We start from the raw sequence: 54,452 nt of genomic DNA on the forward strand, positions 1-54,452 counted from the left end.
CAACCCGTTCACAGCTGCCACCTTTTCGCTTGGCCGCGATTGGTGGAAGTTCTTTCTGGAGCTATACCCATGTTCGACCAAGTCATGCCCCGCTTCCTTCCCCTCGACACCTACGACGCCGAAAAACCGGTGCTCTTCATCAATACCCACAGCGAACTCAGCGACCTTGCCGCGTGTGCGGCGCACCGCTTCACGGTGGTCCGCGATCTGGCGGACACGTTGTCCAGCCTTGGCTTGAAAGGTATTTCAGACTGCGATCTGACGCGCGTGACCGGGGCGGTGCATCTGCTGATGCGCGAAGGGTGCGCGATTCTGGATGTGATCCAGGCGCGGGCGTTGCAGCGGGAGGAGGGGTTCAAAACGGCTGTCTAGCAGTGTTTGAGCTGGCGCCTTCGCAGGCAAGCCAGCTCCCACAAGGGATCATGTGTTGATCACACAATGCAGGTTCAACCGAGATCCACGGTGGGAGCGGGCTTGCTCGCGAAGGCGTTCCGACGAAGGCGTCCTGCCTCACCCCATCACTCTTTAACGCGCATGAACTCTTCCGCCCACCGAATGTAATCCTCAGGCTGCGTGTACGTATGCGTCAGCTCCGTCGCGCTCAAGTCCGAGGCCTGGGTGAAGATCTGCCGCTGCTCGCGCAGGCTGTCGTACGTCGCTTTGATCGCGGCAAAGTAAGCGCCGTGACCGTCAATGGTCACGCGCACGCCCAATTCAGCCAGGCGCTTGTCATCGCGCAGCGCCGGGTTGCCGTAAGTCACCAGCATCAGCGGCACGCTCAGGTGTTCGGCGATTTTTTCCAGTTGGTCGAAATCCTGCACCCCGACCATGCAGATCCCGTCTGCGCCGGCCTGCTGGTATTGCTGGGTGCGGCTGATGATTTCCTGGATCGGCAGGATGCCGGCGTTGGTGCGGGCGATGATCGCCATCTCCGGGTCGACCCGGGCTTCGAGCGCCGCGCGAATCTTGCCGACGCCTTCGGCGACACCGATCAGGTCGGTGGATTTACGGCCGAATTGCGCCGGCAGCAAGGTGTCTTCGATGGTCAGGGCGGCGATGCCGGCGCGTTCCAGTTCGACGATGGTGCGCATCACGTTCAGCGCGTTGCCGTAGCCGTGGTCGGCGTCGGCGATGACCGGTAATTGGGCCACGCGGCCGATGCGAGTGGCCTGCTCGGCGAACTCGCTGAGGGTGATCAAGGCGAAATCGGGGGCGCCCAATACCTGCAGCGACGCAACCGAACCACCGAGGATCCCCACTTCAAAACCAAGGTCCGCGGCGATGCGCGCCGACATCGGGTCGAACACCGAGGCGGTGTGGTAGCAGGTATTGGAAGCGAACAGTTCGCGAAAGTTACGGCGCAAGTCTTGATGGGAAAGCCTGGTCATATGAGTTCCACCACTGCAATGGGAATGGAAAGGCTTGAGCAAAAGTGTCAACGCCGAAGGAACAAAAGGCTATCACGCGGACGAGGGAAAGATGATGACGAATTTCAAGCAGGTGAAACGATACCGCTCCAAGTGCTCCGGGGGCTTGCCGGTGTCGAGGTTTGCGCCTCCGTGCGCGCCGCCACGGCCTTTCGCGGTTGATTGAGCAACGGCACGGCGCGCACCGAGTTGCCCGGTTGCAGTTGCAGGCGTTTGGCGACGAGGCGGTCGACGATCAAGGTGTTGCCCACCCGTCGTGCCCTGGCCGTGGTAATGCGGCAGTTTTCCAGACGGCGGTTGTGAATCAGCCACACCGGCGCGTGCTCGTCTGGTTCACCGATGACCAGCAGCAACGACTGGCTATCGCGCACCGTGCGGATCTTCGGGATCGCGGCTTCGACCACCGGGCCGGCGTCGAAGATGTCGATGTAGCCCTTGTGGGCAAAGCCTTCGGCGCTGAGGATTTTCAGCGCCGGCTCGGTATTGGGGTGTGCCTTGCCAATCACGGCCTGGGCCTGTTCGGTGAGCAGGCAGGTGTACAGCGGTTGCCGTGGCATCAGTTCGGCGATGAACGATTTGCTGCCCAGCCCCGACAGATGATCGGCGTGGCTGAAATCCATTTTGAAAAAGTGCCGGCCCAGGCTGTCCCAGAACGGCGAACAGCCTTGTTCATCGGCGCGGCCACGCAGTTCGGCGATGAGCTTGTCGCCGAACAGGTGCGGGAACTCGGCCACGAACAGCAAGCGCCCCAGCGACAGCAACCGGCCATTGTTGCCGTGGCGTTGATCGTCGCGCAGGAACAGCGAGCTGATTTCCGATTGGCCGGTCATTTCGTTGTTCAGAAACAACGTCGGGATTTGCCGCTGGATCCCCAGGTCCGGCGAGGCGCTGACCGTCAGCCCGACCCGATAGTTGTACCAGGGCTCACGCAGGCCGACGGCGCCGGCCAATGCACTGATACCGAGCACTTGCTGGTCGTCGTCTTCAAGCACAAACAGGTAATCGGCGTCCGCGCGCTCAACCTGTCCGGCGAACGTCCGCTGTGCCCAGCGCACCCGGTGCGACAGGCGCTCCTCGTTGGCGGGCAGGTTGATGAACCCCGGGCCGGCCCGTTGCACCAGGTCCATCAGGGCGGGCAGGTCGGCGACGTGAACCGGGCGGACAATCATGATGCGACTCCTTCTGCGCGCCTGCTCGGGCGCTGTCGTTGTGCACGGGGCCTGAGGGTGCTCAGAGGGCAATCAGCCGGATCGGGCTGCCATCGGTCACGTTCAGGGCCGCGCACAGTTCGGCGCTCAGATTGACGGGTTGCCCCGGCTGGACATCCAGCTCGGCGACCATCGCGCGATAGCCCGTCAGCGAGTCGTTGCTCACCAGGTAGCGCCCGAGTGCGTCGATGGCAGGCGCTGTTTGCACCGTAGCGGTCAGGCTCTGGGCGATGGAGCGCACATTTGACAGGCGTGCATACAACGTCGGGCCGCCGTCGAACAGGTCGACATAACTGTTCGTCTCGAAGCCCTCGCGCTCAAGAATGTCGAACGCTTCCTGGCCAGCAGGATGGATTTGGCCGATGCAGGCTTGCGCGGCCTCAGGCAGCATCGGCACATAGATCGGGTATTGCGGCATCAGTTCGGCAAGGAAGGTTCGGCTCTCCAGCCCGCACAGACGCTCGGCCTCGGCGTAGGGCAAGTCGAAGAAATGCTTGCCCACCGCATCCCAGAACGGCGATTGCCCGTCTTCACTGCTGTAACCGACGATTTCCGTGATGACCGCTTGGGCAAAGCGCTGCGCATGGGCGCCCATGAACATCAGCCGCGCCCGTGACAGCAGTTCCGAAGACGGCGTGCGTTCCAGCGCCGCATCGATATGAAAGCCGCGCAATAGCGTGTGGCCATTCAGGTCGTGACACAACGACAACGTCGGGACGCCGTGCTCGATGTTCAGTTCGCGCGAGGCGCTGGTGAAGTGGCGGTTGCGCAAACTGTAGAACGGCTCGCTGAACCCGGCGGTGGCGAGGATCTCCGAGCAACCCCGCAGGCGCTGCGTGGACCGGTCTTCAAGGACGAAGAAATAGTTCTCCGGGCCATGGCCTTCCACGTGTTTTTCGAACGAGGCGCAGGAGTCGAGAATCCTTGTGCGCAGGCGTTCGGTGTCGTCCGGCAAGGACGTGACGCCGACCAGGCTGGCGCGGGCCAGTTGTTGCAACTGGGGCAGGTCGGTTAATTCAACTGGGCGTAAGACCAGCATGGATGCACTCCTGTATCAAAGGGTTCGGTGATGTATCCGAACCTGACTATCACTGTCGGTTTCCACGCGTTAAATCGGCGGTCGCCTGATTTGTTGTCAGACGCCGCTCTTTTTCTTGTCAGACGTTGCTCGGATCGGCCAGCACTGTACCGGCGCCCAGCCTGTTGAGGAAAAACAAATACACCAGGCCCAGGGCAATCCAGATCAGGCCGAGCTTTTGTGCATCAACCCCCATGTTGTACATGATCGCGGCGACGATGATGAAACCAATCACCGGGCAGATCAGGTGACGCACCACCTGGCCGGACTGCTGCCGACGCCAGTAAAAGTTGATGACGGTCAGGTGCAGCAGCATGAAACCGCTCAGCGCGCCGAAATTCACCAGCGAGGTCAGTGTGTCTACCGAGTTGATGAACAGGTAGCAGATCACCAGCGACAGCGCCGCCACCAGATAAATACTCAGGTACGGCGTGTTGTAGGTCGGGTGAACCCTGGCCAGCACTTTTGGCAGTTTGCCGTCGCGGGCCATGCCGAACAGCAGGCGCGAGACGGCCGCTTGCGAAGTGATGGCCACCGCCACGCCCCAGGCCAGCGCCGTGGCGATGCCGGTCAGGGTGGCCAGCCAACTGCCGGCAGCGATCTCGGCGATCTCATAAAACGCGCTGTCCGCCGAGGTGAAACCCATGCCTGCGGCGAGGTCCGTGGCGATCCAGGTCTGAGCGACGAAAATCACGCCCATCACCAGCAGGGTGATCAGCGCCGCTTTGCCGACGCTGCGGCCGGGGTCGCCCTTGACCTCTTCGGCGAGGGTGGAAATCGCATCGAAACCGAGAAACGACAGCACCGCAATCGACACCGCTTGCATCAGCAGGGCGAAATTGAAGGTCTCGGGGTTGTACAGCGGCGCCAGGGTCAGTTGACCGTGACCGCCGCCGTTGTACAGCGCGTTCCAGGCGTAGAACAGGAAAATCCCCAGCACCGCCAACTGCGCCAATAGAAAGATGATGTTCAGGCGCGCGGTGAAGGTGATGCCCCGCAGGTTGACGAAGGTCGCGCTGACCAGGAAGGCCAGGATGAACCCGACTTTCGGAATGTCCGGGTACAAGTGATTCAGCGCCGTGGCCGCGTAGACGTACAGCAACGGCGGAATCAGCAGGTAATCGAGCAGCATCAACCAGCCGGCGATAAACCCGACATGTGGGTTCAAACCCCGTTGTGCGTAGGAATACACCGAGCCGGCAATCGGGAAGGCCCGGGCCATGCTGCCGTAGCTCAACGCGGTAAACAGCATCGCCACCATGCCGATGATGTACGCCAGCGGCACCATGCCTGGCGCCTCGGCGTTGACGTAACCATAAACCCCGAACGGTGCGATGGGGATCATGAAGATCATCCCGTAGACCACCAGGTCGGTCAGCGTCAGGCTACGTTTCAACTCCTGCTTGTAGCCAAATTCTTCTATTTCCATGAAGCCCTTCTCCTTGGGATGTGCAGCTTCCCAGCTGCGATTGGTCGTTCGATCCTTTACAGCAACGGCGCCAGATAACCGACCCAGCGCCTGATGTCTTCAGGTGCGCGCAACAGATCGTTGCGCACTTCGATCAATACCGATTCCAGTCCGCGTGCGTCGCCGTGAACGGGCACGGTCATGTCGCCCAGCGGGTTGATTTTGTACGGCTCGTTGCCGGCAACCTTCAAGGGCTGCTGGCGCAACCCGTCGATCAAGCGCTGGGCGTAATCCTCGGATTTGCCGAACAGCACACCGACTTCCAGGGTACGCGGCTGGCCATGGAACACCGGGGTGAAACTGTGAACGCCCACCACCCGAACCGGCCGGCCCTGGCCTAGACGCTGGTCGATCAGGCTTTGCAACCTCGCATGGAACGGGTTGAACAGGCATTCGCGGCGATACTCGCGGGCGGCGTCGTCCAGGTGCCGGTTGCCGGGGATCGGATAGATTTCACTCGACAGCGGGATGCTGTCGGGGGCGTGAGGCGGACGATTGAGGTCGATCAACAGTCGCGAGTAATTGGCTGCCAGCAAGGTGGCACCCAACGCCTCGGCCAAATGTTCGGCCAATGCCAGGGCGCCGATGTCCCAGGCAATGTGCTCGCGCGCCGCTGCGTGGTCCAGTCCCAAGTCGTCCAGTGCGGCCGGGATGAAACGGCTGGCGTGTTCGCACACCAGCAGCAGCGGATGCGTGGAATCTTCGCGGCTTAGCGTGTAGGCGGGCGCGGTGAAAAGACCGAATTCGGCGGACTTAATAGAGGCGTGCATAGTGCTCACACAGTTCGGCGGGCGACAGCTGTTCCGTCAGCGTCAGCTCCTCGGATTTAAGGGCGAAAAAGCTCTCGAGCAATGCGTTTGGCAGGGCTTCGATCAATGCCTCGCTGTTGCGCAGGCAGTCCAGCGCCTGGGCAACGGACGCGGGCAGGGCGACGATACCTCGGGACTGGCGTTGTTCTTCGTTCAAGGCGTCGGGCACGTCATCGGTGATAGCGTTCAAGGCCAGCCGCTGCTCGATGCCCAGGCGGCCGGCGATCAGCAGCGCCGCCATCGCCAGATGCGGCGAGGCGGTCGCGTCCATCGCCCGAAATTCAAGGTTGTACTGCGCAGCGATGGATTTTCCGCCGAAGGCCACCGTCGGACAGATTCGCAACGCCGCTTCGCGATTGCGCTGCCCAAGGCAGGCGTAAGACGCGCTCCAGTGATGCGGCTGCAAACGCTCGTAGGACACCGGCGTCGGTGCGGTAAGGGCACAGAGCGCCGGCAAGTGATGCAGGACACCGGCGGCCCAATGCTGGCCGAGGGTCGACAGGCCATTGACGGCGCCCGCGTCGTACATCAACGGCTGGCCGCCAAGGTCGAGCAAGCTGACGTGCAAGTGCACACCGTTGCACACCGCATGCTCGGAGGTCTTGGGGGCGAAGCTCACGCCCAGGCCCATCTGGCGGGCGATCTCGCGGGTGATTTCGCGCACGTTCACCGCGCGATCCGCCGCCGCCACGCCGAGGGCCGGGCGGCAGGTGATTTCGTATTGATGCTTGCCGTATTCGGGCAGGAACATTTCCGGTTCGACGCCGCCCGCCCGCAAGGCACTGAGCAGCCAGCCACCAAACTCCGCGCCCTGGCGTTGGGCTGCAAGGGAGAACGCCAGTTGCTTAGGCGCGCCGCTGTACAGGTTGAATTCATGTTCGAACGCGGCATTGACCTGCACGCCCAGTTCAGCGCGATAACGCTCGACCTCGTTGCGCAGCAGTGTGCGCGGGCAAGCGCCCCATGCACCGCCATCGGTTTGCCTAAGGTCGGCGTGGATAAAGTCCAGCGCCGGGGCATTGGCATCCGGGCCATTGCTGACCGTCACCCGGCTGCTCAGATCGGGTATCAAGCGCAAATCGCCATAAGCGCCCCACGGATTGGCGGTGGCGATGATGTCTTGCGGGGTCAGTGCGCTGTTGGCCGGCACCCAGCCGCAACCGGTGGCTTGATAGTGATCGAGTTCGTCCGTGGGAAACGAGCGGCCGCGGGTGACGCCGATCAGGTCGGTGGTGACGAGCGTGGTCATGGGCAGCGGCGTCAGGCGTTGGCTCACGGTTGCATCTCCTGCAACCGGCCGAGCACGGTTTGGGTGTCGCTAATCCAGCAATAGCCCTTGATCGCGTTCAGGCAGGCATGATGGCGCTGCGGCGTGTAAGTCGCGCAGGCATCCTCCACCAGCGTCACCAGGTAACCGCGGTCGGCGGCGTCGCGCACGGCCATGTCCACGCACTGGTCGGTGACGATGCCGGCGATGATCAGGTGCCGCGTTTCAAGGTTGCGCAGCACGTAGTCGATAGCGGTCGAATTGAAAACCCCCGACGACGTCTTGGGCAGGACGATTTCGTTTTCGGCCGGTGTCAGGTCTTCGATGATTCGCGCCTGCGTACTGCCTTTGGGCAAGTGCATGTCCGAGAGTTTGTGGTCCAGCGAGCGGTCGCGACCATCGGCAGTCAGGCTTTCGATAATGGTGTGCAGCACGTTTTGCCGAGCCTCGCGAAAGGCGCTGAGCAGCCGGCGTTGGTTAGGCACCACCTGCATGTGGGTGCGAGTCAGGAAGTATTCGGCGTCCGGGCCGTTGAGGTGCGGGTCGAACTGCGGCTCAAGCCACGCCCGCTGCATGTCCACCAGCAACAATGCGGTGTGATCGGTGGTGAACGGCAGGTCTCGCGGTGAGTGGTGGGGGAGCTTGAACATCCTTATTTTTCCTCCAGCAGGTGGGTATCAAATTCGTCGCGCATGGCGTCGATGCCTTCCAGGCGATCGGCCAGGTCCGGGCTGAGTAACGTCAGGCAGGCAATCAGCGCCTCGACCTCGGCCAGCGCCGGGACCATGGTGTCGAACGCCGAGGCCGATTCCACCGGCGCGCTGATGATCAGGTCGGCAATTTCGCGCAACGGCGACGCGTAAATGTCGGTGAACAGCACCACCCGCGCATGCCGGTTTTTCGCGGCAATGGCCACTCGCTGGGCTTGGGACTGGTAGCGGCGATAGTCGAACACCAGCACCACGTCCTGGCGCTGCACGTCGAACAGTCGGTCTGGCAGTTGCGCGTTATCTTCCAGGGCGAAGCAGCCGGGACGCAGCAGGCGCAGGTGATTGAGCAGGTAGTGGGCGAGAAAACTGCTGAAACGACCGCCGAAACAGTGCACTTGATGGCGGATATCGAGCAGCCATTGCACCAGGATCCGCACGTCTTCGGGTTGGGTCAGCGCATGGGTCTCCACCAAGGCGCGGTGGCTGTCTGCGAGGTAGTGGCTCCAGGCGTCGCCTTTTTGCAGATGAGCGCGCGGCTGCAATTGGGCGCTGGGGGAGCGCAAGCGATGGTCCATGTCGCTGAGCAGCGCGTCTTGAAAGCCGGCATAACCGCTGAACCCGAGTTTTTTCACCAACCGCACAATGGTCGGATCACTGACGCCCGCATGTTCGGCCAGGCGCGACATCGGTCCCAGCCCGTTTCGCGGGTACTGATCGAGCAAGGCGCGTATGACTTTGCGCTCCGCCGGCGTCAAGTCCAGGCCGGAATCGGTGATCAGGTCTCTAAGGGAAGGCATCCGGGCTCCTTGCTGGATGGGGTGTTGGTTTCATTTCATAAATTGCCAAAACAGTATTTATGTAGCGGACTCTACATGTCTAGCGAATTTTTTCAGGGCTGTTTCACCCGCCGAAAAACGCTGAAAACCGCGTGCGGCAGGGGCTACACGGGATTCGCCCTGCCTTGTAGGACATTGCTTTGTGTCGTGTCAGAGTCGGCTTTTTATTTCGGAAATTCATTGGCCTTCGACCACGGTTCGCCAATGAAACGAAACGCCCTGGATCGCGCTTCTTGCGGCACAATTGCGCATTCAGCAACGGCATCGTGCCGCCTCTCCTTGTTATCGACAGAGTGGAAACCGTGCAGGCAACCCGTTTGACCCTGATGTGCCACGCTCGAACCGTCGCACAAAAATTAGCGATATTTCCTACGAACGAACCGTTGGAAATGGACTGGCAATCGGCAAGGGGAACGCGTCGAGCGCAGCTCAAACGGGGGGCGCGAGTCATGTGTGGCCCTGAGTTGCGAGCGCGGCAAACCGCCGCGTTGTTTGGCGAGGACGTTGAAGTTGTGCAGGCGCTGCGCGATTGCGACTTCGGACGCTGGAAAGGCGTGCGTATCGGTGACTTGCAAAAAACTGCACCCGACGCGCTCCAGGCCTGGCTCGATGACGCGTCGTCGGCGCCGCACGGGGGCGAGTCGGTGGCGCAACTCGGCGACCGGGTGGCGCAATGGCTGAAAACCCTGGAGGGCACGCCGGGGCACATCGTGGCGATCACCCACCCGTTTATCATGCGTGCCGCGCTGAGCCATGTATTGCAGGGGGCGGGGTTCAACCTGATCGACGTCGAGCCGCTGTCGACTATCGAGTTGCGGTTCACCGAGCGCTGGCGGCTGCGCTTGCCGGCTACAGACGTTGAAGGAGTGCTGTGATGAAACGACTTCTGGTGATCGGCATCGGCGCCGGCAACCCTGACTACATCACGATGCAGGCCGTGAAGGCGCTCAACCGCGCCGACGTGTTTTTTCTCATGGACAAAGGTCAGAGCAAAGACAAGTTGATCGATCTGCGTCGCGAGATCTGCGAGCGCTACATCACTGATCGCCAGTACCGTTTCGTCGAAGCCCATAGCCCCGAGCGTGAACGTGGCAGTGTCGATTACACCAACAGTGTCGACGACCTGAACCGGGCCAAGCAGCAGACGTTCGAGCGCTTGATCACCGAGGAAATGTCCGACGACCAGTGCGGCGGTTTTCTGGTGTGGGGCGATCCGGCGTTGTACGACAGCACTATTCGGATCTTGCAGGCGATCCTCGACTCAGGACGCTGTGTCTTCGAGTTCGAGGTGATTCCCGGCATCACCAGCGTTCAGGCGTTGGCGGCGCAACACAAGGTGCCGCTGAATCGCATCGGGCGCTCGATCGAAATCACCACCGGCCGGCGGCTGGCGGCGGGGCAGGTCAGCGATAGCGACAGTCTGGTGGTGATGCTGGATGCGGAGGATTCCTACCATCGAGTGGCGGATCCGCAGACCGAGATTTATTGGGGCGCTTACCTGGGCACGCCGGATGAGATCCTGATCAGCGGCCGGCTCGAAGATGTCGCGGATGAGATTGAGCGGGTGCGCAAGGCGGCGCGATTGGCGAACGGATGGATCATGGACACCTATTTGCTGCGTAAGCCTTGAACATCATGCTGTTTGAGCGCCCCTGATCGCGGGCCGGCCGGCTCGCACATTTATCGTGCGGGGATGCTAAACAGCAGAAAGCACAAAGGGGAGCCGAGGCTCCCCTTTAATTTGTCGTTGCGCGTGCTCTTTTTTTATTATTGAGGGGCGGTCTGTTTTTGTTTTTAGCAACCGTGACCCTTTACCGCTGTTTTTGTCGATCCCCATCCGGGATCAAGAGCAAACGTATTTTTTTGAGCGCTGATCTGCTTTTTCGCGAAGCGATCCAACCAGTTCGGGAGCTACCTGAAGGTAGTTTTATTGTTCTCTGTCCGGTTGCGGGTGACTCCGAAAAGCACCCTGAAAAGCACATCTTCTCCAAAAAAATCTGTTAGCTGCGTCTCTGCCGTGTTGTTCTTGTTATGTCAGAGTCGTTTCGTCTTATTTTTATTGGTTTGCTGCTTTTTATTCTTGTTATGCCATAGAGATAGCAGAAGCCATGCCAACTTTTAAAATGTCTTTAAAATCAACAAGTTAGTATTTTGTCTGAATTTTCGTTCAGACAAATCCCGACATTTTGTTTCCGTGTTACTCGCCTGCGCCCACGTTTCAGCGGGTGCGGTAACACCCGGACACATCCGACTCACCGGGCGCTACGGGCCTTGGCTACGCGTGAGCCGGTCGGACGCTCCAGCACGGTGCAAATCTGCTGGCCGGCCAGAATCAAGGCGTCCAGATCGATACCGGTCTCGATGCCCAGGCCGTTGAGCAGGTAAACCACGTCTTCGGTGGCGACGTTACCGCTGGCGCCCTTGGCATAGGGGCAGCCGCCGAGGCCGGCGATGGAGCTATCGAACACCGAGATGCCTTCGAGCAGACTGGCGTAGATGTTGGCCATGGCCTGGCCATAGGTGTCGTGGAAGTGCCCGGCCAGTTTGTCCCTTGGCACGTCTTTGGATACCACCTCGAACATCGCGCGCGTTGCACCGGCGGTGCCGGTGCCAATCGTGTCGCCGAGCGACACTTCGTAGCAACCCATCGCATAAAGCTCGCGAGCGACATCGGCGACTTTTTCCGGCGCGACGTTGCCTTCGTAAGGGCAGCCCAGCACACAGGACACGTAACCGCGAACACTGATTCCGTTTTGCCTGGCGGCGTCGATGATCGGCACGAACCGCGCCAGACTCTCGCTGATGGAGCAATTGATATTGCGCTGGGAAAACGCTTCTGATGCCGCAGCAAACACGGCAATTTCTTTTACGCCGGCCGCCATCGCATCTTCAAAGCCGCGCAGGTTTGGCGCCAGTGCACCGTAGATCACGCCTGGCTTGCGCTGGATCTGCGCGAAAACCTCAGCGGAACCGGCCATCTGCGGCACCCATTTGGGCGAAACGAAACTGCCGACCTCTATATAACCGAGGCCAGCGGCAGTCAGTGCGTCGACCAATTGCACCTTGTCGGCAACGCTGATCGGTTGGGCTTCATTTTGCAGGCCGTCGCGGGGACCGACTTCGACCAGGCGTACGTGGGAGGGGAGGGACATGGCAATGGACCTTCTGAATGTTCAGAGAACCCTGTGGGAGCGGGCTTGCTCGCGAATGCGGTCTGTCAGCCAACAGCAATGTTGAATGTAAAACCGCATTCGCGAGCAAGCCCGCTCCCACAGTGGGGCGGCGTGGGGTTATTGAATAGCTTCCTGGCTCTTGATCGTCTGCTCCAGTGCCTGGGTGCAGCGCTCTTGCGCCGTGTCCAGTTCCAGCTTCATCTGCTCGATGTCGAGCATTTGCTGCTCCAGCTGTTCGCGGCGTTCGGCGATCTTGTTCAACATGGTTTGCAGTTGTTTCTGATTGCCGCCGGCGGGGTCATAGAGTTCGATCAGCTCGCGGCATTCGGCGAGGGAGAAGCCGATACGCTTGCCGCGCAGGATCAGCTTCAGGCTGACCTTGTCACGGGGCGAATAGATGCGTTCCTGGCCACGGCGCTCGGGGCTGAGCAGCCCTTGCTCTTCATAAAAGCGAATGGCTCGCGTGGTGATGTCGAGCTCGCGGGCGAGGTCGGAAATGCTGTAGGTCTGGCTGCTCATGGGCGCGCTCGAAAAAAGTCATGGCGCTAAGCTAATGGCAGGTTGACGTTTACGTCAAGCGGCATGGGTTGTCGGAGCAAGCCCGTTCCCCCAGGGGGATTTCTGTCATACACAAATAGTGTGTCCACCAAATATCTACTGTGGGAGCGGGCTTGCTCGCGAAGAACGATCACGCGGTCCCAAGCCTCACACCTTATCGAGCTTCTTCTCATGCGCCGTCACCTGTTGGCACAACTCGATCATCTGCTCGCGCATCCAGCGGTTGGCCGGGTCCTGATCGGTGCTTTCGTGCCAGTAGAGGTGAGTTTCCACCGGCGGTACATCGTTGACCGGCAGGCTGAACGCCTGCAAATCATTACGCCGTGCGAAGCGCTCCGGCACGGTCATGACCATGTCGGTCTGCTGCAACACTTGCGAAGCCATCAGGTAGTGCTGGGAGCGCAGGGCGATTTTGCGCTGGATCCCCATTTTGCCCAGCGCCAGGTCGACATGGCCCAGGCCGCTGCGACGGCTGGAAATGTGAATGTGAGTCAGCGACAGATAATCGTCGAGGGTGAATTTCTCCTTGCCCGCCAGCGGATGCCCCTTGCGCATCGCACACACGTAACGGTCTTCCATCAACTTGACGTGGCGCACTTGCGGGTCGGTATTGAGGGGCGCATCCACGGCAAAGTCCAGTCGACCGGCCGCCAGTTCCTTGGTGGTCTCGCGGCGCTTGGACAGGAAACTTTCGATAATCACCGTCGGTGCCAGGCGACGCAGGCGCTGGAACAGTGGCGGCAGAATCACTGCTTCCGTGAGGTCGGTCATGCTGATGCGGTAAGTCTTGACCGCCTGCAACGGGTTGAAAATGCGGCTTTCCTGTACCGACACCCGTAGCAGGGAAAGCGCGTTACGCACCGGCCCGATGATGTTTTGCGCCATCGGCGTCGGCACCATGCCTTGGGCGGTGCGCACGAACAACGGGTCGTTAAAGGTCTCGCGAAGGCGGGCCAGAGCGTTCGAGACCGCAGGCTGGGTAATGCCGACAATCTGCCCGGCGCGAGTCAGGTTGGCTTCGGTGTAGATCGCGTCGAAGACGATGAAAAGGTTGAGGTCGACCTTGCTCAGATTCATTGCGCTGCACTCTTATTGTCTGGGGCGTTTTGTTGAGGCCGGAGGCCTTGGCAATCACCCGATCATATATCGGTGATGAATGTTAATACACGCCGAGAATAGGCTAGGTAAATTATCAGCGCTGTTCTAGCATCGATTGCATGACCTAAACAACCTCTGCCCAAGAAGGTAACTGCTCATGGATTTCGCTTATTCGCCCAAGGTTCAGGAACTGCGTGAGCGCGTGACCGCGTTCATGGACACTTACGTTTATCCCGCTGAAGCGGTGTTCGAGCGCCAGGTCGCCGAAGGTGATCGCTGGCAGCCGACCGCGATCATGGAAGAACTCAAACTCAAGGCCAAGGCCGAAGGCCTGTGGAATTTGTTTCTGCCCGAGTCCGAACTCGGCGCCGGCCTGACCAATCTTGAATACGCCCCGTTGGCCGAAATTATGGGCCGCTCGCTGCTGGGCCCGGAGCCGTTCAACTGCTCGGCCCCGGACACCGGCAACATGGAAGTGCTGGTGCGTTACGCCAACGAAGAACAGAAACAACGCTGGCTCGAACCGCTGCTGCGCGGCGAGATTCGCTCGGCGTTCGCCATGACCGAGCCGGATGTCGCTTCGTCCGACGCCACCAACATGGCTGCCCGCGCGGTGCGCGATGGCGATCAGTGGGTGATCAATGGCAAAAAATGGTGGACCTCCGGCGCCTGTGACCCGCGCTGCAAGATTCTGATTTTCATGGGCCTGAGCGACCCGGACGCGCCACGCCACGCCCAGCACTCGATGATTCTGGTGCCGGTGGACACGCCGGGCGTGAAGATCGTCCGTCCGTTGCCGGTCTTCGGCTATGACGATGCGCCTCACGGTCACGCCGAAGTGTTGTTTGACAACGTGCGCGTGCCGTACGAAAACGTCCTGCTGGGCGAAGGACGCGGCTTCGAAATCGCGCAAGGTCGCCTGGGCCCTGGCCGGATTCACCACTGCATGCGCTCGGTCGGCATGGCCGAACGTGCGCTGGAGCTGATGTGCAAACGCTCGGTGAGCCGCACGGCGTTCGGTAAACCGCTGGCGCGTCTGGGCGGCAACATCGACAAGATCGCCGACTCGCGGATGGAAATCGACATGGCCCGTCTGCTGACATTGAAAGCGGCGTACATGATGGACACCGTCGGCAACAAGGTGGCGAAAAGCGAGATCGCACAGATCAAAGTGGTCGCACCGAACGTGGCCTTGCGCGTTATCGACCGGGCGATCCAGATCCATGGCGGGGCAGGGGTTTCCAATGACTTCCCGCTGGCCTACATGTACGCGATGCAGCGCACCCTGCGCCTGGCCGACGGCCCGGACGAAGTGCACCGCGCGGCGATTGGCAAGTTCGAGATCGGTAAATACGTGCCGAAAGAACTGATGCGTAGCGGGCAGTAAGACCGCGTCGCGGCCATTCGCGAGCAAGCCCGCTCCCACAGGGAAGCGTATTCCAATGTGGGATCAAGCCTGATCCCACAGGGAAGCGCATTCCAATGTGGGATCAAGCCTGATCTCACAGGGAAGTGCATTCCAGTGTGGGAGCGGGCTTGCTCGCGAAGGCGTCGGTTGATTCAACGCAGCAACATCAGTAAACCCAAACCTCAACCCGCCGATTTCTGATCCGCCCTTCATCCGCGCTATTCGCCGCCACCGGCATCTCGGCGCCAAAGCCGCGAATCTCGCGCAGCACCACGCCGCTTTTCACCAATTCCCGTCGTACCGCCATCGCCCGCAGTTTCGACAACAGGTCCGCGCGCGCCGGATCGTTCTTGGCATCTCCAAAACCCACCAGCGTCACCTGCCGATTAGTCTTGTCACGCTGCTTTATATAGTCGAGCACCCGCGACAGGTCCTGTCGGGCCTTGTTGTCCAGGGTCGCGCTGCCTTCTTCAAAGCGAAAATTCACCGACAAGCGCTGGGCATGGCGGCTGAGCGCCTGATAACCCTCGGGCATCAGTGCGTTCGGCGTCACCGTCATGGCGTGTACGGTTTGCGCGACAAAACCATTGGCCGCGACAATCGCCTGGCCGTTGCTGCTTTGCGCAAACGCCACCAGCGCTTGCGCCCAAGGGTTTTTCCCGTTCGGCGGCAGGTAAAGGAACAATCGCCGGGACAGCGGATAGTCTTCCGTGGCGATCAAACTGTTGAGCGGCAACATTGCCTGGGACTGGCCATCGGCAATCGCCACGGCTTTGGCCTGGCGCACGTAAGGCAAGCCGATAAAACCGATGCCTTGCGGGTCCTGACTGACCGCGTCGGACAGTTGCTCGCTGGATTCGAAGCGTTTCGCCGCGCTGCTCAGGGTTTTCCCACGTCGGCCAAGGACCAACTCTTTGAACGTGTCGTAAGTGCCCGATTGGTCATCCCGCGCATACAGATGAATCGTCCCACCGCTGCCACCGAGTTCTTCCCAGGTGCTGGCTTCGCCACTGAAGATCCGCGCCAGTTGCTCGGTGTTGAGCTGACTCAGCGGATTTTGCGGGTGCAGGATGATCGCCAGGCCATCGATGGCGATGACTTGTTCGGCGCCGGGGCTTTTCAGATCGCCCAAGGATTTGAGGTCAGCCAGTTCGCTGTCCTTGATCGGGCGTGACGAGGCGGCGAGATCGGCGGAGGCGTTTTTGAGGGCTGTGAAACCGGTGCTGGAACCATGGGCCGCGACGTCCACTATGACGCGCTGTCCCTGAGCGTTTTCGCCGACGATGCGTTGCTCGTTGGCGGTGTCCGGGCGTTCGCTGTGAACCTTGAGCAGGCCCTGTTCGCGCAGCAACCCGGCGACCAGTGCCGGGCCCAAATCCGCGCCGATGGTGTTGGAGCCCTGGATACGCAGGACCGGGGCGGTTTCAGAGGTAGGCAAATCGTTGGCGGACGCCGTCAATGGCAATAAGGCGCACAACGCACTCAGGTACAAAACGCGCAGCATCATGCCGGCACCTTACAAAACCAAAGAAAGTGCGGGGAGATTAAGTCAGTAAGGTTTCCGAAAGATGACAGCTGGCCCCTGTCGGAGCGGGCTTGCTCGCGAAGGCGGTGGGTCAGTCGCTATCTAAGTTGACTGATACACCGCCTTCGCGAGCAAGCCCGCTCCCACAGTTGATTACGGTGGATTTCCGGGGATCAGCTCAATTCAAGCCAGATCGGCGCATGATCCGACGGTTTCTCCATTGCGCGCAGGTCGTAATCGACGCCCGCATCCTTCACGCGTGGCAGCAGGCCGTGAGAGGCCATGATCACGTCGATCCGCAGCCCGCGTTTCGGCTCGTCTTCAAACCCGCGGCTGCGGTAATCGAACCAGCTGAAACGGTCGGCCACCTCCGGGTTCAAGTGACGGAAGCTGTCGGTCAGGCCCCAGTTTTTAAGGCGGGCCATCCACTCGCGCTCTTCCGGGAGGAAGCTGCACTTGCCGGTTTTCAGCCAGCGTTTCATGTTGTCGGGGCCGATGCCGATGTCGCAGTCTTCCGGGGAAATGTTGACGTCGCCCATCACCACCACCGGCTGATCATTGCTGAACTGGCTTTCGAGCAGTTGTTGCAGATCATTGTAGAAGCGCTGCTTGGCCGGGAACTTGGTCGGATGATCGCGGCTTTCGCCCTGTGGGAAATAGCCGTTCATGATCGTGATCGGCACGCCATTGGCGTCGGCGAATGTGCCCCAGATAAAGCGCCGCTGCGCATCTTCTTCATCGGTGGTGAAACCTTTGTGCAGCGCCAGCGGTTCCTTGCGTGACAGCAGGGCGACGCCGTAATGGCCTTTCTGCCCGTGGAAATACACGTGATAACCCAGCGCCTGCACTTCGGCGAGCGGGAACTGGTCGTCGTGGACCTTGGTTTCCTGCAACCCGATCACGTCCGGCTGGTGCTTTTCGATCAGCGCCGCCAGCTGATGGGGGCGAGCGCGCAGCCCGTTGATGTTGAAGGAGACGATCTTCATGGTCGGCAGTCCTGGCAAAAGGGCGATGCTAGCTGACCTGTAGGAATCGGGCCAGTGTCGGGGTGAGGGGATTGGCGTTTGACCGCAGGATTTGTACCGCCAGGGCTGGCGCCTTCGCGAGCAAGTCCGCTGCCACGGTTGATCTGTGCCAGGACTACTGAACTCGCCAGTCTGGTCTATACCTTGTGGGAGCCAGCCTGCTCGCGATGAGGCACGGAGCCGCAACACTGATTCGGATCACAAAGGAACTGTGCCAGCGCTGTAGGCTCGTAACCAGAAGAGCGCCGTCATTTGAATGGCGCCCCGGGGAGATCAACCGTTATGCCTGAAACCGCGACCGCCATTGCCGATATCCACATGCTCGACAGTGGCTATTCCCACGAAGCGCGCTCCCTGCTTTACCACGCCTATCGCCACGAGCCGACCTTCGGCTACCTGTTCGAAGCCGAACGTCCCGGATACGAGCATCGAGTGCGGGCGACGGTGCGCGAACTGGTCAAGCAACACTTTCTCCAGGATTTGCCGGCCATCGGCCTGCTGGTCAACGACCGCTTGATCGGTATTGCCCTGATCGCACCGCCGCAGCGTCGCCTGGGCATCACCGAAAGTTGGGCCTGGCGCTTGCGCATGGTGCTCAGCACCGGTTTCCGCTGCACCCGCCGCTACCTCGATTACCACGCGGCTGTTGCGGCGTGCGTGCCGAGCGATTCGGTGCATGTGCTGCCGCTGCTGGGGATTCATCCGCAATTCCAGGGCAAACACTTCGGCGAACAATTGCTGCAAGCGGTGCATAACTGGTGCGCGGTGGATGAGCACTCCGAGGGCGTGATCCTCGATACCGGGAATCCGCGTTATCTGGAGTTCTACAAGCGTCAGGGGTACGAAGAAATCGGCGAGGTCGCCGTAGGACCGATCCGCGAGCACGTGTTTTTCCACGCCAATCCTCAGGTGTTGCAAACAGCCACCGCATAATCCTCGAACTTTTGCGACAAGTCCGGCTCTATCAGGCTCTCAAGCTCGTGATAGCATCCGCGCCTATGAAGTTTCCAGGAAGATTTACCAGCGGCGTGCTGATGCTGATAACCAGCTGCACGGCGTTGGCGCAAAGTGAATTGGATGTGCGGATCACACCGTCCAACGATGAACTCAAAGCCAATATAGAGGGCTATATCGGCAGCCTCGGCGATCGTGACGAAGAAGCTTTGCAGCGTTTTCGCCGGGGTGCCGAGGAGCAGGCGCGCAAGGCCGCCCAGGCGCTGGGTTATTACCAGCCGCAGATCGAATCCGATGTGACGGGCGGCAAGACGCCGAGCCTGGTGCTGACCATCGTTCCCGGCGAGCCCATTCATCTGCGAAACGTCACGATTCGTGTCGATGGGCCCGCCGCATCCCTCAAGGCTTTCCGCGTGCCCAAGAGCGACGCGCTGAAAACCGGTGCGGTGCTTAACCATGGCCATTACGAAGACGCCAAGCGGCAGATCCAGAATCAGGCCTCGCGCTACGGTTTTTTCAGCGGGCATTTCACCGCCCAGAAACTGTTGGTCGACCCGCGCGCCGGCGTTGCCGATATCGACCTGATCTATGCCAGCGGCCCGCGCTACACCCTGGGCAAGGTCAGTTTCGAAGGCAACACGCCGTTCGACGAAGATTTGCTGCAACGCATGGTGCCGTTCAAGGCCGGCGCGCCATACGACTCCGAATTGATTGCCGAACTCAATCAGGCGCTGCAATCGAGCGGTTATTTCGAGACCGTGCGCGTCGATGCCGCGCCGACCGCGTCCAAGAACGATGTGATTCCGGTCGAAGTCACCCTGGAGACCCGCAAGCCGCGGACCATGGGCCTCGGTCTGGGTTATTCGACCGACGTCGGCCCGCGGATCAAGGCCAACTGGACGCGGCACTGGGTCAACCCGCAGGGCGACAGCTATGGCTGGGAAGCCGAACTGTCGGCGCCACGTCAGAACGTCGGGGTGTTCTACGACATTCCGCTGGACCCGCCGCTGACCGACAAGTTGCGCTGGGCCGCCGGCTACCAAAATGAAGATATCGACGGTACTGACACCCAGAGCAAACTGTTGACGCTCGGCCCTGAATGGCACAGCAAGTTGCCCAGCGGCTGGCAGCGGGTCGTGTCGCTGAAATGGCAACGCGAGGACTACACCCTTGGCGATGACTCGGGCTTGAGTACATTGCTGATGCCGGGCGTCAGCTATTCGTATCTGAAAAGTGACAACAAGATTGACCCGCACAACGGTTATCGTCTGGCCTTCGAGACTAAAGTCGCCAAAGAAGGGCTTGGCTCGGACAACAACCTGCTGTACGGCACGGCGCTGGTCAAAGGCCTGACCACGGTCTTCGACAATCACCGTTTTCTCGGTCGGCTGCAGGTCGGCGGCAGTGCCACCAACGGCTATAAATCGGTGCCGCCGTCCCTGCGTTTCTTCGCCGGTGGCGATCAGAGCGTGCGCGGTTACGACTATCAGAGCCTGTCCCCGGAGAACTCCGAGGGCGACCGCATCGGTGGCCGCTACATGATTGCCGGCAGCGTCGAGTATCAATACTCCATCGCCGAAAAATGGCGCGTCGCGACCTTCATCGACCAAGGCAACTCTTTCAATACACTTGACCTGCCGAACCTCAAGACGGGCGTCGGTATCGGCATCCGTTGGGTCTCGCCGGTAGGGCCGCTTCGCCTTGACCTGGCCCACGCCCTGGATGACGACGGCGGCATTCGACTGCACTTTTCCATGGGGCCCGAGCTGTGAATCGTGGTTTGAAAATAACGCTGCTGGCGATTCTGGCGCTGCTGATGCTGATGGTCGTCGCCGTGGCCACGGTGCTGGGCACCGCCACGGGCAGCCGCTGGGCGCTCGGTTTTGTACCCGGTTTGACCGTCGAGAATTTCCACGGGCGTTTGGGCGGACAGTGGAGCGCCGACCATCTGCTGTGGCAGCATGGCAGCAGCCGGGTCGAGCTGAGCAAGCCGATTTTCGCCTGGTCACCGTTGTGTCTTGCGCGCATGACCCTGTGCATCGAGCAACTGAAAGCCGATCAGGTCAGCCTGCAATTCCCACCGGGCACCGAAGACGCCAGCAGTGGGCCGATCACGCTGCCGGATTTGCAGTTGCCGCTGGCCATCGAACTGGGCGATGTCCAGGTTGGCAGTCTGCTATTCAACGGCAGCGAAGAACTCAAAGGCCTGCAACTGGCGGCGCACTGGACGGCGCAAGGGTTGCAGATCGATGCGGTGACGTTGCAGCGCGACGACCTCGGCCTGAACTTCTCGGGCCTGCTGCAACCCAGCGGCAACTGGCCGCTCAAGGCGCACGGCACGTTGAACTTGCCGGCTCCGCAAACCTGGTCGCTGGCGCTTGAGGTGGAGGGCGATCTGCTGAAAACCCTGAACCTGAAAGCCGACAGCAGCGGCTACCTGAATGGCAAGCTGACCGGCGAATTGCAACCGTTGGCGGACAATTTGCCGGCCACAGTGCGGATGACCGCCGACGGCTTCAAGCCCGCCGCCGACCTGCCGGACACCCTGCAACTCAATCAATTGGAACTCACCGGCGACGGCGACCTGAAAAACGGTTACCAACTGGTCGGCAGAGCCACGTTGCCCGCCGAACAAGGCCCGGTCGCGTTGCTGTTGCAAGGCAAGGTCGACGCCAGGGGCGCGCAGATCGCCGCTCTCGACCTGACCGCCAACGACAAGCAAAGCCTCAAGGTCAGCGGGCAGATCGACTGGAGCAAAGGCCTCAGCGCCGATGCAAAAATCGCCTGGCAGGATTTTCCGTGGCACCGCCTCTATCCGCTGATCGATGAGCCGGAAGTGGCATTGCGCAGCTTCAATGGCGATATCTCCTACACCGACGGCAAATACCTCGGCAGCTTCAAAGCGGCGCTGGACGGCCCGGCCGGAGCGTTCAGCCTGAACAGTCCGTTCAGCGGCGACCTGACGAAAATCTACCTGCAACAGATCCAGCTTGAAGCCGGGCAGGGCAAGGCTGAAGGGCATTTGAACCTGCAATTTGCCGATGGCATTGCCTGGGACACCGCGCTCGACCTGTCGGCGATCAACCCGGCGTACTGGGTCGCCGAGTTGCCGGGAACGCTGGCCGGGCCATTGCGCAGCAAAGGCGAGATGAAAAATGCACAGCTGCGCCTCAGTGCTGACCTGGACCTGAAAGGCAAACTGCGCGGCCAACCGGCGGTGATCCAGGCCAAGGCCGACGGCGGCGGCGAGCAATGGAACCTCAATGCGCTACAGGTTCGCCTCGGCGACAACAGCATCAACGGCAAAGGCAGCCTGCAACAAAAGCTGGCCGGTCAGATCGACATCAAACTGCCACGCCTGGCCCAGCTCTGGCCGCAATTGCGCGGTCAGGTCAATGGACGCCTCGACGTCGCCGGTACGCTGAAAGCGCCGCAAGGCAAACTCGGGCTGCAAGGTTCGCAACTGGCGTTCCAGGACAATCGCCTGCAAAGCCTGAACCTCGACGCGACGCTTGATAGCGCGCAACGGGCGAAAATCGAGCTCAAGGGCAGTGGCATTCAGGCCGGTGATACGGCCTTGGGCACGCTGACCGCCAGCGGCCAGGGCGACATCAAAAACCAGAAACTCAGCCTCGACTTGCAAGGTCCGCAGCTGAAGCTGGCGCTGGGCCTCGACGGCGCGCTCGATAAAGGCAACTGGCGTGGACGCCTGGCCAGTGGCGATATTCAGGCCGGCGGCCAGGACTGGAAGCTGCAAGGCCCGGCGAAACTGGAGCGGCTGGCGGACGGCAAAATCAACTTCGGCGCCCACTGCTGGATGTCTGGCCCGGCCAGCTTGTGCGGTGAAGAGCAACGGCTGATGCCGGAGCCGAAGCTGCGTTACCACCTCAAGCAGTTCCCGATTGACAGCCTCGCGCAGTGGCTGCCGAAAGATTTTGCCTGGAAGGGCAGCCTCAACGCCGACCTGCAACTGGACTTGCCGGCCAGCGGCCCGAACGGCCAGGTCAGCGTCGACGCCAGTGGCGGCACCTTGCGCATGAAGGAAAAGGATCAGTGGCTGGACTTCCCCTACCAGACCCTGAAACTCACCAGCAAACTCACGCCGAAACGCATCGACACCGACCTCAACTTCGTCGGTGGCAAGCTGGGCGAGCTGATGGTGCAGGCGCAGATCAATCCGTTGCCGAAGAACAAACCCGTGACCGGCTCGTTTCGTCTCAGTGGCCTGGACGTATCCGTGGCCCGGCCGTTTGTGCCGATGGTCGAGAAGCTCACCGGCCGGCTGAATGGCAGCGGCACGATTTCCGGCGACCTGCTGACGCCGCAGGTCAATGGCAATTTGCTGCTCAGCGACGGCGAAGTGTCCGGGCCTGAATTGCCCATGACGCTGCAAGCCTTGCACCTGCAAGCGGTCATTACCGGCGAAAGCGTGCAGTTGAACGGCGGCTGGAAAAGCGGCGAGACCGGGCTGGGCACGTTAAACGGCAACATCGCGTGGGGACAGGCGCTGGTGGTCGACCTGGCGCTCAAGGGCACGCGGTTGCCGGTCACCGTCGAACCGTACGCCAAGCTTGAAGTAGCGCCGGACCTGAAAATCTCGGTGAAGGACGATGAGCTGGCGATTGCCGGCAAAGTGCTGGTGCCCAAGGGCGACATCACTGTGCGCGAATTGCCGCCGTCGACGGTCAAGGTCTCTGACGACACGGTGATCGTCGGTGCGCAAACCGAAGAGGGCAAACCGCCGATGGCCATGAAAATGGACATCGACGTGGTGGTCGGCGACGACAAACTCAGTTTTGCCGGGTTTGGCCTGACCGCCACCGTGAAAGGTCACGTGCACATCGGCGACAACCTGGACGCGCGCGGCGAACTGTGGCTCAACGACGGTCGTTACCGCGCCTACGGCCAGCGCCTGACCGTGCGCCGGGCGCGTCTGCTGTTTGCCGGGCCGATCGATCAGCCGTATCTGGACATCGAAGCCATCCGCCAGACCGACGACGTGATCGCCGGCATTCGCCTCAGCGGCAGCGCCGAGCAGCCGACCACGCAAATCTTCTCCGAACCGGCCATGAGCCAGGAACAGGCGTTGTCCTATCTGGTGCTGGGCCGTCCACTGAGCACCAACGGCGAAGACAACAACATGCTCGCTCAAGCCGCCCTGGGGTTGGGCTTGATGGGCAGTTCCGGGGTGACCAGCGGTTTGGCCAACGACCTGGGCATCAAGGACTTCCAGCTCGACACCCAAGGCAGCGGCAATGCCACGAGCGTGGTGGCCAGCGGCAATCTCTCCGAGAAACTCAGCCTGCGGTATGGCGTCGGCGTGTTCGAGCCGGCCAATACCATCGCTTTGCGCTACAAGCTCAGCAAGAAGGTCTACCTCGAAGCGGCGGGCGGCGTGGCAAGCTCGCTGGACATCTTCTACAAACGGGATTTCTGACTCCCTGTGGCGAGGGGGCTTGCTGTGGCGAGGGGGCTTGCCCCCGTCGGGTCGCGCAGCGACCCCCAAACCTGCAACTTCATCCCCCCTCAAACCCTGCACCTCTAAATCGACGACCGCTGCGCTGCGCCGTTCCGACGAGCCCCCTCGCCACAGGAATTGGCGGTCTTCATTCGCGCACCACTCATCAACAAAATACAAAGCCTCCTAACTATTACGTTGACATTCGCTGCCTAGGCAGTAACATCTCGTCATACATTCTCTGCCTAGGCAGCTAATTGGTGATCAGATGAAACATTTCGCCCCCGACGATTTCAAGAATTGCCATCTCGGTCTCCTGCTCGGGCGCGCTGCGCTGCTCAAGGACCGGATCATCGACACGCACATGGAACCGCACGGCATCACCGCCGCGCAGTTCAAAGTGCTGATCATCCTAGCCCAGTACGGCGTCGATACGCCGGCCGAGCTGTGCCGGCACCTGTCGCTGGACAGCGGTTCGATGACGCGCATGCTCGATCGCCTGGAACAGAAAGGTTTCCTCGCCCGCCAACGCTCCGAAGCAGACCGACGTCAGGTGCAACTGGTGCTGACTGAACAAGGCCAGCAATTGGCTGATCGCTTGCCGGAGATCGGCTCCAACGCGATGAATGAATTGGCCGGCGCCATTAGCCCGGACGAATTGAACACCCTGGAACAGATCCTGAAGAAAATCTTGGTGGCGGCCGGTGATTCGATCACGGTGCTGCGGGTAGGTGACAAATGAGCAATAGAACCTTGCGTACCGGCCTGAGCCTGGTGTTGGCGGCCATGACCCTGGCCGGTTGCGCCAGTTACAGCGGCTTGACCACCGAAGGCCAACGCCTCGACGCGAAAACCCTCAAGGCCGGGCAATCCCTCAGCGGCGTGACGCTGTCGCCGGCGGCCTGGCCGAAAAGTGACTGGTGGAAAAGCCTCGGCGACCCACAACTCGACGGTCTGATCCGCGAAGCGCTGCACGACAGCCCCGACATGCAAATCGCCGATGCCCGCGCGCATCAGGCCAGCGCTGCGGCCTATGCTGCCGACGCCGCGCGCATGCCGACCCTCGATGCCAGCGCCGGTGTCAGCCGCTCGCGTCTGTCCCGGGATCAGGACCCGAGCGGGCAGGGCGGGACTTACGCCACCGTGCGCAACATCGGCGCCAGCTTCAATTACAACTTCGACCTGTGGGGCGGCCAGCGTGACGCCTGGGAAGCTGCGTTGGGCGAGGCCCGTGCGGCTGAAGTCGATCAGCAGGCCGCGCAGTTGACCCTGGCCGCCGACGTCGCCCGCGCCTACAGCGATCTGGGCCAGGCGCACATCGTCTATGACCTGGCCAACGACGACCTCAAACGCACCCGACAAATGCTCGACCTGAGCCAGCGTCGCCTGAGTTCGGGCATCGACAGCCAGTACCAGTTCCAGCAAACCGAAAGCCTCGAAGCCAGTTCCGAAGCGAGCCTGATCGATGCCGAGAAACGCCTGAACAGCGCGAAAATCGCCCTGGCCGTGTTGCTCGGCAAAGGCCCGGACCGTGGCAATGAAATTGCCCGGCCGAAAATCCTCCAGGCCAGCGCCATTGCATTGCCCTCGGTGCTGCCGGCCGAGCTGCTCGGTCGTCGTCCAGACCTGGTGGCCGCCCGTTGGCGCGTTGAAGCGGCGAGCAAGAACATCGCCGCCGGCAAGACCCAGTTCTATCCCAACTTGAACCTCACGGCCGCTGCCGGTTCCGAATCCTTGTTGGGTGACGCGATGTTCGGGTCGGCCAGCCGCTTCTTCAACATTGCGCCGACCATTTCGGTGCCGATTTTCGACGGTGGCCGCCTGCGCGCCGACCTCGATGCCCGCGACGCCGACTACGACCTCGCCGTGGCGCAGTACAACAAGAGCCTGGTGAAAGCCCTCGGCGATGTCAGCGACACGATCAACCAGTTGCGCGACATCGGCCGGCAGATCGGGGCGCAGCAACATGCCACCGCGATTGCCCAGGATTCTTACAACACCGTGGTCCAGCGGTACGGTTCCGGCATCGGTAACTACCTGGACGTGCTCAGCATCGAGCAGCAATTGCTCCAGGCCCAGCGTCAGCTGGCCGACCTGAATGCCGAGCAGATCGATCTGTCGATTCAACTGATGCAAGCGCTGGGCGGCGGTTTTCAGGGCGAAACCCTGACCGCGGCCAACGCAACCCCAGCCACGCAGCACAACTAATTCAAGGTATTTGTCATGGCCACTGCCGATACAACTCCTGCTCCAAGCGAAAAAACCGCCGATAACGCGCCAGACACCGGCAACCCGCGTAAACGCAAACTCATGCTGGTGTTGCTCGCCATCGTGGTGATCCTCGCCGGACTCGGCGTCTGGGGTTATCACGAGTTCTACGGGCGCTGGAACGAAAGCACCGACGACGCCTATGTGAACGGCAACGTGGTGGAAATCACTCCGCTGGTCACCGGCACCGTGGTCAGCATTGGCGCCGATGATGGCGACCTGGTCCATGAAGGCCAGGTGTTGGTCAACTTCGACCCGAATGACGCTGAAGTCGGTCTGCAAAGTGCCCAGGCCAATCTGGCCCGCACCGTGCGCCAGGTCCGCGGCTTGTACAGCAACGTCGACGGTATGAAAGCCCAGGTCAACGCCCGGCAAGCCGAAGTGCAAAAGGCCCAGGACAACTTCAATCGCCGGAAAAACCTGGCCGCGGGCGGGGCGATTTCCCAGGAAGAACTGACCCACGCTCGCGACGACCTGACCTCGGCGGAAAACGCCTTGGCCAACGCCAGACAGCAATTGAAAACCACCAGTGCCTTGGTGGACGACACCGTGGTCTCCTCGCACCCGGACGTGATGTCGGCGGCTGCGCAATTGCGTCAGGCCTATTTGAATAACTCGCGCAGCACCTTGATCGCGCCGGTCACCGGGTACGTGGCCAAGCGCTCCGTGCAACTCGGCCAACGGGTACAGCCGGGTACCGCGTTGATGGCGGTGATTCCACTGGACCAACTGTGGATCGACGCCAACTTCAAGGAAACCCAACTGCGTGACATGCGCATCGGTCAGCCGGTGGACATCGAAACCGACCTGTATGGCAGCGACGTGAAATTCAGCGGCACCATCGACAGCCTCGGCGCCGGCACCGGCAGCGCGTTTGCCCTGCTGCCGGCGCAGAACGCCACCGGTAACTGGATCAAGATCGTGCAGCGTGTGCCGGTGCGGATTCACATCAACGCTGAAGAACTGGCAAAACATCCATTGCGCGTGGGGCTGTCGACTCAGGTCGATGTGAACCTGCACGACCAGAGCGGCCCGGTCCTGGCGCAACAGCCGCCGCAAAAGGCGTCGTTCAGCACCAGCGTCTACGACCGTCAATTGGCTGAAGCCGACGCGATGATCACGCAGTTGATCCACGACAACAGCGCGGCGGTCAGCAAGACCGTACAACGCTGATGGGTCATCACACGACCCTGTGGCAGCGAGCAAGGTCAGTAACTGGCGCCGCACACGCCCCGTCTCAAAGGATTCGCGATGAGCAATAACGCGTCTTTCACGCCGCCCAGCCTGCTGCTCAGCACCATTGGCCTGTCGCTGGCGACCTTCATGCAAGTGCTCGACACCACCATCGCCAACGTGGCGTTGCCGACCATTTCCGGCAACCTGGGCGTGAGTTCGGAGCAGGGAACCTGGGTGATCACTTCGTTCGCCGTGAGTAACGCCATCGCGCTGCCGTTGACCGGTTGGCTCAGCCGGAGGTTTGGCGAAGTGAAGCTGTTTCTCTGGGCGACCATTCTGTTTGTACTGGCCTCGTTTTTGTGCGGCATCTCGACCTCGATGCCCGAGCTGATTGGCTTCCGGGTGTTGCAAGGCCTGGTGGCCGGTCCGTTGTACCCGATGACGCAAACGCTGCTGATTGCGGTGTATCCGCCCGCCAGGCGCGGCATGGCCCTGGCGTTGCTGGCGATGGTCACGGTGGTCGCGCCCATTGCCGGGCCCATCCTCGGCGGCTGGATCACTGACAGCTACAGCTGGCCGTGGATCTTTTTCATCAACGTGCCCATCGGGATTTTTGCGGTGATGGTGGTGCGTTCGCAACTCAAGGCGCGCCCGGTGGAAACCAGCCGTCAGCCGATGGATTACGTCGGGTTGATCACCCTGATCATTGGCGTCGGCGCGTTGCAGGTGATCCTCGACAAGGGCAACGACCTGGATTGGTTCGAATCGAACTTCATCGTGATCGGCGCGGCGATTTCGGTGATTGCGCTGGCGGTGTTCGTGATCTGGGAAATGACCGACAAACACCCGGTGGTCAACCTGCGGCTGTTTGCGTATCGCAACTTCCGTATCGGCACGATTGTGTTGGTGTTGGGTTACGCCGGGTTCTTCGGCATCAACCTGATTCTGCCGCAATGGCTGCAAACCCAGATGGGCTACACCGCCACCTGGGCCGGCCTGGCGGTGGCGCCAATCGGGATTTTGCCGGTGCTGATGTCGCCATTTGTCGGCAAGTACGCGCACCGGTTCGACCTGCGATTGCTGGCGGGGCTGGCGTTCCTGGCGATTGGCCTGAGCTGCTTCATGCGCGCCGGGTTTACCAATGAGGTCGACTTCCAGCACATCGCCCTGGTGCAGTTGTTCATGGGCATTGGCGTGGCGCTGTTCTTCATGCCGACCCTGAGCATTTTGATGTCGGACCTGCCGCCCAGCCAGATCGCCGACGGTGCCGGTCTGGCGACATTCCTGCGTACGCTGGGCGGCAGCTTTGCAGCCTCGCTGACCACCTGGATCTGGATTCGCCGGGCGGATCAGCACCACGCGTACTTGAGCGAAAGCATCACCACCTACGACCCCGCGACGCGCGATGCCTTGCAGAATCTGGGCGGGGCGGGCAGCCCGGCGTATGCGCAACTGGACCATGTGCTGACCAGTCAGGCGTACATGCTCTCCACCGTGGACTATTTCACGTTGCTCGGTTGGGGCTTCATGGGGCTGATACTGATTGTGTGGCTGGCGAAACCGCCGTTTGCGGCGAAGGCCGGGCCTGCTGCCTCGGGACATTGAGAGCAAAACACCGGCAAAAACCGTCGGGGGGGCTGCGACGACGAAGCCCCTCGAATGCACCTCAAGAGAGGGCCGTCGTCCCACGCCCGAACCGCTCCCGATACACCGATGGCGGCACACCCACCACGCCGCGAAACGCGACCCGAAAACTCTCCACTGACCGATAGCCGCATTGTGCGGCGATCTGCTCCGTGTGCTGGTCGGTGCTCTCCAGCAATGCCCGCGCCCGCGCCAGCCGTTCATGCTGCAGCCACGCCTTGGGTGGCAGGCCGGTGGCCTCGGTAAAGCGCCGCAGGAACGTGCGCTCGCTCATCGCCGCTTCACTGGCCAGTTCGCGCACTTCCAGCGGTTTGTGCAAACGCTCACGCGCCCATTGCATCACCCGCGACAAATCGTTGCGCGGCGTGGGGCTCAGTGGCGTCGGAATGAATTGCGCCTGACCACCGGTGCGTTGCGGCGACATCACCAGTCGTCGCGCGACCGAGTTCGCGATGTGGGTGCCGAAGTCACGCGCCACCAAGTGCAGGCAGGCATCAATGCCCGCGGCGCTGCCGGCCGAGGTGATGAGCTGACCGGCATCGACATAGAGCACGTCCGGGTCTACCCGAATGGCGGGAAAGCGCTGGGCCAGTTCCGTGGTGTAGCGCCAATGGGTGGTGGCGCGGTGACCGTCGAGCAGACCCGTCGCCGCCAGCACAAATACCCCGGAGCAGATCGACAGCAACCGCGCGCCCCTGGCATGCGCCTGACGCAGCGCCGCCAGCAACGCCTCCGGCACTGGCGCGCTGCGGTCACGCCAGCCCGGAATGACGATGGTCCGCGCATCCTCGAGCAACGCCATGCCGCCATCGGCCAGCACCTGAATGCCGCCGGTCGCGCGCATCGGGCCTTGGTCCACGGCGACAATCCGGTGCGCGTACCAAGGGAAATCGAACTCCGGCCGCGCCAGGCCGAAAATCTCCACGGCGATGCCGAACTCGAAGGTACAGAGGCCGTCGTAGGCCAGAATCGCGACCAATCCAGGGTTGGCGTGCATTTGGCGGAAAGTTCCCGGTGAGTGTCTTGTGCGCCACTGTAGCCGCAAGTGCCGGGCGGATAAAGTCTTCTCACACCCACCATGATCAAGGAGTCACACCTCATGACCAGCCTGGTTCGCGCCATTCCTGCCGCCCCTTCGGCCATCGCCCTGATGCATTTCAGCAACCGTCTGACCTTCGAAACCGATTGTTCCGACGTCTTCGGCAGCCAGCAGGCCGGCGATGTGGATTTTGTGCTGGTGGACACTCGCGGCCCTTCGGCGTTCGAACGCGGGCATGTGCCGGGCGCCATCAACCTGCCGGGTCGATTGATCAGTGCCGAGGGCCTGGCGGCTTACCCGACGTCGACCCTGTTTGTGGTGTATTGCGCCGGCCCCCATTGCAACGGGGCGAACAAGGCCGCGGTGAAACTGGCGGCGCTGGGTTACCCGGTCAAGGAAATGATCGGCGGCGTGACCGGGTGGCTGGATGAAGGGTTTGAGTTGAGCGTGAGCGTGCCGCGCCCGATGAATGCCGCCATCGGCTGCGAGTGCTGATCTCGATTCCGCCCTCGCCACCGATTCAGTGAGTGGCTGAGGAAACGTTCCACCACTCATCCAGCGTCGCCTGCAGCCACTCGAACACCGCGGCATGGGCGGCGCTGTCCTGTTCACCCCGAGGCAGCGGCGAGTCACCGGCAAAGTGCGCATTGAGCGTCGCGACCGAGGCGGCGTTCCACTCGGGATGAAATTGCAGCCCCAGCCGCGTTGGTCGGGTCCGGTACATCTGCTGTTCGCAGTGCTCGCTGCTGGCGAGCAACTGCGCGCCGGGTGGCAAGTCGATCGCGTCTTCGTGCCACTCCAATACGTCCATCGACTGGCCATCGGCGAACTTCACGGTGGTCCAGCCTGTTTCAGGGCGCTCCATTCGTCGCACATTCCCGCCCAGGCTCAACGCCAGCAACTGCGCACCCAGGCAAATCGCAAACACCGCCGCACCGTGTTCCAGGCTTTGCGCCAACCACTGGCGTTCGTTCTCCAGCCAGGCCGGCCCGGCCTGGGATTCATAGGGCCCGCCGAGCACAATCACCGGCGCCGCGCTCACCGGCGGCAACTGGCCGAGATCAGCGCGAAAAATCTTCAGCGTCAGGCTTCTGGAAGCGGCCCAGTCGGCGATGGCCCCCGGACCTTCGGCAGGGTGGTGCTGGATCAGGTTTAGCGTTGTCATGTGTTCTCTCTGTCGGTTCTGCCTGTCGGTTATGTCCGAAAAAAGCACCTGTCCTACAGTCTGTGCACCGCCTTGGCGCACGCTTCAAGCGACTTCAATCCGCCGGCAACTTTTCTATAAGTATTTGTCGCATATACACAATTTGCCGGTTGGAAGCCGCAATAGACTGCCGGCCACTTCGCTCAATGCTCACTCGCAAGCATGAGCGAACGCTCAATCGAAAGCTGCCAATAAAAGCCTCCGCACACAGGAGTTATAAATGAAGAAGCTAGTGATGTTTGGTGCCCTGGCACTGTCGATGTTGTCCCTGACCGCTGTGGCCGAAGACGCCAAGCCGATCCGCATCGGTATCGAAGCCGGTTACCCGCCATTCTCGATGAAAACCCCTGACGGCAAACTCACCGGTTTCGACGTCGACATCGGCGACGCGCTGTGCGAGCAGATGAAAGTCAAGTGCGTGTGGGTCGAGCAAGAGTTCGACGGCCTGATCCCGGCACTTAAAGTGAAGAAAATCGACGCGATCCTGTCGTCCATGACCATCACTGACGACCGCAAGAAAAACGTCGACTTCACCATCAAGTACTACCACACCCCGGCGCGCTTCGTGATGAAGGCTGGCACCGACATCAAAGACCCGCTGACCGAACTCAAAGGCAAGAAAGTCGGTGTACTGCGCGCCAGTACCCACGACCGCTTCGCTACCGAAGTGCTGGTCCCGGCCGGCATCGAGCTGGTGCGTTACGGCTCGCAACAGGAAGCCAACCTGGACATGGTCTCGGGCCGCATTGATGCGCTGCTGGCCGACTCGGTCAACCTGGACGATGGTTTCCTCAAAACCGACGCTGGTAAAGGCTTTGCTTTTGTCGGCCCGACCTACGAAGACGCCAAGTACTTCGGCGGCGGTGCCGGGATCGCCGTGCGCAAGGGTGATACCGAGCTGGCGGACGAATTCAACAAAGCCATCACCGAAATCCGCGCCGACGGCAAGTACAAGCAAGTGCAAGACAAGTACTTCGACTTTGATGTGTACGGCGCCGAGTAATCCAGCCGTGTAAAAAAGTGGCTACCGTTAATGCGGTAGCCATTTTTTTTGTGCTTCCCGGTTGGAAAGAGGCCCGCTCCCACAGAGATGACTTCATCGTTCAGGTATTCAGGAGTTTTCCATGCAACGCATCGACCATTCATTGCCCTGGAGCCACTTGGGCACCGAACGCACCCTCAGCGTGTTTCGCTACGGTGCGGGCAGCCGCAAGGTCTATATCCAGGCCAGCCTGCACGCTGACGAACTGCCAGGCATGCGCACCGCGTGGGAGCTGAAGAAGCGTCTGACCGAACTCGAAAACCAGGGCCAGTTGCAGGGCGTGATCGAACTGGTGCCGGTGGCCAACCCGATTGGCCTCGACCAGCACCTGCAAGGCAGCCACATGGGACGCTTCGAACTGGGCAGCGGCAAGAATTTCAACCGCTCGTTCGTCGAACTCAGCGCCCCGGTCGCCGCGTTGATCGGCGATCGCCTGGGGGCGGACGCGGCCGCCAATATCGCGCTGATCCGCCAGACCATGGGCCAGGTTCTCGACGACTTGCCGGCCCCGGCCTCGCAGCTCGAAGCCATGCACCGTTTGCTGTTGCGTCACGCGTGCGAGGCCGACATCACTCTCGATCTGCATTGTGATTTCGACGCCGCGATTCATCTGTACGCGTTGCCGCAACACTGGCCGCAGTGGCAATCGCTGGCGTCGCGCTTGAAGGCGGGCGTTGCGTTGCTTTGCGAAGATTCCGGCGGCAGTTCTTTCGACGAGTCGTGTTCCTCACCGTGGTTGCGTCTGGCGCGGGCCTTCCCTGAGGCGGCGATTCCACCGGCCAACCTTGCGACAACGCTGGAACTGGGGAGCATGGGCGACACGCGGGTCGATCAGGCGCAGGCCAATTGCGAGGCAATTCTGGGTTTCCTCGCCGAGCAGGGGTTCATCAAAGGCACCTGGCCGGCCGCACCAAGCGAATGCTGCGAAGGCATGCCGTTCGAAGGCACCGAGTACCTGTTCGCGCCGCACCACGGGGTAGTGAGTTTTCTGCGGGATTCGGGCGAATGGGTGGAGCAGGGCGATGCGCTGTTTGAAGTGGTCGACCCGTTGAATGACCGCGCCACCACCGTGCGCGCTGGCACCAGCGGCGTGTTGTTTGCGATTGATCGCGGGCGGTACACACAGCCGGGCACGTGGCAGGCGAAAGTGGCGGGGCGCACACCGATTCGGGTCGGGAAGCTGATTAACGACTGAAGCTCTTCAGCGGTCTGGCCGACCTCTTCGCGAGCAAGCCCGCTCCCACATTTGAATGGGGGCCATCCTGTGGGAGCGGGCTTGCTCGCGAAGAGGCCCTGAGCAACAGCCAAATTCCGCAGCCGGCTTCACGGTGTTAGGCTCACCGGCGAATCCTGCGCACTGTGAAGGAAGGTTTATGTTGAAGTTTCTCGCTCTGCTGACGCTGTTGGCCTCCGCCGCCGTCCACGCTCAAACCCCGCTGCACACCGATCTGCCGCTCAAGTACCTGGAGCAGGCCAACCCCGAATCACGCAATCAGCCGCTGGTGATTTTCCTCCACGGCTACGGCAGCAACGAGCAAGACCTGTTCGGGATCAAGGACGACTTGCCAGCCAGCTACAGCTACTTGTCGGTTCAGGCCCCGGTGAAGCTGGACGCCGACAGCTATCAGTGGTTTCGCAAGAAGGGCGAGGGCGCTTATAACGGCGAAACCGATGACTTGAAGACCAGCGCCAACGTGCTGCTGGATTTCATCGCGCAGGCAACGAAGAAATATCACACCGAGCCGGGCAAAGTGTTCCTGGTAGGTTTCAGCCAGGGCGCGATCATGTCGTACGAGGTGGCGTTGCGTCACCCCGAAGCAGTCGGCGGCATTGCGGCGTTGAGCGGGCGCATTCTGCCGGTGCTCAAATCCGAGCTCAAACCCGACGAAAAACGCGCGCCGCTGGCAATTTTCATCGGTCACGGCACCGCTGATAAACGCCTGCCATTCAAGGATGGCACTGACGCCGACAGCCTGTTGCAACGCCTGTCACTCAAACCCGAGTTTCATGCCTACGAAGGCGTCGGCCACAACATCAGTGCGCAAGAGATACAGGATCTGAGCGCCTGGTTGCAGCGGCTTAACCCCTGAATGCTATTTGCCGCTGACAATCTGTTGGGTCAGCGCATCGTGTATGGCCTTGTCGTTGGGCCGGGAAATAATCCGGACCACCGCCATGTGGTTTCCGGACGCGGCTATCAGCGTGGTATTGAGCGTCGGCCCGCCGCCCTGGGTGGCGGTGCTGTCGACTTGTCGAAGCCCAAGCCCGGTGCCTTTTTGGGTCAGGCTTTTTTCGCTCAGTTTGTTGAAATCCGGCAGGGCCTTGCGTTGTGAACTGTCGAAGTCAGCCACGGTGCCATCGAGAAATTTGCCGTCGTTGTCCTTGACGTCAATGCCCGGCGGCAGGGCGTTTTCAGCCGCGATCACCACGGTCTTGGTGGCTTCGTTGGCGTACATGGTGCCTGTTGCGCCGGTCGGGCTGGTCGGCAGCGGGTTGGCGACGAAGCCCTTGGGCAGGTTGAAGGTGAACTTGCCGCCGAGCATTGAGACTTTGACGACAGGTGCCTTGTCGTTGGCGGTGGCCTTGGCGGCGTAGGCATTCAAAGCCCCCAGGCTGACGGCCGTGGTCAGCAGCAGGACAACGGCTTTTTTACTCAACAGTGGCATTGGAAGTCTCCAGGGATGATCGCGTAATCGGCGCAATCATCCCATGGAATACGATTTGTAGCAGCTACTGCGCCTGATTCTGCGGGAACAGGTTGCGCCGGGTTTCTTCGTCGAACTCGGCCTTCAACACCAATTGCTCTTTCAACGTGTGAGCACGTTGTGCCGCCGGGCGGGCGCTGATTTCGTCGAACAAGCGCTTGACGTTCGGGTACGCCGCCAAGCCGTTCTCGCCGAGGATGTAAGGCGCGTAGTTGGCCCAACCCCAAAGCGCCATGTCGGCGATGCTGTAGGTGTCGCCGGCCAGGTATTGATGATCGGCCAGGCGTTGGTCGAGCACGCGGTAGTGACGTTCGACTTCCTTCAGGTAACGGTTTTTTGCGTAGGGCAGGTCTTCCGGCGCGTGGTGCAGGAAGTGCACGGCTTGACCGGAAAACGGCGACAGGCCGGTGGCGATAAACATCAGCCACGACAGCAGTTCAGCCTGGCCCGCCACGGAAGCAGGCAGGAAGCGCTGATGTTTTTGCGCGAGGTGCAACAGGATCGCCTGGGAATCGAAAACGGTGGCGTCACCGTCGACCAGCGCCGGCACTTTGGCATTCGGGTTGATCGCCAGAAACGCCGCCAGGTGCTGCTCGCCCTTGAAGGTATCGACGCCTATCAACTCGTAGGGCGTTTGCAGTTCTTCGAGCAGCAGGGCGACTTTCATCGGGTTCGGCGAAGGGTGGAAAAAGAATTTCATGGGGTGGACCTCAGTCAGTGGTGGTGTGAACTGAGGCTGATAGTGAGCTGAACTCGTTCGATTGACGTACGAGGTTGTTGCTTTACTCGTTCGGAATAATCGAACGGGTTGTGGCGGGTTTTTCGCTTGATCGGCTGGTGGCGATCACTGCGCCAATGATGATCAACAGCGCGGCAACAATCAGGATAGGCCCGGCCTGGCTGCGCCCCGTGGCGATCAACAGCACGGTGGAAATCAGCGGCGCCAGGTAAGACAGCGCCCCCAGCGTCGCCAGATTGCCGTGTTTGGTGGCGTGATCCCACGCCAGGAACGCCAGCCCCACCGGGCCCAGGCCGAGCACGATAATCGCCGCCCATTGATGAAGATCAGGCCGCACCGTGGTTTCGAACAACAGATGGCAGATCAACCCGGCCACAGCGACCAGGCCGCAAATTCCGCCGATGGTGCTGCTCGGCACGGCGCTGTAGCGCCGGTTGAACACCGAGTACCCGGCCCAGATCAGCGCGCAACCGAACGCCGCGAGGTAACCGGCCACCGGCATCGCGGCGCCGGGCTGTGGCGCGTGTTGCTGCATGATGAAGGCGGTTCCGGCCAGCCCTGACAAGGCCCCGAGCATTTGCCGTTTGTGCAGCTTTTCCCCGGCCGCCAGCGCCGACAGCAGCACCAGTAACAGCGGCCACAGGTAATTGATCAGGCTGGCTTCGGCAGCCGGCGCGGCTTTCAACGCGAAAAAATACAACGCGTGATAGACGAAGATGCCGGCGAATCCGCTGGCCCAGACGCCCCAGGGTTGGCGCCAGCTGCTGAACCCGGCTAATCCGCGCCGGCCGAGAATCAACGCGCTGGCGACAAACGCGATGCCGAACCCGAGGGCCATCAGTTCAAAGGGCGGAATGCCCTCGGTGAGGGTGGTCAGCAGCGCCAGGCTCGACCAGAGAATGACAGCGGTGACGCCCACGGCGGTGGCGGAGTGTGCCGTGTGGACGCGGGGCGTGGCGTGATTCATGTCTGTTCCTTCAGCGCATTGAACGGGCGACATCCTGGCCCGCGGCTGAGAAGCAGCTTAGCGTTTGATCACTTGACGTCCAGTGACGGTCGTCGGGTTGACCGGCCGCGCCAGCAAGCGCCTGGTCACCCCAAGCATGGCCACCGACACCGCGACGCCGAGGGCAAACGCCGTCAGCCCCATGTCGGGCAGCGCCAGCGCCACCACCAGGCAGAACGCCGAAAACGAATACATGCCGGTCGCGGTCGCTCGCAGCAGCGCGGCGGTGAACGCCGGGCCACGGGTTTGCTGGGAGAACACCGCCATCACGCTGCCTAGCACCGGAAACACCGCGAGCAGGCCGCTCCAGCGTTCGCCGACGGTGCTGGCCAGCAACGTCACCGCCAGGGTGAGCAGGGCGCCCGCGACCATGCGCAGCAGCAATTTGTCAGACTTCGGTGCCGTGCCGGTAACGATCGGTTGCACGGCTGGAAACAGATAAGGCGCGGCGAGCAGCGCGGTGGCGGCAGCGCTGACCGAGAACAGCAGCGACGGCGGGATGATCGACAGGACCACGGCTGCAATCGCCCAGACTGACAGCGAAATCAGCAGTGCCAACGGCCAGCCAGCGCGTTGAGCGACTTGGGCGTAGGTCACGCAGAAGGCAATCATCGCGAACATCGCCGACAGTGCCGCCGTCGCTGACTGGGCAGCAAACGCTTCGCCTTGCTCGATGGCGAGGAAAAACAGAATCGGCCCGACCACCACCGGCAAGCCCGACAACCAACCGGCCACACTCGGGCCCCAGCGCTTGCCCGCCAGGGAAATCAGCAACAGGAAGCCAGGAATCACCAACAGCTTGAGGATCAACACGCACGCATCTCCGACCTGTGAAAGTCGGCAACGTTAGCACGCCCCTGGTGGATTGCTCTACGGATTGGCTTGTTTTGTATACAAAGTTAACGGCGCTGGTAATTGTACAAGACAGACTTTTGCGTATAAGTTTTCAAGACGAGTCCCTGAAGGATCGAATCCGTGATGAAGCGCTATCCATCGCCGTGGCGACAGAGTCTGTGGTTACTGGTGCTGCTCGGCAGCCAAGCCTGGGCCAACTGGCAAGAAGCCTTGCCGGGCGCGCAGATCATCGGCGCCGGCGAATTCCGGATGTACGGTTTTGACGTTTACAACGCCCGGCTCTGGAGCGCCGGGCCACCGCTGGCGAGTGACCGGCCGTTTGCGCTGGAGCTGATTTATCAGCGCAGTATTTCCCGCGACGATCTGGTCCAGGCCAGTGTCAACGAGATCAAGCGCCTGGCGGGCGCTTCGGTCAGCGCCGAGCAACTCGCGGCATGGCAGGCGCAGATGCAACAGTCGTTTATCGACGTGCAGGCCGGAACCCGTATTACCGGGGTGTATCTGCCGGGGCAGGGCGCACGATTCTTTGTCGGTCAGCAGTTGCAGCATGAGGTGAAAGACCCGCAATTCGCCCGCGCCTTCTTCAACATCTGGCTCGACCCGCGCACCCGCAATCCCGAGTTGCGCCAGCAATTGCTTGGCATCGCCAAACCTTGATTGGGCCCGGTGAGGTTATTGTTCCGCCGACACGCTGCCTGGCCCCCTTGGGCGCACCCGCCGAAACGTCTAAGCTGCGCCTTCCCACCTGTTTTTGGATGATTGCGTGAAATTCAACTTGCCCAACGTCGCCACGGCGCCGTTCTGCCCACCCGAAGTGGCCGGCAGCGTCGCCGTTGACCCGAGCGCGTCATTCTTCAAACGTGTCCTGCGGTTTGCCGGTCCGGGTTTGCTGGTGTCCATCGGCTACATGGACCCGGGCAATTGGGCGACCGCCATCGAGGCTGGCTCGCGGTTTGGCTACAGCCTGCTGTTTGTGGTGTTGCTGGCCAGTCTGGCGGGCATGGTGGTGCAGTGTCTGTGTTCGCGACTGGGCATCGCCACCGGGCGTGATCTGGCGCAATTGTCCCGCGAGCGCTACAGCACGCGCACCGCCCGAACCCAGTGGGTGCTGGCGGAAATCTCGATCATCGCCACCGACCTCGCTGAAGTGCTCGGGTGTGCGCTGGCGTTCCATTTGCTGCTGGGCTGTTCGCTGACGGTCGGCATCGCGCTGACGGCATTCGACACACTGCTGGTGTTGGCCCTGCAAAACCGCGGCTTCCGTCGACTTGAAGCGATCATGCTGGTGCTGGTGAGCACCATCGGCGTGTGTTTCTTCGTCGAGTTGCTGCTGATCAAACCTTACTGGCCGGACGTCGCCCGGGGCTTTGTCCCATCGTGGTCAGCCATTACCGATGCCGCGCCGCTGTACCTGGCCATCGGCATCCTCGGTGCCACGGTGATGCCGCACAACTTGTACCTGCACACCTCAATCGTGCAAACGCGGATGATCGGCAAGGACTTGGCCAGCAAGCAGGACGCGGTAAAGCTGGCGCGCATCGATACCATCGGTTCGCTGGCGCTGGCGTTGCTGGTGAACGCGGCAATTCTGATCCTCGCGGCGGCCGCGTTCCACAAGAGCGGACACACCGACGTGGTGGACATTCAGAACGCCTATCACTTGCTCGATCCATTGGTGGGCGGGGCGCTGGCCAGTGTGCTGTTCGGCGTCGCGTTACTGGCCTCGGGGCAGAGTTCGACGTTTACCGGGACCATCGCCGGGCAGGTGATCATGGAGGGTTACCTGAACCTGCGGATTCCGTGCTGGCAGCGACGCTTGATTACCCGTGGGCTGGCGCTGATTCCGGCGTTTATCGGCGTGTGGCTGATGGGCGACGACGCGATCGGCAAGCTGCTGGTGTTGAGCCAGGTGGTGCTGAGTTTGCAGCTGCCGTTTGCGCTGTACCCGCTGATTCGCATGACCAACGACCCTGAACTGATGGGGCCGTTCGTGAATCGGTGGCCGACGCGGATGCTGGCGTGGGGGTTGTTCGGGGTGATCAGTTCAGCGAATGCGTGGTTGATTTCGCAGTGGGTGCTTTGATTTGGGCCAGGTGTGTTTTTCTTAGGCGCATGAGGCTTCTGAGGCCGGGGGGCTTTCTGTGGCAAAAAGGCTTCAGTGGCAAGGAGGTCTGCTGTGGCAGGGAGGTCTTCTGTGGCAAAGAGGTTTCTGTGGTGAAGGGGCTTCTGTGGCGAGGGGGCTTGCCCCCGTTGGAGTGCGCAGCGCTCCCAAAAATCTTCAATATTCACGGAGATTTTTAGGGCTGCTGCGCAACCCAACGGGGGCAAGCCCCCTCGCCACAGAAGCCCTTCACCACAGAAGCTCACCTGGCTACAGCAGCCCCTCACTACAGCAGTTCACTTGCCACAGAAGCCCCTCACCACAGCAACTCACCTGCCACAGCACATTCAGTTAACGCTTCACGCCCGTTCGATCGCCAGTGCCACGCCTTGACCGCCACCGATGCACAGGGTGGCGAGGCCTTTTTTGGCGTCGCGCTTGATCATTTCGTGCAGCAAGGTCACCAGCACCCGGCAGCCTGACGCCCCAATCGGGTGGCCCAGCGCGATGGCGCCGCCGTTGACGTTGACTTTGTCCAAGTCCCATTCCAGGTCTTTGGCCACCGCCAGCGATTGCGCGGCGAAGGCCTCATTGGCTTCGATCAGGTCGAGTTGATCAATCGACCAACCGGCCTTGCCCAGGCAACGGCGCGTGGCCGATACCGGGCCGATGCCCATGATCGCCGGGTCGACGCCCGCGTTGGCGTATGCGGCGATTTTCGCCAGCACCGGCAGGCCAAGGGCCTTGGCTTTTTCGGCGCTCATCAGGATCACCGCAGCGGCGCCGTCGTTCAGCGACGAAGCATTGCCGGCCGTCACCGAGCCGTCCTTCTTGAACGCCGGTTTCAGTTTGCCCAGGGATTCGGCCGTGGTGCCGGCCCGTGGCTGTTCATCGGTGGCGAAGGACAGCGGATCGCCCTTGCGCTGAGGAATCAGGATCGGCGTGATCTCATCGACAAAACGCCCGGCTTCGATGGCGGCCGTGGCTTTCTGCTGTGAAGCGGCCGCGAAAGCGTCCTGTTGCTCACGCGTCAGGCTGTACTTCTGCGCCAGGTTTTCCGCGGTGATGCCCATGTGGTAATCGTTGAACGCATCCCACAAACCGTCGCTGATCATCGTGTCGACGATTTGTGCGTGCCCCATGCGCAGGCCGGTGCGCGCGCCGGGCATCACGTAATTGGACAGGCTCATGTTTTCCTGGCCGCCAGCGATGATGATGTCGGCGTCGCCGCAGCGAATCGCCTGAGTGGCCAGGTGCAGGGCTTTCAAGCCCGAGCCGCAGACCTTGTTCAGGGTCATGGCCGGCACGGTGAACGGCAGCCCGGCCTTGATCGCGGACTGGCGCGCCGGGTTTTGCCCGGCACCCGCGGTCAGCACCTGGCCCATGATCACTTCATCAACCTGCGCCGGATCGATCCCGGTTTGCGCCAGCAACTGGCGGATCACCGCCGCGCCGAGGTCAACGGCGGAAACACTGGCCAGCGCACCCTGGAAGCTGCCGATGGCAGTGCGAGTGGCGGCAACAATAACGACGTCTTGCATGGAATGATTCCTCACTGGGCAGCGAACTGCATTTCCGGTACGTGATCGGGCACGATCAGTTTGCCGGCGGTCTTGGCGACAATCTCTTCGACGCTGACGCCTGGCGCACGTTCTTTGAGAATGAACGCGCCGTCCTTGATTTCCAGGTAGGCGAGGTCGGTCAGCACACGCTTGATGCAGCCGGCGCCGGTCAGCGGCAGGCTGCACTGGGCCAGGAGTTTGGACTCACCGTCCTTGGACGCGTGGGTCATGATGACAATGATGTTGTCTGCGCCTGCGACCAGGTCCATGGCGCCGCCCATGCCCTTGACCAGTTTGCCGGGAATCATCCACGAAGCGATGTTGCCTTGCACATCGACTTCGAAGGCGCCCAGCACCGTCAAGTCGACATGGCCGCCGCGAATCATCGCGAACGACTCGGCCGAGGAGAAAATCGACGCGCCGATGCGTGCGGTCACGGTTTGTTTGCCGGCGTTGATCATGTTGGCATCGATGGTTTCTTCCGTCGGAAACGGCCCCATGCCGAGCAGGCCGTTTTCCGATTGCAGCATGACTTCCATGCCTTCGGGGATGTAGTTGGCGACCAGGGTCGGAATGCCGATGCCCAGGTTCACGTAAAAACCGTCCTGCATTTCGCGGGCGACGCGTTGAGCCATTTGTTCGCGGGAAAGTGCCATTGTTATTTTTCCTTCAAGTCCGGGGGCAGGGGATCACTTACGCACGGTGCGCTGTTCGATGCGCTTCTCGAACGTGCCGCAAATGACCCGGTCGACGTAGATGCCAGGGGTGTGGATCTGCGACGGGTCCAGCTCGCCGGGTTCGACGATTTCTTCGACTTCGACCACGGTGATCTTGCCGGCGGTGGCGGCCAGCGGGTTGAAGTTCTGGGCGGTGTGGCGATAGATCACGTTGCCGAAATGGTCGGCTTTCCAGCCTTTGACGATGGCGAAGTCACCGGTGATGGATTCTTCCATCAGGTACTTGCGGCCGTGAAATTCACGGACTTCCTTGCCTTCGGCCACTGGCGTACCGACGCCGGTAGCGGTGAAGAAGGCCGGAATGCCGGCGCCGCCTGCGCGCATTTTTTCGGCGAGGGTGCCTTGCGGGGTCAGGACTACTTCGATGGCGCCGCTGAGCAGTTGCTCCTCGAACATCTTGTTCTCGCCGACGTAGGAAGCCACTACCTTGCTGATCTGCCGGTCTTCCAGCAGCACGCCGAGACCGAAGCCGTCGACGCCGCAGTTATTGGACACCACGGTCAGGTCGCGTGTGCCTTTGCGCTTGATTTCGGCGATGAGGTTTTCCGGAATGCCGCACAGGCCGAAGCCGCCGGCGATCACGGTCATGCCGTCTTCCAGACCGGCCAGAGCTTCCTCGTAGGAACTCACACGCTTGTCGAAACCTGCCATATGCACCTCTTTTATTCTTTGTGGGCGGCTGGCTAGCCGTATGGGTTGAAGTGTCTCGCTGCAGTATTGATTTGTTAAGTTGATTTTTAAGGTTGATTGATAGATAAAACTCACTAATCAAATGTTACTCAACTGGAGCGACGCAAGATGACAGTCAAGCAGATCCGCGCCTTTCTGGCGGTGGCCCAGAGCCTGAGTTTTGCCTTGGCCGGCGAACGGTTGCACCTGTCGCAATCAGCGTTGAGCCTGACCATCAAGGCCCTGGAAGAGGGCCTGGGCGGGCGCTTGTTCACCCGCAACACACGCAACGTGGCGCTGACCGCCGAAGGTGAATCGCTGGTGCCCTTGGCGCGTCGACTGATCGCCGACTGGGACAACGCCGAAGATGAACTGCGCCAGCGTTTTACCCTGCAACGCGGCCGGGTGACGCTGGCGGCGATGCCGTCGTTTGCCGGCAATCTGCTGCCGCCGATCCTCAAGACCTTCCGCGCCCGTTATCCGAAAGTCAACGTCACGGTGAACGACGTGATCAACGAGCAAGTGCTGGAGATGGTGCGTGACCGGCAAGTGGAACTGGGCGTGGCGTTCGAGCCGACGCAGAGCTCGTCGCTGGCGTTTACACCGTTGTACAGGGATCGGTTTGTGGCGGTGGTGCCGGCTGATTCGCGTTTTGCCGAACGCGATGACATCGATTGGCAAACCTTGCTCACGGAACCGTTTATCACTTTGCAGCGACCGTCGACCGTGCGGGTGATGCTGGAAGAGCATTTGCAGGCGCGGGGGATGAAATTGCCGGTGGAGTTTGAAAGCCACCAATTGGCGACAGTTGGCCGGATGGTCGCGAGTGGCCTGGGCGTCAGCGCGGTGCCTGCGTTGTGCGCGGGGCAGATGCGTGAGCTGGGTGCGCGGTGCATTACCTTGCGCGACCCGGTGGTGGAACGGGCGATTGGCGTGCTGACCCAGCCCGGGGTCGAGTTGTCGGCGGCGGCGCAGGCGTTGTTCGATGTGTTCAAGGAAGAGAACCTGGGCGAGCGTCTGTCTGCGCATTGAACACATCCCCCTTGTGGGAGCGGGCTTGCTCGCGAAGGCGGTGTTTCAGTCGACATCAGTGTTGAATGTCACCACGCCTTCGCGAGCAAGCCCGCTCCCACAAGGGGGTCTGTGTTTAGTCGGTTTTCAAGTGCCAAGTCGCTCAACCAGCAACGGCAGCAGTTGTTCGCACGAACCTTCTATTTTCAGATCGAGCATGTCATCCGCCCGCGTCGTGCCCAGATTGATCGCAATCAACGGCTTGCCCTGATCCGCCACCGCCCGGCACAGGCGAAATGCCGAATATGCCATCAACGACGAGCCCACCACCAATAACCCCGCAGCCTGCTCAACCGTCGCCATTGCCTTGGCTGCCGTGGCTTGTGCCACGTTCTCGCCAAAAAACACCACGTCCGGCTTCATTCGCTCGCCGGCGCAATGCGGACATCGGGGCACCTGGAAGCGCGCTTCAAACGCCGAGTCGAGCAAGGTATCGCCATCCGGTGCCTGCACCGCATCGACCCCGGCCAGATACGGATTCTGCGCCTCCATCACGCGCTGAATCGAATCGCGGTCACTGCGCTGCCCGCAATCCAGGCACAGCACCCGATGCAGGCTGCCGTGCAGTTCGATCACGTCATGACTGCCGGCCTGATCGTGCAACGTGTCGACATTCTGCGTGATCAAACCGCTGATCTGCCGGCTGCTTTGCAGACTGGCCACGGCTTCGTGCGCCACGTTAGGTTGCGCCAGGCGCACCCGTGGCCAACCGAGCATCGCCCGCGCCCAATAGCGCCGCCGGGACTCGGGTGCCGAGAGAAATTCCTGATACATCATCGGCTGGCGGCCACGGCGCACGCCCTGATTGTCGCGGTAATCCGGGATGCCCGATGGCGTGCTGATACCGGCGCCGGTCAAGACTGCAAATGGCTGGTCGGCCATCAGTTGCTGGAGCCGGTCGAGTTGTTCACGGATCGGGCGTTCGAGCATGTTCAACACTCCGCAGAACCTGTAGGAGCGAGCGTGCTCGCGAGGGGTGTTTCAGTCGACATCAATGTAGCTGACCCACCCTCGCGAGCACGCGGGCTCCGACAAGGTGACACGCGTGCTGCTTACTTGCGAGCCTCCAGAATCAGATTGAACGGCGTTTGCGTGGCCCGCCGGAAATGCTTGAACCCCGCCTCGGTGAAGACTTTGCGCAAGCGCGCTTCGCCGGCCTGGGCGCCGAGCCCGAGGCCGACTTCCTGGGACAGCGAGTTCGGCGTGCAGATAAACGTCGAGGCGGCGTAAAACAAACGTCCAACCGGGGTGATGTTGTCGTCAAGCAAGTCGTTGGCGAACGGCTCCACCAACAGCACGGTGCCGTCCGGTTTCAGCGCGTCATAGGCATGGCGTGCCGCGCCCACCGGGTCGCCCATGTCGTGCAGGCAGTCGAAGTAGCAGACCAGGTCATAGTCGTCGCCGGGGAAGCTTTTTGCCGTGCCCTGAAAGAACCGTGCCCGCTCGGCCACGCCACCTTCTTCGGCCCGTCGGCTCGCGACCGTGACCGACGGTGCGTGGTAATCGAAGCCGACGAAGCGTGAATCCGGGAACGCCTGCGCCATGATCACCGTCGACGCGCCGTGGCCGCAGCCGATGTCGGCGACTTTGGCCCCGGCTTCGAGTTTGCTGACCACACCGTCCAGCGCCGGCAGCCATTCGGCAATCAAATGCGCTTTGTAACCGGGCCGGAAAAACCGCTCGGTGCCGCTGAACATGCACGGATGGTGATCGCCCCAGGCCAGGGCGCCGCTGCCGCGCATCGCTTTGACCAGTTTGTCCTTATCATGGAAAAACGACGCGACCACGCCGATGCCGCCGGCCACGTACACCGGCGAGTCTTCGATGGCCAGCGCCAAGGCTTGTTCTTCCGGCAGGCGGAACTGGCCATCGCGGTGTTCCATGTAGCCCGACGCGGCGTGGGCGCTGAGCCATTCGCGCAGCAGACGAGCGTTGCAGCCGGTTTTGTCGGCGAGGACTTCGGGGCTGATCGGCTGGCTGTCGGCCATGGCCCGGTAAAGGCCGAGTTCTTCGCCGAGGATGACATTGGCCAGCATCGCCGCGCCGCCCATGTCGCCCACCAGTTTGCCCATGAATTCATTGAGTCTGGCCTCGTCCATCACGTGTGCTCCTTGAGCAAGGATCACGGTCCAGAGGCAGTGCTTGTCGAGGCATTCGCCTCTGGGCGGTGGTCGTGGGAATGAACAGAACGCTGAGCGCGTTCCGGGTGCATTGAGTCTAGTTCGTTGTGCGGGCACGGGTGCCCGGGGCGACGAAAATCACCCCACCTGTGGGAGCGGGCTTGCTCGCGAAAGCGGTATGCCAGGCGACATCAATGCTGACTGACACACCGCTTTCGCGAGCAAGCCCGCTCCCACAAGGGGGTGGCGATCTGTATGGCACTGTATCCATTCCCGCTCTGGATACAGTTGTTGCCACCCGCCGGCCACTGCCGGACACAGTGCCGATACACCGCGTCGATTAACTGGGCACCCGTTCCGGCAACCTTGGGATTGCGATCATGCACAACACGTTCACCTCAACGAAGGCCACCGTCGGGCTCGGCCTGCGTCGCGGTTTGATGACAGACCTCCTGGCGGCCCGCGACGACGATGTCGATTTCCTGGAAGTCGCCCCGGAAAACTGGATTGGCATCGGCGGCGCGCAGGGCCATGGGTTTCGTGCGCTGGCCGAGCGTTTCACCTTGTCTTGTCACGGATTGTCGCTGTCCCTCGGGGGACCGGCGCCGCTGGACGTCGGGTTTTTGCGCGAAGTCCGTCTGTTCCTCGATCAATACAAGGTGCCGTTGTACAGCGAGCATCTGAGTTACTGCAGCGACGACGGCCACCTCTACGACCTGTTGCCGCTGCCCTTCACCGAGGAAGCGGTGCGCCACGTGTCGGCGCGCATCGCTCAGGCTCAGGACATTCTCGGGCGGCGCCTGGCCGTGGAAAACGTCTCTTACTACGCTGCGCCGCAGCACGACATGGATGAAGTGGCGTTCACCAACGCGGTGTTGCGTGAGGCCGACTGCGACCTGTTACTCGACGTCAACAACGTCTACGTCAACTCGATCAATCACGATTTCGATCCGCAAACCTTTCTGGCCGGCCTCGATTCGGGCCGGGTGGTGGGCATGCACGTGGCCGGGCACTTCGATCAATCCGAGACCTTGAAAATCGACAGCCACGGTGCCCCGGTGAAGCCGGTGGTCTGGTCATTGCTGGCGCAGGCTTACGCCCGGTTCGGCGTACAACCGACGCTGCTGGAGCGGGATTTCAATTTCCCGCCGTTCGCTGAACTGCGCGCGGAATTGCAGACCCTGCGCCGCTTGCAAACGGAGGCGATGAGCCGTGGATAAGCCGACGCTGTTGCAGCAACAAACCGCCATGGGCCTGTACCTGCGTGATCCCGAGCACCGCGCGCCGCCGAGGGGGATGAACGTCGAGCGGGCGCAGGTGTATCGCGACCTGATCTTCGCGAATCTGTCGTCGCTGCTGAGCGGCACTTTTCCGGTGCTGATCAAGATTCTCGGTGACGACGGTTGGCGCACGCTGGTGCGGCGCTTCCTGCGCGACCACCGCGCAAAAACACCGAAATTCCCTGAGATCGCCCAGGCGTTTGTCGCGTTTCTCGCGTCTGAACCGAGCGCGTCGGCTGCGGGCGAATGGCCGCCGTTCATGGTGGAACTGGCGCATTACGAATGGGTTGAGATGGTGTTGCAGCAATCCGACGCCGAGCCGTTGCCATCGAGTGATGGGGCGTTGATTCTCCAGCGCCCGTTGCAAGTGTCGCCGCTGGCGTGGCCGTTGGCGTATCGCTGGCCGGTGCAGCTAGTGGGGCCGGATTTTCAGCCGGATACAGCGCCGGTTCAGCCGACCTTGTTGCTGATCAGACGCACCGCCGACTGGAGCATCAAGTTCTCTGAACTGAGTCCGTTGGCGTGGCGGCTGTTGCAGCGAATCGGTGAATTTCCAGCGCTGGAGGGTAGGGTGCAACTGGAAGCGCTGGCGGCGGAGGCGAACACCCACTCGGCTGAGTTCATGCAGAGTGGGGCGGCGTTGTTGCAACAGCTGTGTGAGGAAGGGGTAGTGGGCCTCGCATGAGCTTTTTCACGCGAGGTACTGGCCAGCACCAGGGACTTCTCGTCTAGAGCGGTAACTTCAGCTGCGCACACAAGCCGCCGCCCTCACGATTGCTCAACGTCAACGAGCCGCCGATGGCCAACGCCAGTTGCTGCGCGATGGCCAGGCCCAATCCGGTGCCGCCGGTGCTGCGGTTGCGTGAATTCTCGACGCGGTAGAACGGCTCCATCACCTGCGCCAATTCTTCCTCGGCGATACCCGGCCCACGGTCCATGATTTTCACCGACAGGCAACCGTTGACGGCTTCTACCCGCAGTTCGGCGGCACCGGCAAATTTGAGCGCGTTGTCCGTGAGATTCACCAGTACACGGCGCAACGCGTGCGGCCGAGTCTCGATCACCGCGTCACTTCTGCCGCTCAGCGACACGTCTTTGCCCATGTCCTGATAGTCGAACACCAGGCTGTCGAGGAATGAATCGAGGTCGATGCGGCAACTTTCCTCGGTGGCGCCGTGAATGCTGCGGGCATAGGCCACGCCTTCGCGCACCAGGTGTTCCATCTCTCCCAGGTCGTTCCACAGTTTGTCTTTCTCGCTGGAGTCGTCCATGAATTCGGCGCGCAGTTTCATCCGGGTGATCGGGGTTTGCAGGTCGTGGGAAATCGCCGCCAGCAGTTGCATGCGCTCCTTCAGATACGCGGCGATGCGCGCCTGCATTGAGTTGAACGCCTTGGCGGCATGGGCGACTTCGATTGGGCCTTTCTCGTCCAGCAGCACCGCGTGGGTATTGGGGTCGAGGGTGTCCACCGCTTTTGACAGACGCGTAAGCGGGCGCACCGCAATCCTCACGGCGAGCCAGGCGCAGGCGATGATCAGCGCCAACTGGCCGAGCAGCACGATGGGCAGCCACGGCGACAACGGCACCATGGCCGGTCGCACGTCGATGGTCACCGGGCTGCCGTCGGCCAGTTTCAGGTGCACCTGAAAGTGTTTTTGCGGGCCAGGAAGGTCGCTCACGGTCATCGGGTAATCCTTGCCGATTGCCTCTTTGATCGACGTGACGGCGATGGGCGTGTCGCTCATGGGACTGCCCGGCGTCCCTTCATCCAGCAAATAGCGGTAGTTTCGACGTTCCAGTTGTTGCAGCCAGCCTGCACGTTCCGCCGCCGGCAAGCGGTCGAGAATGGCAATCGACGTCGACACATCAGTTTCCAGATTGCCGAGCATGGTGTTTTTCGCACTTTCATAACGCTCGTAATACTGCACGCCGAAAGACAGCGCCTGGGTCAGCACCAGACCGACCAGCAGGATCAGCGATAGCCGCGAGGCAAGGGAGCGGGGCCAGCGCAGGTTGAGGTTCATGAAGGCGCCCCCAGCACTTCCACCGGCAGCGAAAACACGTAGCCCTCGCTGCGCACGGTTTTGATGTAGGCCGGTTCGCGGGCGTCATCCAGCAGGCGCTGGCGCAAGCGGCTGACCAGCAAATCGATGGAGCGATCGAACAGGTCGGCGTCGCGCCCCTGAGTCAGGTTGAGCAATTGATCGCGATTGAGCACCCGTTGCGGGTGGTCAAGAAAAACCCGCAGCAAACGGTATTCGGCGCCGCTGAGCGCAACCAGGGTGCCGTCTTCGTCCAGCAGATGGCGGGCCGAGGTGTCCAGCCGCCAGCGCCCGAACCGCAGCAAGCGACCACTTTCGGTCACGATCAGGTTTGGCGGCAGCATCCGCGTGCGGCGCAACACGGCGTTGATGCGCGCCAGAAGCTCGCGGGCGGCGAACGGTTTGACCAGATAATCGTCGGCGCCCATTTCCAGGCCGATGATGCGGTCGGTTTCATCGCTGCGCGCGGTCAGCATCAGCACGGGCGTGGCCTTGTGTTTGCCGACGCGCAACTCGCGGCACAGCAGCAGGCCATCGTCGCCGGGCATCATGATGTCGAGCACGATCAGGTCCACCGGCGTGGTTTCAAGGAAGGCGCGCATCTGCCGGCCGTCCGCGACGACGGTGGTGCGCAGGCCGTTTTTTTTCAGGTAGTTGCTTACCAGTTCCCGGATTTCGCGGTCATCGTCCACGATGAGAATGTGATCGACGTGTTCCATGGGGCCAGGCCTCTCTGAATGGGGAATGCTGCGCAGTCTATCGAGCCTTGGCCCGCTTGCCCGCTACCCTTTGTATTGCAGTGTATCTGGCCGTACGGCGGATACACGTCGACGCAAAAACATGATCTTCCACAGGGTTTGTATCGCTGTGTATCAGCTGCTGGCGCTGATACTTAGCGATTTATCCGCGGCGGTTTTCGACACAGACGCGATACCTCACGGCTTTCTAATGGGTTCCATCGAGGCAGACCCGCCTGCCTCGGCTCAACACAACGACTCGCCCATTGAAGCCTTGAGGAAACCGTCATGAACACCAAAGCCATCTACGCCGCTTGCCTGTTTGCCGCCCTGAACATCTGCACCTTGTCGGCCCGTGCCGAAGCCGACGTGCCGGCGAAAACCTACACCTACGGCACGCATCTGGACATCAGCAAAGTCGTGTCGCTGACACAGGACGCCGGGCCTTCCTGCGGGATCGTCAATGCCCGACTGACTTATCTGGATTCGCAGAGCAAAACCCAGGTGCTCGATTACCGCAAGTTCGCTGACAACTGCACCACTGACAACTGATGGTTTTCTGGCCCGGAACGGTGCCAGCCGCTGGCAAGCGCCAACATCCCCTGTGGGAGCGGGCTTGCCCGCGAATGCGGTATGCCAGTCGACATCAACGCTGACTGACACACCGCTTTCGCGAGCAAGCCCGCTCCCACCATGTGGCTGTGGTGTGCCGCCCGCTCTATTTGAAGGTGATTCCATGTTTCTCATCGCGTTTCTCGGCGGCCTGTTGACCGTCCTCAGCCCGTGCATCCTGCCGGTCGTGCCGTTCCTGTTCGCCGGAGCCAAGCGCAGCCGTTCCTCGATCATGCTGACCCTCGGCGGCATGGCCGTGACCTTTGCCCTGATCTCCAGCCTCGCGGTGGTCAGCAGCGAATGGGTGATCCAGGCCAATAACAGCGGACGCCACGTCGCGTTGATCGTGATGGTGTTGTTCGCCCTGTCGCTGATTAGCGCCCGTGTCGGCGACTGGCTGGCCCGTCCTTTGGTGATGCTCGGCAATCGCCTCGATCCGGCTACCCGGAAAATGTCCGGCCCGTTGGGTTCGGTGATGATGGGCGTCGCCACTGGCCTGCTCTGGGCGCCGTGTGCCGGGCCGATTCTCGGCGTGATCCTCACCGGCGCCATGCTGCAAGGCGCCAATGCCCAGACCAGCCTGTTGCTGCTGGCCTATGGTCTGGGTAGCGCGTTGTCGTTGGGCACCTTGATCTTCGCCGGTCGCGGCCTGGTCAATCGCTTGAAAGCGTCGATCCCGGTCACCGGCTGGCTGCGTCGCGGTGCCGGTGTGGCGGTGCTGGGCGCGGCGGCGGTGATCGCCACCGGCGCCGACAAAACCCTGCTCGCGGGCACCTCGTCCGAGGGCGTGACCACGCTTGAACAACGGCTGCTGGAAACCGCGCCGAGGGTTGTCGATTACCTCATCAGCAAGGTCAAGGCAGACACCGCCATGGACAGCGCAAACGGCGCGATGCCGTCGCTGAACGGCGCCGTCGAATGGCTCAACTCGCCAGCCCTGACCAACGATGCGCTGAAAGGCAAAGTGGTGCTGGTGGATTTCTGGACCTTCGACTGCATCAACTGCCAGCACACCTTGCCGTACGTGAAAGCCTGGGCGGAAAAATACCGCAAGGATGGCCTGGTGGTGATTGGCGTCCACACCCCGGAATACAGCTTCGAACGCATCATCGACAACGTCAGGGACCAGGTGAAAAAGCTCGGTATCACCTACCCGGTGGCCATCGACAACCACTACGCGATCTGGCGCAGCTTCGACAACCAGTACTGGCCCGCGCACTACCTGATCGACGCCAAAGGCCAAGTGCGTTACAGCCACTTTGGCGAGGGCAGTTACGCGGCCCAGGAGCAGATGATCCGGCAACTTTTGGAAGAGGCGAAAGTGCCTGGCGCGTAACCGCCGACATCAATGGCTCAGCGGCTTGGCGCTGTGAGCCGTCTCCTGTTTCTCCTGAGTGCGCCGCCACGTTGCCGGCGGCGCGCCGAACTCACGACGGAAGGCCCGGCTGAACGCGGTGTCAGTCTGATAGCCGACCTCTTCGGCGATGCGTATCAGCGAACTGTTACTGCTGCGTAACAGGTTGGCCGCGAGCAACATGCGCCATTGCGTCAAATACTGCATCGGCGAACTGCCGACCAATTGCTGAAACCGCTCCGCCAGCACCGACCTCGATGAACCCGCCGTACGCGCCAGTTCTTCCAGGCTCCAGGCGTGACACGGTTTGCTGTGCATCGCGTTCAGCGCGGCGCCGACGATCCGGTCGCTGACGCCGGCCAGCCAGCCGGTGCGACCTTCGCCGTGTTCGTTCATGTACAGGCGCAGCACTTCGATGAACAACACCTCGGCCAGTTTGGCCAGCACGCCTTCGCCGCCGGGCCGTGGCGAACGTGCTTCGGCCAGCGCATAACGCACAGACGACTCCAGCCAGATACCGGCATTGGAGCCGCGCACATTGACCCGCACCACCGGTGGCAAACCGGCGAGCAACATGCCCGCCAATCGCGTGTCACACGCCAGATAACCGCACACCAGCCGCGTCACCGCGCCGCCACCGCCAAAACTCAATTGCCGTGGGCGCCGCAACAGGACGGCATCGAGCCGCTTGCTGGTGGCAGGCGCGAGCCCCGGTTGAGAATTCATGCGATGCGCATCGCCCTGTGGAAACACCACCACATCACCCGCCGTCAGCAGCAGCGGCGGATCACTGCCCAGTTCGACGTAACACTCGCCTTCGGTCACCAAGTGAAAGATCACCACGCGCTCGGCGCCAGGCTCCAGCAATTTCGCGGCCGTGTCGGCGCTGGGCGATTGGTAGCACCACGGCGCGGTGAAGCGGGCGTTGATAAAAATCGCGCCGACCAAGTGGACGACGCGCAGGGTCTGGGACAAGGCGTCCATTGAGGGTTCCCGGTGCGTTGGGCTTTCTGATTGTGCCCCTGTCACCGGCGGGCGTGAAATCTCCGGACGATCGGACAAGGTTGGGCGACGATCGGGCAGGACGCCAGCGTGGGCGAGGGCGATAGTTGCCTCACAGGGCCACTGCCGACCCTGTCATCAATAACAAGAGTGAGAGGTTGCCATGCCTAAGTTCGTTATAGAACGTGAGATTCCGGGTGCTGGAACACTGTCAGAAAGGGATTTGCAAGCGGCGTCGCAGAAATCCTGCCGCGCGTTGCGCGATTTGCCGCAGGTGCAGTGGCTGCAAAGCTATGTCACCGGCGACAAGTTGTACTGCGTGTACATCGCGCCGAACGAAGAGCAGATCAAGGAGCACGCCAGGCAGAGCGGTTTCCCGGCCAATCGCATTTCCCAGGTGATGAACATCATCGATCCCACCACGGCGGAATAAGCCGGCTGCGTTCCCATCCGAATCGGAGCGATTTTATGAGTACCGCTATTGATCTTACTGCCTTGAAAAACCGCCAAATGGCCGCGTGGGCCAGCGGCGACTACGCCGTGATCGGCACCACCTTGCAAATTGTCGGCGAGCAACTGGCGGAAGCCTGCGACTTGCTGTGCGACGAAGGGGTGCTGGACGTGGCGGCTGGCAACGGCAATGCGACGCTGGCCGCCGCGCGCCGTGGCTGCAACGTCACGTCTACCGACTACGTGGCGGCATTGCTTGAGCGCGGTGAAGACCGCGCCAGGGCCGAACGGCTGGAGGTGACCTTTCAGGTGGCCGATGCCGAGGCGCTGCCATTCGCAGATGCGAGTTTCGACGCCGTGTTGTCGACCTTCGGCGTGATGTTCGCGGCGGACCAGGCCAAAGCCGCCGCCGAACTGGCGCGGGTCTGTCGCCCCGGTGGTCGGATCGGGTTGGCCAACTGGACGCCGGAGGGTTTTGTCGGGTTGATGTTCAAAACCCTGGGCAAGCATCTGCCGCCACAACCGGGCGCGCAGCCACCGTCGAATTGGGGCACGGAGGCGTGGTTGCATACGCACTTCGACGAGCGCGATTTTCTGGTGCAGGTCACGCGACGTACCTTTAACTTCCGCTACCGCTCGGCGGCGCACTTTATCGATATCTTTCGCAACTGGTATGGCCCGATGCACAAGGCCTTCGCGGTGCTGCCGCCGGACGGTGCGCGGGCGCTTGAAGACGACATGACCGGGTTGTTGAATCGCATGAATCGGGCGGGGGAGAGATCGCTGGTGGTGCCTGGGGAATATCTGGAAGTGGTGATTACTCGACGGTGAGTTGCTTGCGTCGAACACTGCTGTGTTGTTCGCTTTTGAGGGGTGGGGCATATCCGTTTTTTGGGTGATGGCTGATATGGGTTCCGCCCTTACGGCGGGTCACTTGGAGAAGCGCCAAGTAACCAAGCGCTCTTGCCCCTTTCGTCCGGTGCCTCGCCTAGGCTCGCCATGCCCTCGCTCCGGTCCTGCTCCGTGGGCCCGCCG

51 protein-coding genes are annotated in these 54,452 nt (G+C 61.5%); 24 read left to right on the top strand and 27 right to left on the bottom strand.

Annotated features, from left to right (window positions below; translation table 11 throughout):
* Positions 1-69 precede the first annotated feature (69 nt).
* Positions 70-372 carry a hypothetical protein gene (locus ACQKP4_RS03590; protein WP_427630473.1) on the top strand — a complete coding sequence of 101 codons (303 nt, stop codon included), beginning with the start codon at positions 70-72 and terminating at the stop codon, positions 370-372.
* Positions 373-518: 146 nt separating this feature from the next.
* Here ACQKP4_RS03590 and ACQKP4_RS03595 read toward each other — a convergent pair whose 3' ends face one another.
* The 8 genes from ACQKP4_RS03595 to ACQKP4_RS03630 form a co-directional block, all read right to left on the bottom strand.
* Entirely contained in the window at positions 519-1,388 is an 870-nt protein-coding gene (locus tag ACQKP4_RS03595; RefSeq protein WP_427630475.1) for an isocitrate lyase/PEP mutase family protein, read from the bottom strand.
* Between the two features lie 104 nt (positions 1,389-1,492).
* On the bottom strand, positions 1,493-2,596 hold the full coding sequence (gene astA / locus ACQKP4_RS03600) for an arginine N-succinyltransferase (protein WP_427630477.1): 1,104 nt from the start codon (positions 2,594-2,596) through the stop codon (positions 1,493-1,495).
* 61 nt (positions 2,597-2,657) lie between these two features.
* On the bottom strand, positions 2,658-3,674 hold the full coding sequence (locus ACQKP4_RS03605; RefSeq protein WP_427630479.1) for an arginine N-succinyltransferase: 1,017 nt from the start codon (positions 3,672-3,674) through the stop codon (positions 2,658-2,660).
* A gap of 118 nt (positions 3,675-3,792) precedes the next feature.
* A complete protein-coding gene (locus ACQKP4_RS03610; RefSeq protein WP_427630481.1) occupies positions 3,793-5,142 on the bottom strand; it encodes an APC family permease in 1,350 nt (449 codons plus the stop codon).
* 56 nt (positions 5,143-5,198) lie between these two features.
* Positions 5,199-5,951 (bottom strand): N-formylglutamate amidohydrolase, encoded by a 753-nt coding sequence (locus tag ACQKP4_RS03615; RefSeq protein WP_427630483.1) that lies wholly within the window; start codon positions 5,949-5,951, stop codon positions 5,199-5,201.
* Complete coding sequence (locus ACQKP4_RS03620; protein ID WP_427630484.1) at positions 5,935-7,266, bottom strand: glutamine synthetase; 1,332 nt, start codon at positions 7,264-7,266, stop codon at positions 5,935-5,937. The genes ACQKP4_RS03615 and ACQKP4_RS03620 overlap by 17 nt, the downstream gene beginning before the upstream one ends.
* On the bottom strand, positions 7,263-7,907 hold the full coding sequence (locus ACQKP4_RS03625; protein ID WP_427630486.1) for an isochorismatase family cysteine hydrolase: 645 nt from the start codon (positions 7,905-7,907) through the stop codon (positions 7,263-7,265). The genes ACQKP4_RS03620 and ACQKP4_RS03625 overlap by 4 nt, the downstream gene beginning before the upstream one ends.
* Before the next feature lie 2 nt (positions 7,908-7,909).
* The gene (locus tag ACQKP4_RS03630) at positions 7,910-8,764 is read right to left on the bottom strand and encodes a MurR/RpiR family transcriptional regulator (protein ID WP_427630488.1); all 855 of its coding nucleotides are present in this window, start codon (positions 8,762-8,764) and stop codon (positions 7,910-7,912) included.
* A gap of 341 nt (positions 8,765-9,105) precedes the next feature.
* On the opposite strand from ACQKP4_RS03630, the gene ACQKP4_RS03635 reads away from it, so the two are divergent.
* Entirely contained in the window at positions 9,106-9,678 is a 573-nt protein-coding gene (locus ACQKP4_RS03635) for a histidine phosphatase family protein (RefSeq protein ID WP_427630490.1), read from the top strand.
* Positions 9,678-10,433: a precorrin-6A synthase (deacetylating) gene (gene cobF / locus ACQKP4_RS03640; RefSeq protein ID WP_427630492.1), complete on the top strand. Its 756-nt coding sequence runs from the start codon at positions 9,678-9,680 to the stop codon at positions 10,431-10,433. The genes ACQKP4_RS03635 and cobF overlap by 1 nt, the downstream gene beginning before the upstream one ends.
* A 622-nt stretch (positions 10,434-11,055) precedes the next feature.
* Here the strand turns inward: cobF and ACQKP4_RS03645 are convergent.
* From ACQKP4_RS03645 to ACQKP4_RS03655, 3 genes are all read right to left on the bottom strand, one after another.
* A complete protein-coding gene (locus ACQKP4_RS03645; RefSeq protein WP_427630494.1) occupies positions 11,056-11,955 on the bottom strand; it encodes a hydroxymethylglutaryl-CoA lyase in 900 nt (299 codons plus the stop codon).
* A 138-nt stretch (positions 11,956-12,093) separates the two neighbouring features.
* Positions 12,094-12,495 (bottom strand): MerR family transcriptional regulator, encoded by a 402-nt coding sequence (locus ACQKP4_RS03650; protein WP_427630496.1) that lies wholly within the window; start codon positions 12,493-12,495, stop codon positions 12,094-12,096.
* 186 nt (positions 12,496-12,681) lie between these two features.
* Positions 12,682-13,611, bottom strand: a complete 930-nt coding sequence (locus tag ACQKP4_RS03655; protein WP_427630498.1) for a LysR family transcriptional regulator — start codon at positions 13,609-13,611, stop codon at positions 12,682-12,684.
* A 178-nt stretch (positions 13,612-13,789) separates the two neighbouring features.
* Here ACQKP4_RS03655 and ACQKP4_RS03660 point away from each other — a divergent pair, with 178 nt between their 5' ends.
* Positions 13,790-15,019 (top strand): acyl-CoA dehydrogenase, encoded by a 1,230-nt coding sequence (locus ACQKP4_RS03660; RefSeq protein WP_427630499.1) that lies wholly within the window; start codon positions 13,790-13,792, stop codon positions 15,017-15,019.
* Positions 15,020-15,206: 187 nt separating this feature from the next.
* Here the strand turns inward: ACQKP4_RS03660 and ACQKP4_RS03665 are convergent, their stop codons facing one another.
* The gene (locus ACQKP4_RS03665; protein ID WP_427630501.1) at positions 15,207-16,547 is read right to left on the bottom strand and encodes a substrate-binding domain-containing protein; all 1,341 of its coding nucleotides are present in this window, start codon (positions 16,545-16,547) and stop codon (positions 15,207-15,209) included.
* Positions 16,548-16,738: 191 nt separating this feature from the next.
* Positions 16,739-17,551, bottom strand: a complete 813-nt coding sequence (gene xthA / locus ACQKP4_RS03670) for an exodeoxyribonuclease III (protein ID WP_427630503.1) — start codon at positions 17,549-17,551, stop codon at positions 16,739-16,741.
* A 321-nt stretch (positions 17,552-17,872) separates the two neighbouring features.
* On the opposite strand from xthA, the gene ACQKP4_RS03675 reads away from it, so the two are divergent.
* The 7 genes from ACQKP4_RS03675 (at position 17,873) to ACQKP4_RS03705 (ending at position 29,051) form a co-directional block, all read left to right on the top strand.
* On the top strand, positions 17,873-18,523 hold the full coding sequence (locus ACQKP4_RS03675; protein ID WP_427630505.1) for a GNAT family N-acetyltransferase: 651 nt from the start codon (positions 17,873-17,875) through the stop codon (positions 18,521-18,523).
* Between the two features lie 65 nt (positions 18,524-18,588).
* Entirely contained in the window at positions 18,589-20,316 is a 1,728-nt protein-coding gene (locus ACQKP4_RS03680) for an autotransporter assembly complex protein TamA (RefSeq protein WP_427630507.1), read from the top strand.
* On the top strand, positions 20,313-23,981 hold the full coding sequence (locus tag ACQKP4_RS03685) for a translocation/assembly module TamB domain-containing protein (protein WP_427630509.1): 3,669 nt from the start codon (positions 20,313-20,315) through the stop codon (positions 23,979-23,981). Before ACQKP4_RS03680 ends, ACQKP4_RS03685 begins: the two co-directional genes overlap by 4 nt.
* 289 nt (positions 23,982-24,270) lie before the next feature.
* Positions 24,271-24,744, top strand: a complete 474-nt coding sequence (locus ACQKP4_RS03690) for a MarR family winged helix-turn-helix transcriptional regulator (RefSeq protein WP_427630511.1) — start codon at positions 24,271-24,273, stop codon at positions 24,742-24,744.
* Positions 24,741-26,210 carry an efflux transporter outer membrane subunit gene (locus ACQKP4_RS03695; protein WP_427630513.1) on the top strand — a complete coding sequence of 490 codons (1,470 nt, stop codon included), beginning with the start codon at positions 24,741-24,743 and terminating at the stop codon, positions 26,208-26,210. The genes ACQKP4_RS03690 and ACQKP4_RS03695 overlap by 4 nt, the downstream gene beginning before the upstream one ends.
* A 15-nt stretch (positions 26,211-26,225) precedes the next feature.
* On the top strand, positions 26,226-27,443 hold the full coding sequence (locus ACQKP4_RS03700) for an efflux RND transporter periplasmic adaptor subunit (RefSeq protein WP_427630515.1): 1,218 nt from the start codon (positions 26,226-26,228) through the stop codon (positions 27,441-27,443).
* Between the two features lie 78 nt (positions 27,444-27,521).
* Entirely contained in the window at positions 27,522-29,051 is a 1,530-nt protein-coding gene (locus tag ACQKP4_RS03705; protein WP_427630517.1) for a DHA2 family efflux MFS transporter permease subunit, read from the top strand.
* A 61-nt stretch (positions 29,052-29,112) separates the two neighbouring features.
* On the opposite strand, the gene ftrA is transcribed toward ACQKP4_RS03705, so the two are convergent.
* Complete coding sequence (gene ftrA, locus ACQKP4_RS03710; protein WP_427630519.1) at positions 29,113-30,087, bottom strand: transcriptional regulator FtrA; 975 nt, start codon at positions 30,085-30,087, stop codon at positions 29,113-29,115.
* Positions 30,088-30,189: 102 nt separating this feature from the next.
* Between ftrA and ACQKP4_RS03715 the strand changes: the two genes are divergently transcribed.
* The gene (locus ACQKP4_RS03715) at positions 30,190-30,624 is read left to right on the top strand and encodes a rhodanese-like domain-containing protein (protein WP_427630521.1); all 435 of its coding nucleotides are present in this window, start codon (positions 30,190-30,192) and stop codon (positions 30,622-30,624) included.
* Positions 30,625-30,649: 25 nt separating this feature from the next.
* Here ACQKP4_RS03715 and ACQKP4_RS03720 read toward each other — a convergent pair whose 3' ends face one another.
* Entirely contained in the window at positions 30,650-31,294 is a 645-nt protein-coding gene (locus tag ACQKP4_RS03720) for a type 1 glutamine amidotransferase (protein WP_427630522.1), read from the bottom strand.
* 259 nt (positions 31,295-31,553) lie between these two features.
* Here ACQKP4_RS03720 and ACQKP4_RS03725 point away from each other — a divergent pair, with 259 nt between their 5' ends.
* The 3 genes from ACQKP4_RS03725 to ACQKP4_RS03735 all read left to right on the top strand — a co-directional run bounded on the left by ACQKP4_RS03725 (position 31,554) and on the right by ACQKP4_RS03735 (position 34,465).
* Entirely contained in the window at positions 31,554-32,336 is a 783-nt protein-coding gene (locus ACQKP4_RS03725; protein WP_427630524.1) for an ABC transporter substrate-binding protein, read from the top strand.
* A 121-nt stretch (positions 32,337-32,457) separates the two neighbouring features.
* A complete protein-coding gene (locus ACQKP4_RS03730) occupies positions 32,458-33,570 on the top strand; it encodes a succinylglutamate desuccinylase/aspartoacylase family protein (RefSeq protein WP_427630526.1) in 1,113 nt (370 codons plus the stop codon).
* A gap of 178 nt (positions 33,571-33,748) precedes the next feature.
* Complete coding sequence (locus tag ACQKP4_RS03735) at positions 33,749-34,465, top strand: alpha/beta hydrolase (RefSeq protein ID WP_427630528.1); 717 nt, start codon at positions 33,749-33,751, stop codon at positions 34,463-34,465.
* 3 nt (positions 34,466-34,468) lie between these two features.
* Here the strand turns inward: ACQKP4_RS03735 and ACQKP4_RS03740 are convergent, their stop codons facing one another.
* The 4 genes from ACQKP4_RS03740 to ACQKP4_RS03755 form a co-directional block, all read right to left on the bottom strand.
* The gene (locus ACQKP4_RS03740) at positions 34,469-35,041 is read right to left on the bottom strand and encodes a hypothetical protein (RefSeq protein ID WP_427630530.1); all 573 of its coding nucleotides are present in this window, start codon (positions 35,039-35,041) and stop codon (positions 34,469-34,471) included.
* Between the two features lie 64 nt (positions 35,042-35,105).
* Positions 35,106-35,780 (bottom strand): glutathione S-transferase family protein, encoded by a 675-nt coding sequence (locus tag ACQKP4_RS03745; protein ID WP_427630532.1) that lies wholly within the window; start codon positions 35,778-35,780, stop codon positions 35,106-35,108.
* An 82-nt stretch (positions 35,781-35,862) separates the two neighbouring features.
* A complete protein-coding gene (gene yddG / locus ACQKP4_RS03750; RefSeq protein WP_427630534.1) occupies positions 35,863-36,786 on the bottom strand; it encodes an aromatic amino acid exporter YddG in 924 nt (307 codons plus the stop codon).
* A 57-nt stretch (positions 36,787-36,843) separates the two neighbouring features.
* Positions 36,844-37,638 (bottom strand): hypothetical protein, encoded by a 795-nt coding sequence (locus ACQKP4_RS03755; protein WP_427630536.1) that lies wholly within the window; start codon positions 37,636-37,638, stop codon positions 36,844-36,846.
* Positions 37,639-37,803: 165 nt separating this feature from the next.
* Between ACQKP4_RS03755 and ACQKP4_RS03760 the strand changes: the two genes are divergently transcribed.
* Complete coding sequence (locus tag ACQKP4_RS03760) at positions 37,804-38,337, top strand: chalcone isomerase family protein (protein WP_427630538.1); 534 nt, start codon at positions 37,804-37,806, stop codon at positions 38,335-38,337.
* Between the two features lie 106 nt (positions 38,338-38,443).
* Entirely contained in the window at positions 38,444-39,763 is a 1,320-nt protein-coding gene (locus ACQKP4_RS03765; RefSeq protein WP_427630540.1) for an Nramp family divalent metal transporter, read from the top strand.
* Positions 39,764-40,140: 377 nt separating this feature from the next.
* On the opposite strand, the gene ACQKP4_RS03770 is transcribed toward ACQKP4_RS03765, so the two are convergent.
* From ACQKP4_RS03770 to ACQKP4_RS03780, 3 genes are read right to left on the bottom strand one after another with little or no spacing between them, the layout of a single operon-like run.
* Positions 40,141-41,322, bottom strand: coding sequence for an acetyl-CoA C-acetyltransferase (locus tag ACQKP4_RS03770; RefSeq protein WP_427630542.1), 1,182 nt, complete (start codon positions 41,320-41,322; stop codon positions 40,141-40,143).
* An 11-nt stretch (positions 41,323-41,333) separates the two neighbouring features.
* The gene (locus ACQKP4_RS03775; RefSeq protein WP_427630544.1) at positions 41,334-41,999 is read right to left on the bottom strand and encodes a CoA transferase subunit B; all 666 of its coding nucleotides are present in this window, start codon (positions 41,997-41,999) and stop codon (positions 41,334-41,336) included.
* 33 nt (positions 42,000-42,032) lie between these two features.
* Complete coding sequence (locus ACQKP4_RS03780; RefSeq protein WP_427630546.1) at positions 42,033-42,731, bottom strand: CoA transferase subunit A; 699 nt, start codon at positions 42,729-42,731, stop codon at positions 42,033-42,035.
* A 147-nt stretch (positions 42,732-42,878) separates the two neighbouring features.
* Between ACQKP4_RS03780 and ACQKP4_RS03785 the strand changes: the two genes are divergently transcribed.
* Positions 42,879-43,781 (top strand): LysR substrate-binding domain-containing protein, encoded by a 903-nt coding sequence (locus ACQKP4_RS03785; RefSeq protein WP_427630548.1) that lies wholly within the window; start codon positions 42,879-42,881, stop codon positions 43,779-43,781.
* Between the two features lie 126 nt (positions 43,782-43,907).
* On the opposite strand, the gene ACQKP4_RS03790 is transcribed toward ACQKP4_RS03785, so the two are convergent.
* On the bottom strand, positions 43,908-44,750 hold the full coding sequence (locus ACQKP4_RS03790) for an NAD-dependent protein deacetylase (protein ID WP_427630550.1): 843 nt from the start codon (positions 44,748-44,750) through the stop codon (positions 43,908-43,910).
* A gap of 122 nt (positions 44,751-44,872) precedes the next feature.
* A complete protein-coding gene (locus tag ACQKP4_RS03795) occupies positions 44,873-45,919 on the bottom strand; it encodes a class I SAM-dependent methyltransferase (protein WP_427630552.1) in 1,047 nt (348 codons plus the stop codon).
* Positions 45,920-46,320: 401 nt separating this feature from the next.
* On the opposite strand from ACQKP4_RS03795, the gene ACQKP4_RS03800 reads away from it, so the two are divergent.
* Positions 46,321-47,160, top strand: a complete 840-nt coding sequence (locus ACQKP4_RS03800) for a DUF692 domain-containing protein (protein WP_427630553.1) — start codon at positions 46,321-46,323, stop codon at positions 47,158-47,160.
* Positions 47,153-47,905, top strand: coding sequence for a DNA-binding domain-containing protein (locus tag ACQKP4_RS03805; RefSeq protein ID WP_427630554.1), 753 nt, complete (start codon positions 47,153-47,155; stop codon positions 47,903-47,905). Before ACQKP4_RS03800 ends, ACQKP4_RS03805 begins: the two co-directional genes overlap by 8 nt.
* Before the next feature lie 43 nt (positions 47,906-47,948).
* Here the strand turns inward: ACQKP4_RS03805 and ACQKP4_RS03810 are convergent, their stop codons facing one another.
* Positions 47,949-49,244, bottom strand: coding sequence for an ATP-binding protein (locus tag ACQKP4_RS03810; protein ID WP_427630555.1), 1,296 nt, complete (start codon positions 49,242-49,244; stop codon positions 47,949-47,951).
* Positions 49,241-49,981 carry a response regulator gene (locus ACQKP4_RS03815; RefSeq protein WP_427630557.1) on the bottom strand — a complete coding sequence of 247 codons (741 nt, stop codon included), beginning with the start codon at positions 49,979-49,981 and terminating at the stop codon, positions 49,241-49,243. The genes ACQKP4_RS03810 and ACQKP4_RS03815 overlap by 4 nt, the downstream gene beginning before the upstream one ends.
* A gap of 306 nt (positions 49,982-50,287) precedes the next feature.
* On the opposite strand from ACQKP4_RS03815, the gene ACQKP4_RS03820 reads away from it, so the two are divergent.
* Together ACQKP4_RS03820 and ACQKP4_RS03825 are read left to right on the top strand one after the other, a co-directional pair.
* Positions 50,288-50,551 carry a DUF2790 domain-containing protein gene (locus ACQKP4_RS03820; protein ID WP_427630559.1) on the top strand — a complete coding sequence of 88 codons (264 nt, stop codon included), beginning with the start codon at positions 50,288-50,290 and terminating at the stop codon, positions 50,549-50,551.
* A gap of 184 nt (positions 50,552-50,735) precedes the next feature.
* Positions 50,736-51,947 (top strand): cytochrome c biogenesis protein DipZ, encoded by a 1,212-nt coding sequence (locus tag ACQKP4_RS03825; RefSeq protein ID WP_427630561.1) that lies wholly within the window; start codon positions 50,736-50,738, stop codon positions 51,945-51,947.
* Between the two features lie 9 nt (positions 51,948-51,956).
* Here ACQKP4_RS03825 and ACQKP4_RS03830 read toward each other — a convergent pair whose 3' ends face one another.
* Complete coding sequence (locus ACQKP4_RS03830; protein ID WP_427630563.1) at positions 51,957-52,949, bottom strand: AraC family transcriptional regulator; 993 nt, start codon at positions 52,947-52,949, stop codon at positions 51,957-51,959.
* 181 nt (positions 52,950-53,130) lie between these two features.
* Between ACQKP4_RS03830 and ACQKP4_RS03835 the strand changes: the two genes are divergently transcribed.
* The gene (locus tag ACQKP4_RS03835; protein WP_427630565.1) at positions 53,131-53,400 is read left to right on the top strand and encodes a DUF4242 domain-containing protein; all 270 of its coding nucleotides are present in this window, start codon (positions 53,131-53,133) and stop codon (positions 53,398-53,400) included.
* Positions 53,401-53,435: 35 nt separating this feature from the next.
* Complete coding sequence (locus ACQKP4_RS03840; RefSeq protein ID WP_427630567.1) at positions 53,436-54,248, top strand: class I SAM-dependent methyltransferase; 813 nt, start codon at positions 53,436-53,438, stop codon at positions 54,246-54,248.
* Positions 54,249-54,452 lie beyond the last annotated feature (204 nt).

Source organism: Pseudomonas sp. NPDC086278, assembly GCF_050280905.1.
Lineage (GTDB): Bacteria > Pseudomonadota > Gammaproteobacteria > Pseudomonadales > Pseudomonadaceae > Aquipseudomonas.

What these genes read in the sequence shown, in the direction of transcription:
- ACQKP4_RS03770 (WP_427630542.1), bottom strand. Translation starts at nt 41,322, where the DNA reads ATGCAAGACGTCGTTATTGTTGCCGCCACTCGCACTGCCATCGGCAGC.
- ACQKP4_RS03660 (WP_427630499.1), top strand. Translation starts at nt 13,790, where the DNA reads ATGGATTTCGCTTATTCGCCCAAGGTTCAGGAACTGCGTGAGCGCGTG.
- ACQKP4_RS03735 (WP_427630528.1), top strand. Translation starts at nt 33,749, where the DNA reads ATGTTGAAGTTTCTCGCTCTGCTGACGCTGTTGGCCTCCGCCGCCGTC.
- ACQKP4_RS03790 (WP_427630550.1), bottom strand. Translation starts at nt 44,750, where the DNA reads ATGCTCGAACGCCCGATCCGTGAACAACTCGACCGGCTCCAGCAACTG.
- ACQKP4_RS03595 (WP_427630475.1), bottom strand. Translation starts at nt 1,388, where the DNA reads ATGACCAGGCTTTCCCATCAAGACTTGCGCCGTAACTTTCGCGAACTG.
- xthA (WP_427630503.1), bottom strand. Translation starts at nt 17,551, where the DNA reads ATGAAGATCGTCTCCTTCAACATCAACGGGCTGCGCGCTCGCCCCCAT.
- ACQKP4_RS03610 (WP_427630481.1), bottom strand. Translation starts at nt 5,142, where the DNA reads ATGGAAATAGAAGAATTTGGCTACAAGCAGGAGTTGAAACGTAGCCTG.
- ACQKP4_RS03745 (WP_427630532.1), bottom strand. Translation starts at nt 35,780, where the DNA reads ATGAAATTCTTTTTCCACCCTTCGCCGAACCCGATGAAAGTCGCCCTG.
- ACQKP4_RS03700 (WP_427630515.1), top strand. Translation starts at nt 26,226, where the DNA reads ATGGCCACTGCCGATACAACTCCTGCTCCAAGCGAAAAAACCGCCGAT.
- ACQKP4_RS03645 (WP_427630494.1), bottom strand. Translation starts at nt 11,955, where the DNA reads ATGTCCCTCCCCTCCCACGTACGCCTGGTCGAAGTCGGTCCCCGCGAC.
- ACQKP4_RS03680 (WP_427630507.1), top strand. Translation starts at nt 18,589, where the DNA reads ATGAAGTTTCCAGGAAGATTTACCAGCGGCGTGCTGATGCTGATAACC.
- ACQKP4_RS03785 (WP_427630548.1), top strand. Translation starts at nt 42,879, where the DNA reads ATGACAGTCAAGCAGATCCGCGCCTTTCTGGCGGTGGCCCAGAGCCTG.
- ACQKP4_RS03705 (WP_427630517.1), top strand. Translation starts at nt 27,522, where the DNA reads ATGAGCAATAACGCGTCTTTCACGCCGCCCAGCCTGCTGCTCAGCACC.
- ACQKP4_RS03730 (WP_427630526.1), top strand. Translation starts at nt 32,458, where the DNA reads ATGCAACGCATCGACCATTCATTGCCCTGGAGCCACTTGGGCACCGAA.
- ACQKP4_RS03800 (WP_427630553.1), top strand. Translation starts at nt 46,321, where the DNA reads ATGCACAACACGTTCACCTCAACGAAGGCCACCGTCGGGCTCGGCCTG.
- ACQKP4_RS03695 (WP_427630513.1), top strand. Translation starts at nt 24,741, where the DNA reads ATGAGCAATAGAACCTTGCGTACCGGCCTGAGCCTGGTGTTGGCGGCC.
- ACQKP4_RS03655 (WP_427630498.1), bottom strand. Translation starts at nt 13,611, where the DNA reads ATGAATCTGAGCAAGGTCGACCTCAACCTTTTCATCGTCTTCGACGCG.
- ACQKP4_RS03725 (WP_427630524.1), top strand. Translation starts at nt 31,554, where the DNA reads ATGAAGAAGCTAGTGATGTTTGGTGCCCTGGCACTGTCGATGTTGTCC.
- ACQKP4_RS03820 (WP_427630559.1), top strand. Translation starts at nt 50,288, where the DNA reads ATGAACACCAAAGCCATCTACGCCGCTTGCCTGTTTGCCGCCCTGAAC.
- ACQKP4_RS03840 (WP_427630567.1), top strand. Translation starts at nt 53,436, where the DNA reads ATGAGTACCGCTATTGATCTTACTGCCTTGAAAAACCGCCAAATGGCC.
- ACQKP4_RS03830 (WP_427630563.1), bottom strand. Translation starts at nt 52,949, where the DNA reads ATGGACGCCTTGTCCCAGACCCTGCGCGTCGTCCACTTGGTCGGCGCG.
- astA (WP_427630477.1), bottom strand. Translation starts at nt 2,596, where the DNA reads ATGATTGTCCGCCCGGTTCACGTCGCCGACCTGCCCGCCCTGATGGAC.
- ACQKP4_RS03775 (WP_427630544.1), bottom strand. Translation starts at nt 41,999, where the DNA reads ATGGCACTTTCCCGCGAACAAATGGCTCAACGCGTCGCCCGCGAAATG.
- ACQKP4_RS03780 (WP_427630546.1), bottom strand. Translation starts at nt 42,731, where the DNA reads ATGGCAGGTTTCGACAAGCGTGTGAGTTCCTACGAGGAAGCTCTGGCC.
- ACQKP4_RS03590 (WP_427630473.1), top strand. Translation starts at nt 70, where the DNA reads ATGTTCGACCAAGTCATGCCCCGCTTCCTTCCCCTCGACACCTACGAC.
- yddG (WP_427630534.1), bottom strand. Translation starts at nt 36,786, where the DNA reads ATGAATCACGCCACGCCCCGCGTCCACACGGCACACTCCGCCACCGCC.
- ACQKP4_RS03625 (WP_427630486.1), bottom strand. Translation starts at nt 7,907, where the DNA reads ATGTTCAAGCTCCCCCACCACTCACCGCGAGACCTGCCGTTCACCACC.
- ACQKP4_RS03665 (WP_427630501.1), bottom strand. Translation starts at nt 16,547, where the DNA reads ATGATGCTGCGCGTTTTGTACCTGAGTGCGTTGTGCGCCTTATTGCCA.
- ACQKP4_RS03760 (WP_427630538.1), top strand. Translation starts at nt 37,804, where the DNA reads ATGAAGCGCTATCCATCGCCGTGGCGACAGAGTCTGTGGTTACTGGTG.
- ACQKP4_RS03740 (WP_427630530.1), bottom strand. Translation starts at nt 35,041, where the DNA reads ATGCCACTGTTGAGTAAAAAAGCCGTTGTCCTGCTGCTGACCACGGCC.
- ACQKP4_RS03720 (WP_427630522.1), bottom strand. Translation starts at nt 31,294, where the DNA reads ATGACAACGCTAAACCTGATCCAGCACCACCCTGCCGAAGGTCCGGGG.
- ACQKP4_RS03615 (WP_427630483.1), bottom strand. Translation starts at nt 5,951, where the DNA reads ATGCACGCCTCTATTAAGTCCGCCGAATTCGGTCTTTTCACCGCGCCC.
- ACQKP4_RS03815 (WP_427630557.1), bottom strand. Translation starts at nt 49,981, where the DNA reads ATGGAACACGTCGATCACATTCTCATCGTGGACGATGACCGCGAAATC.
- ftrA (WP_427630519.1), bottom strand. Translation starts at nt 30,087, where the DNA reads ATGCACGCCAACCCTGGATTGGTCGCGATTCTGGCCTACGACGGCCTC.
- ACQKP4_RS03835 (WP_427630565.1), top strand. Translation starts at nt 53,131, where the DNA reads ATGCCTAAGTTCGTTATAGAACGTGAGATTCCGGGTGCTGGAACACTG.
- ACQKP4_RS03825 (WP_427630561.1), top strand. Translation starts at nt 50,736, where the DNA reads ATGTTTCTCATCGCGTTTCTCGGCGGCCTGTTGACCGTCCTCAGCCCG.
- cobF (WP_427630492.1), top strand. Translation starts at nt 9,678, where the DNA reads ATGAAACGACTTCTGGTGATCGGCATCGGCGCCGGCAACCCTGACTAC.
- ACQKP4_RS03715 (WP_427630521.1), top strand. Translation starts at nt 30,190, where the DNA reads ATGACCAGCCTGGTTCGCGCCATTCCTGCCGCCCCTTCGGCCATCGCC.
- ACQKP4_RS03675 (WP_427630505.1), top strand. Translation starts at nt 17,873, where the DNA reads ATGCCTGAAACCGCGACCGCCATTGCCGATATCCACATGCTCGACAGT.
- ACQKP4_RS03630 (WP_427630488.1), bottom strand. Translation starts at nt 8,764, where the DNA reads ATGCCTTCCCTTAGAGACCTGATCACCGATTCCGGCCTGGACTTGACG.
- ACQKP4_RS03605 (WP_427630479.1), bottom strand. Translation starts at nt 3,674, where the DNA reads ATGCTGGTCTTACGCCCAGTTGAATTAACCGACCTGCCCCAGTTGCAA.
- ACQKP4_RS03810 (WP_427630555.1), bottom strand. Translation starts at nt 49,244, where the DNA reads ATGAACCTCAACCTGCGCTGGCCCCGCTCCCTTGCCTCGCGGCTATCG.
- ACQKP4_RS03690 (WP_427630511.1), top strand. Translation starts at nt 24,271, where the DNA reads ATGAAACATTTCGCCCCCGACGATTTCAAGAATTGCCATCTCGGTCTC.
- ACQKP4_RS03795 (WP_427630552.1), bottom strand. Translation starts at nt 45,919, where the DNA reads ATGGACGAGGCCAGACTCAATGAATTCATGGGCAAACTGGTGGGCGAC.
- ACQKP4_RS03650 (WP_427630496.1), bottom strand. Translation starts at nt 12,495, where the DNA reads ATGAGCAGCCAGACCTACAGCATTTCCGACCTCGCCCGCGAGCTCGAC.